At 59.3% G+C, this 56,440-nt stretch carries 48 protein-coding genes and 6 pseudogenes (1 of these 54 only partly in view); 28 read left to right on the forward strand and 26 right to left on the reverse strand.

The window, feature by feature from the left end; translation table 11 throughout:
• Nucleotides 1–194, forward strand: the 3' end of a protein-coding gene (locus Q0T48_RS06290; RefSeq protein WP_295953969.1) for an SDR family oxidoreductase. 589 nt of this gene lie to the left of the window's left edge; only the last 194 of its 783 coding nucleotides appear in the window; its start codon lies beyond the left edge, outside the window; its stop codon occupies nt 192–194.
• Between the two features lie 105 nt (nt 195–299).
• Here the strand turns inward: Q0T48_RS06290 and Q0T48_RS06295 are convergent.
• Nucleotides 300–770: pseudogene (locus tag Q0T48_RS06295) on the reverse strand (LysR family transcriptional regulator); the annotation flags it as partial.
• Nucleotides 771–809: 39 nt separating this feature from the next.
• On the opposite strand from Q0T48_RS06295, the pseudogene Q0T48_RS06300 reads away from it, so the two are divergent.
• The 9 genes and pseudogenes from Q0T48_RS06300 (at nt 810) to Q0T48_RS06340 (ending at nt 11,991) form a co-directional block, all read left to right on the forward strand.
• A pseudogene (locus Q0T48_RS06300) lies at nt 810–1,776 on the forward strand (ABC transporter substrate-binding protein).
• Between the two features lie 66 nt (nt 1,777–1,842).
• Nucleotides 1,843–2,913 (forward strand): multiple monosaccharide ABC transporter substrate-binding protein, encoded by a 1,071-nt coding sequence (chvE, locus tag Q0T48_RS06305; RefSeq protein WP_295953972.1) that lies wholly within the window; start codon nt 1,843–1,845, stop codon nt 2,911–2,913.
• A gap of 114 nt (nt 2,914–3,027) precedes the next feature.
• Nucleotides 3,028–4,554: a multiple monosaccharide ABC transporter ATP-binding protein gene (mmsA, locus tag Q0T48_RS06310; protein WP_295953977.1), complete on the forward strand. Its 1,527-nt coding sequence runs from the start codon at nt 3,028–3,030 to the stop codon at nt 4,552–4,554.
• A 24-nt stretch (nt 4,555–4,578) separates the two neighbouring features.
• Nucleotides 4,579–5,784, forward strand: a complete 1,206-nt coding sequence (mmsB, locus tag Q0T48_RS06315; protein WP_295953980.1) for a multiple monosaccharide ABC transporter permease — start codon at nt 4,579–4,581, stop codon at nt 5,782–5,784.
• Nucleotides 5,781–7,275, forward strand: a pseudogene (locus Q0T48_RS06320) (sugar ABC transporter ATP-binding protein). Before mmsB ends, Q0T48_RS06320 begins: the two are co-directional and overlap by 4 nt.
• Nucleotides 7,268–8,313, forward strand: a pseudogene (locus Q0T48_RS06325) (ABC transporter permease). Before Q0T48_RS06320 ends, Q0T48_RS06325 begins: the two co-directional pseudogenes overlap by 8 nt.
• Nucleotides 8,310–9,287: a galactofuranose ABC transporter, permease protein YjfF gene (yjfF, locus tag Q0T48_RS06330; protein ID WP_295953982.1), complete on the forward strand. Its 978-nt coding sequence runs from the start codon at nt 8,310–8,312 to the stop codon at nt 9,285–9,287. Before Q0T48_RS06325 ends, yjfF begins: the two are co-directional and overlap by 4 nt.
• Nucleotides 9,288–9,308: 21 nt before the next feature.
• Nucleotides 9,309–11,045 carry an IlvD/Edd family dehydratase gene (locus Q0T48_RS06335; protein WP_295953985.1) on the forward strand — a complete coding sequence of 579 codons (1,737 nt, stop codon included), beginning with the start codon at nt 9,309–9,311 and terminating at the stop codon, nt 11,043–11,045.
• Between the two features lie 16 nt (nt 11,046–11,061).
• Entirely contained in the window at nt 11,062–11,991 is a 930-nt protein-coding gene (locus Q0T48_RS06340) for a dihydrodipicolinate synthase family protein (RefSeq protein ID WP_295953989.1), read from the forward strand.
• 45 nt (nt 11,992–12,036) lie between these two features.
• On the opposite strand, the gene Q0T48_RS06345 is transcribed toward Q0T48_RS06340, so the two are convergent.
• A complete protein-coding gene (locus Q0T48_RS06345; protein ID WP_295953992.1) occupies nt 12,037–12,540 on the reverse strand; it encodes a hypothetical protein in 504 nt (167 codons plus the stop codon).
• 94 nt (nt 12,541–12,634) lie between these two features.
• Between Q0T48_RS06345 and queC the strand changes: the two genes are divergently transcribed.
• From queC to Q0T48_RS06385, 8 genes are all read left to right on the forward strand, one after another.
• Nucleotides 12,635–13,333, forward strand: coding sequence for a 7-cyano-7-deazaguanine synthase QueC (gene queC / locus Q0T48_RS06350; RefSeq protein WP_295953994.1), 699 nt, complete (start codon nt 12,635–12,637; stop codon nt 13,331–13,333).
• A 162-nt stretch (nt 13,334–13,495) separates the two neighbouring features.
• Nucleotides 13,496–16,309, forward strand: coding sequence for an XrtA/PEP-CTERM system TPR-repeat protein PrsT (gene prsT, locus Q0T48_RS06355; RefSeq protein WP_295953997.1), 2,814 nt, complete (start codon nt 13,496–13,498; stop codon nt 16,307–16,309).
• A gap of 184 nt (nt 16,310–16,493) precedes the next feature.
• Nucleotides 16,494–17,282: an exosortase-dependent surface protein XDP1 gene (gene xdp1 / locus Q0T48_RS22035; protein WP_366887939.1), complete on the forward strand. Its 789-nt coding sequence runs from the start codon at nt 16,494–16,496 to the stop codon at nt 17,280–17,282.
• Between the two features lie 131 nt (nt 17,283–17,413).
• Nucleotides 17,414–17,749 carry a hypothetical protein gene (locus Q0T48_RS06365; RefSeq protein ID WP_295954002.1) on the forward strand — a complete coding sequence of 112 codons (336 nt, stop codon included), beginning with the start codon at nt 17,414–17,416 and terminating at the stop codon, nt 17,747–17,749.
• 41 nt (nt 17,750–17,790) lie between these two features.
• Nucleotides 17,791–18,318 carry a hypothetical protein gene (locus Q0T48_RS06370; protein WP_295954005.1) on the forward strand — a complete coding sequence of 176 codons (528 nt, stop codon included), beginning with the start codon at nt 17,791–17,793 and terminating at the stop codon, nt 18,316–18,318.
• Nucleotides 18,315–18,857: a hypothetical protein gene (locus Q0T48_RS06375; RefSeq protein ID WP_295954007.1), complete on the forward strand. Its 543-nt coding sequence runs from the start codon at nt 18,315–18,317 to the stop codon at nt 18,855–18,857. Before Q0T48_RS06370 ends, Q0T48_RS06375 begins: the two co-directional genes overlap by 4 nt.
• A 24-nt stretch (nt 18,858–18,881) precedes the next feature.
• Nucleotides 18,882–19,388: a hypothetical protein gene (locus Q0T48_RS06380; RefSeq protein WP_295954009.1), complete on the forward strand. Its 507-nt coding sequence runs from the start codon at nt 18,882–18,884 to the stop codon at nt 19,386–19,388.
• Nucleotides 19,389–19,422: 34 nt separating this feature from the next.
• Nucleotides 19,423–20,202 (forward strand): hypothetical protein, encoded by a 780-nt coding sequence (locus Q0T48_RS06385; RefSeq protein ID WP_295954010.1) that lies wholly within the window; start codon nt 19,423–19,425, stop codon nt 20,200–20,202.
• 161 nt (nt 20,203–20,363) lie between these two features.
• Here Q0T48_RS06385 and Q0T48_RS06390 read toward each other — a convergent pair whose 3' ends face one another.
• On the reverse strand, nt 20,364–20,789 hold the full coding sequence (locus Q0T48_RS06390) for a group 1 truncated hemoglobin (RefSeq protein ID WP_295954011.1): 426 nt from the start codon (nt 20,787–20,789) through the stop codon (nt 20,364–20,366).
• Between the two features lie 11 nt (nt 20,790–20,800).
• Nucleotides 20,801–21,727 carry a DUF3034 family protein gene (locus Q0T48_RS06395; RefSeq protein ID WP_295954012.1) on the reverse strand — a complete coding sequence of 309 codons (927 nt, stop codon included), beginning with the start codon at nt 21,725–21,727 and terminating at the stop codon, nt 20,801–20,803.
• A gap of 146 nt (nt 21,728–21,873) precedes the next feature.
• On the opposite strand from Q0T48_RS06395, the gene Q0T48_RS06400 reads away from it, so the two are divergent.
• Complete coding sequence (locus tag Q0T48_RS06400; RefSeq protein WP_295954013.1) at nt 21,874–23,505, forward strand: AMP-binding protein; 1,632 nt, start codon at nt 21,874–21,876, stop codon at nt 23,503–23,505.
• On the opposite strand, the gene dinB is transcribed toward Q0T48_RS06400, so the two are convergent.
• Nucleotides 23,502–24,731, reverse strand: coding sequence for a DNA polymerase IV (gene dinB, locus Q0T48_RS06405; RefSeq protein ID WP_295954014.1), 1,230 nt, complete (start codon nt 24,729–24,731; stop codon nt 23,502–23,504). The genes Q0T48_RS06400 and dinB overlap by 4 nt on opposite strands.
• 121 nt (nt 24,732–24,852) lie before the next feature.
• Between dinB and Q0T48_RS06410 the strand changes: the two genes are divergently transcribed.
• Entirely contained in the window at nt 24,853–25,287 is a 435-nt protein-coding gene (locus Q0T48_RS06410; protein WP_295954015.1) for an EamA family transporter, read from the forward strand.
• A gap of 10 nt (nt 25,288–25,297) precedes the next feature.
• Here the strand turns inward: Q0T48_RS06410 and Q0T48_RS06415 are convergent, their stop codons facing one another.
• The 6 genes and pseudogenes from Q0T48_RS06415 to Q0T48_RS06440 form a co-directional block, all read right to left on the reverse strand.
• A complete protein-coding gene (locus tag Q0T48_RS06415; protein ID WP_295954016.1) occupies nt 25,298–26,695 on the reverse strand; it encodes an 8-oxoguanine deaminase in 1,398 nt (465 codons plus the stop codon).
• A gap of 102 nt (nt 26,696–26,797) precedes the next feature.
• Nucleotides 26,798–27,262 carry a DUF4864 domain-containing protein gene (locus Q0T48_RS06420; protein ID WP_295954017.1) on the reverse strand — a complete coding sequence of 155 codons (465 nt, stop codon included), beginning with the start codon at nt 27,260–27,262 and terminating at the stop codon, nt 26,798–26,800.
• A gap of 99 nt (nt 27,263–27,361) precedes the next feature.
• Complete coding sequence (locus tag Q0T48_RS06425) at nt 27,362–28,279, reverse strand: YihY/virulence factor BrkB family protein (protein ID WP_295954018.1); 918 nt, start codon at nt 28,277–28,279, stop codon at nt 27,362–27,364.
• A 69-nt stretch (nt 28,280–28,348) separates the two neighbouring features.
• The gene (locus tag Q0T48_RS06430; protein ID WP_295954019.1) at nt 28,349–29,377 is read right to left on the reverse strand and encodes a two-component system response regulator; all 1,029 of its coding nucleotides are present in this window, start codon (nt 29,375–29,377) and stop codon (nt 28,349–28,351) included.
• On the reverse strand, nt 29,374–32,226 hold the full coding sequence (locus Q0T48_RS06435; RefSeq protein ID WP_366887940.1) for a PAS domain-containing protein: 2,853 nt from the start codon (nt 32,224–32,226) through the stop codon (nt 29,374–29,376). The genes Q0T48_RS06430 and Q0T48_RS06435 overlap by 4 nt, the downstream gene beginning before the upstream one ends.
• A gap of 119 nt (nt 32,227–32,345) precedes the next feature.
• Nucleotides 32,346–33,908, reverse strand: a pseudogene (locus Q0T48_RS06440) (PAS domain-containing protein); the annotation flags it as partial.
• Nucleotides 33,909–34,427: 519 nt separating this feature from the next.
• Here Q0T48_RS06440 and Q0T48_RS06445 point away from each other — a divergent pair.
• Genes Q0T48_RS06445 through Q0T48_RS06460 form a run of 4 tightly spaced genes read left to right on the forward strand, consistent with a single transcriptional unit; the run spans nt 34,428 to nt 37,263 of the window.
• Nucleotides 34,428–35,306 (forward strand): transglutaminase family protein, encoded by an 879-nt coding sequence (locus Q0T48_RS06445; protein ID WP_295954020.1) that lies wholly within the window; start codon nt 34,428–34,430, stop codon nt 35,304–35,306.
• 52 nt (nt 35,307–35,358) lie between these two features.
• A complete protein-coding gene (locus tag Q0T48_RS06450) occupies nt 35,359–35,736 on the forward strand; it encodes a DUF4398 domain-containing protein (RefSeq protein WP_295954021.1) in 378 nt (125 codons plus the stop codon).
• 15 nt (nt 35,737–35,751) lie between these two features.
• Nucleotides 35,752–36,660, forward strand: coding sequence for an OmpA family protein (locus Q0T48_RS06455; protein ID WP_295954022.1), 909 nt, complete (start codon nt 35,752–35,754; stop codon nt 36,658–36,660).
• 21 nt (nt 36,661–36,681) lie between these two features.
• The gene (locus Q0T48_RS06460; RefSeq protein WP_295954024.1) at nt 36,682–37,263 is read left to right on the forward strand and encodes a BON domain-containing protein; all 582 of its coding nucleotides are present in this window, start codon (nt 36,682–36,684) and stop codon (nt 37,261–37,263) included.
• Nucleotides 37,264–37,391: 128 nt separating this feature from the next.
• On the opposite strand, the gene Q0T48_RS06465 is transcribed toward Q0T48_RS06460, so the two are convergent.
• The 6 genes from Q0T48_RS06465 to Q0T48_RS06490 are packed head-to-tail and all read right to left on the reverse strand — an operon-like array spanning nt 37,392 to nt 41,168.
• Nucleotides 37,392–37,883, reverse strand: a complete 492-nt coding sequence (locus Q0T48_RS06465; protein WP_295954026.1) for a dihydrofolate reductase — start codon at nt 37,881–37,883, stop codon at nt 37,392–37,394.
• Nucleotides 37,880–38,692, reverse strand: coding sequence for a thymidylate synthase (locus Q0T48_RS06470; RefSeq protein WP_295954028.1), 813 nt, complete (start codon nt 38,690–38,692; stop codon nt 37,880–37,882). The genes Q0T48_RS06465 and Q0T48_RS06470 overlap by 4 nt, the downstream gene beginning before the upstream one ends.
• A gap of 4 nt (nt 38,693–38,696) precedes the next feature.
• Nucleotides 38,697–39,011: a CcdB family protein gene (locus Q0T48_RS06475; protein ID WP_295954029.1), complete on the reverse strand. Its 315-nt coding sequence runs from the start codon at nt 39,009–39,011 to the stop codon at nt 38,697–38,699.
• A gap of 3 nt (nt 39,012–39,014) precedes the next feature.
• The gene (locus Q0T48_RS06480; RefSeq protein ID WP_295954031.1) at nt 39,015–39,302 is read right to left on the reverse strand and encodes a type II toxin-antitoxin system CcdA family antitoxin; all 288 of its coding nucleotides are present in this window, start codon (nt 39,300–39,302) and stop codon (nt 39,015–39,017) included.
• Between the two features lie 42 nt (nt 39,303–39,344).
• Nucleotides 39,345–40,772, reverse strand: a complete 1,428-nt coding sequence (locus Q0T48_RS06485) for an FAD-binding oxidoreductase (protein WP_295954033.1) — start codon at nt 40,770–40,772, stop codon at nt 39,345–39,347.
• Nucleotides 40,773–40,787: 15 nt separating this feature from the next.
• Complete coding sequence (locus tag Q0T48_RS06490) at nt 40,788–41,168, reverse strand: DUF2069 domain-containing protein (RefSeq protein WP_295954035.1); 381 nt, start codon at nt 41,166–41,168, stop codon at nt 40,788–40,790.
• Between the two features lie 21 nt (nt 41,169–41,189).
• Here Q0T48_RS06490 and Q0T48_RS06495 point away from each other — a divergent pair, with 21 nt between their 5' ends.
• Entirely contained in the window at nt 41,190–42,437 is a 1,248-nt protein-coding gene (locus tag Q0T48_RS06495; protein ID WP_295954036.1) for a YihY family inner membrane protein, read from the forward strand.
• Between the two features lie 5 nt (nt 42,438–42,442).
• Here Q0T48_RS06495 and Q0T48_RS06500 read toward each other — a convergent pair.
• A pseudogene (locus Q0T48_RS06500) lies at nt 42,443–43,402 on the reverse strand (sensor domain-containing diguanylate cyclase).
• A gap of 171 nt (nt 43,403–43,573) precedes the next feature.
• Nucleotides 43,574–44,239: a phosphatase PAP2 family protein gene (locus Q0T48_RS06505; protein ID WP_295954038.1), complete on the reverse strand. Its 666-nt coding sequence runs from the start codon at nt 44,237–44,239 to the stop codon at nt 43,574–43,576.
• Between the two features lie 143 nt (nt 44,240–44,382).
• Here Q0T48_RS06505 and Q0T48_RS06510 point away from each other — a divergent pair, with 143 nt between their 5' ends.
• Nucleotides 44,383–44,835 (forward strand): CBS domain-containing protein, encoded by a 453-nt coding sequence (locus Q0T48_RS06510; protein WP_295954042.1) that lies wholly within the window; start codon nt 44,383–44,385, stop codon nt 44,833–44,835.
• Nucleotides 44,836–45,074: 239 nt separating this feature from the next.
• On the opposite strand, the gene phaZ is transcribed toward Q0T48_RS06510, so the two are convergent.
• Nucleotides 45,075–46,298, reverse strand: coding sequence for a polyhydroxyalkanoate depolymerase (phaZ, locus tag Q0T48_RS06515; protein WP_295954046.1), 1,224 nt, complete (start codon nt 46,296–46,298; stop codon nt 45,075–45,077).
• A gap of 181 nt (nt 46,299–46,479) precedes the next feature.
• Here phaZ and Q0T48_RS06520 point away from each other — a divergent pair, with 181 nt between their 5' ends.
• Nucleotides 46,480–47,136 (forward strand): glutathione S-transferase, encoded by a 657-nt coding sequence (locus Q0T48_RS06520; RefSeq protein ID WP_295954047.1) that lies wholly within the window; start codon nt 46,480–46,482, stop codon nt 47,134–47,136.
• Between the two features lie 50 nt (nt 47,137–47,186).
• On the opposite strand, the gene Q0T48_RS06525 is transcribed toward Q0T48_RS06520, so the two are convergent.
• Nucleotides 47,187–47,609, reverse strand: coding sequence for a cupin domain-containing protein (locus Q0T48_RS06525; protein ID WP_295954050.1), 423 nt, complete (start codon nt 47,607–47,609; stop codon nt 47,187–47,189).
• A 111-nt stretch (nt 47,610–47,720) separates the two neighbouring features.
• On the opposite strand from Q0T48_RS06525, the gene aroC reads away from it, so the two are divergent.
• Entirely contained in the window at nt 47,721–48,818 is a 1,098-nt protein-coding gene (gene aroC, locus Q0T48_RS06530; protein WP_295954053.1) for a chorismate synthase, read from the forward strand.
• Between the two features lie 80 nt (nt 48,819–48,898).
• Here aroC and Q0T48_RS06535 read toward each other — a convergent pair whose 3' ends face one another.
• The 5 genes from Q0T48_RS06535 to Q0T48_RS06555 all read right to left on the reverse strand — a co-directional run bounded on the left by Q0T48_RS06535 (nt 48,899) and on the right by Q0T48_RS06555 (nt 56,344).
• Nucleotides 48,899–49,999, reverse strand: a complete 1,101-nt coding sequence (locus Q0T48_RS06535) for a glycosyl transferase (protein WP_295954056.1) — start codon at nt 49,997–49,999, stop codon at nt 48,899–48,901.
• Nucleotides 49,999–51,102 (reverse strand): UDP-N-acetylglucosamine 2-epimerase (non-hydrolyzing), encoded by a 1,104-nt coding sequence (gene wecB / locus Q0T48_RS06540; protein ID WP_366887938.1) that lies wholly within the window; start codon nt 51,100–51,102, stop codon nt 49,999–50,001. Before wecB ends, Q0T48_RS06535 begins: the two co-directional genes overlap by 1 nt.
• A 129-nt stretch (nt 51,103–51,231) precedes the next feature.
• Nucleotides 51,232–54,198, reverse strand: a complete 2,967-nt coding sequence (locus Q0T48_RS06545) for a glycosyltransferase (protein ID WP_295954058.1) — start codon at nt 54,196–54,198, stop codon at nt 51,232–51,234.
• Entirely contained in the window at nt 54,199–55,527 is a 1,329-nt protein-coding gene (locus Q0T48_RS06550) for an ABC transporter ATP-binding protein (RefSeq protein ID WP_295954060.1), read from the reverse strand.
• Nucleotides 55,517–56,344: an ABC transporter permease gene (locus Q0T48_RS06555; RefSeq protein ID WP_295954063.1), complete on the reverse strand. Its 828-nt coding sequence runs from the start codon at nt 56,342–56,344 to the stop codon at nt 55,517–55,519. Before Q0T48_RS06555 ends, Q0T48_RS06550 begins: the two co-directional genes overlap by 11 nt.
• Between the last annotated feature and the right edge of the window lie 96 nt (nt 56,345–56,440).

The raw sequence follows: 56,440 nt of genomic DNA on the forward strand, positions 1-56,440 counted from the left end.
CCGGCTGGGTGATGACCGAGCGGCAGGTGGCGCTGTGGCTGAACACCGAGAGCGAGGCCGAACTCCAGCGCACCCAGTGCCTGCCCGACAAGCTGAGCGGCCACGACATCGCCCGCATGGTGCTGTTTCTGGCCTCGGACGACGGCGCGATGTGCACCGCGCAAGAGTTCAAGGTGGACGCGGGTTGGGCTTAAAATACATTGCTATATTTTTTGATGTAGTTATAAATAGCGCCTTATGCATGTCTAATATACGCTAGAGGCATATTTTATGGTTGAAAAATGGCCAAAAATCTACTGCTAGGCATCGTTGTCTTCCAGCGCGCAGCCATAGAGCGACAGGCTGGCGGCCTTCAGGGCTGTCAGCATCACCTTGGCGGCAGGTGAGGGCAGGCGGTCGGTGCGGGTGATGATGCCGAACGCGTCCATGTGGCAGGGAATCTCCAGCGGCACGATGGCGACCAGGCCGTGGGCGGCGTAGTAGTGCGCCACATCGGCCGCGATGACGGCGAGCATGTCGCTTTGCTGCAGCATGCGGGTGACCTGGCCAAAGCGTCCGGCCTTGAGGGCTGTGAGCTCCTCGTGCGCCTGGTTCAGGCTGGCCAGGGCCACGCGGGCATGGCGGATCATGGTTTCGCCGTACCAGGTAGGGCGCATGCCGCGCGGCAGCTGGTCGAACAGTGGCACTTCCAGCACGTCTTCCAGGTCCTTGAGCAGCTTGGACGCGGCGGGCTGGGTCATGTTGAGCACCTGCGAGGCCCGGTGGATGGACGGTGGACAGGGCAAATAACTAAACCATCAGGAGACAACATGCTTATCAATCGCCGCACTCTCGCCATCGCATTGGCAGCTGCACCACTGGCAGGTTTGCTGCCAGGCACTGTGTTTGCGCAGAAAAAAAATTGTGCTGGGTTTTAGCCAGGTCGGAGCCGAAAGTGAGTGGCGTACTGCCAACACCGACTCCATCAAGGCCTCTGCAGCAGAAGCCGGTATCGAGCTGAAGTTCTCTGATGCCCAGCAAAAGCAAGAAAACCAGATCAAAGCCATCCGCTCTTTCATCGCCCAAAAAGTGGACGTGATTGCGTTCTCGCCCGTGGTCGAGTCCGGCTGGGAAACCGTGCTGCGAGAAGCCAAGGCCGCGAAGATTCCAGTGGTGCTGACCGACCGCTCGGTGAACGTGAAAGACGACTCGCTGTACGTTTCGTTCATGGGCTCGGACTTCACCGAAGAAGGCCGCAAGGCAGGCCGCTGGTTGGTAGAGGCCATGAAGGGCAGCACCGGCGATGTGAACATCGTCGAGCTGCAAGGCACCGTGGGCTCGGCCCCGGCCATCGACCGCAAGAAGGGCTTTGAAGAAATCATCAAGGCCGACCTCAAGTTCAAGATCATTCGCTCGCAAACCGGCGACTTCACCCGTGCCAAGGGCAAGGAAGTCATGGAAGCCTTCCTCAAGGCCGAGGGCAAGAAGATCAATGTGCTGTACGCGCACAACGACGACATGGCCATCGGTGCCATCCAGGCTATTGAAGAGGCCGGTCTCAAGCCTGCCAAGGACATCACCATCATCTCTATTGATGCCGTCAAGGGCGCTTTCGAGGCCATGATTGCAGGCAAGCTGAATGTCACGGTCGAATGCAGCCCGCTGCTGGGCCCGCAACTGATGTCCGCCGTGAAGGACCTGAAGGCTGGCAAAACACTGCAAAAACGTATCGTCACCGAAGAAGGCATCTTCCCGATGGAAGTGGCTGCCAAAGAGTTCCCTAAGCGTAAGTACTGATCTGCATCCCCCACGGCGCGTTGGATACTGAGCGCGCCTTTTTAAAAACCCTCGGAGATAATTCTAATGAAACGTACGTTACTCAAATCTGTGCTGGCCAGCCTAGCCTTGGCGGCACTCGGTGTTGCACCGCAGGCCAATGCCCAAGACAAGGGCACTATCGGCATCTCCATGCCGACCAAGTCTTCGGCCCGCTGGATTGCAGATGGCGACAACATGGTCAAAGTGTTGAAAGACCGTGGCTACAAGACCGATTTGCAGTACGCCGACGACGACATCCCGAACCAGCTCGCCCAGATCGAGAACATGGTCACCAAGGGTGTGAAGGTTTTGGTGATTGCCTCCATCGACGGCACCACGCTGTCCAAAGTGCTGCAAAACGCGGCCGACAAGGGTGTCAAGGTCATTGCCTATGACCGCCTGATCAAGGGTTCGAAGAATGTGGACTACTACGCCACGTTCGACAACTTCCAGGTTGGCGTGCTGCAAGCAGGCACGATTGTGGACAAACTGGGCCTGAAGCAAGGCAAGGGTCCGTTCAACATCGAACTGTTTGGCGGCTCGCCAGATGACAACAACGCCTTCTTCTTCTATGACGGCGCCATGAGCGTGTTCAAGCCTTACATCGACAGCGGCAAGCTGGTGGTGCGCAGCAAGCAAATGGGCATGGAAAAGGTCGGTACCCTGCGTTGGGACGGCGCTGTCGCCCAGGCCCGTATGGACAACCTGTTGTCGGCCTTCTACACCAAGGACAAGGTTGATGCCGTGCTGTCCCCGTACGACGGTATTTCCATCGGCATTTTGTCCTCGCTCAAAGGCGTGGGCTACTGCACCAAGACCCAGGCTTGCCCTGTGGTGAGCGGCCAGGATGCGGAAGTGCCTTCGGTCAAGTCCATCCTGCGCGGCGAACAGTACTCGACCATCTTCAAGGACACGCGTGAGCTAGCCAAGGTCACCGCCAACATGGTGGACGCAGAACTGTCTGGCAAGAAGCCCGAAGTCAACGACACCAAGACCTATAACAACGGCGTCAAGGTGGTACCTGCGTACCTGCTCAAGCCTGTGGCTGTGGATGCCAGCAACTGGAACCCGATCCTGATCGGCAGCGGCTACTACAAAGAGTCGCAAATCAAGTAAAGGCACACGCTCTAGGCCGAAAGCCTGGGGTGTTGCCAGTGAGCTTGAAAAGGCCCTGCATTGCGAGGTGTGGGGCCTTTTTTTTCGGTAGTTTATAAAAATAAAAGGGTACTGATGGCGAACACGATCCTAGAGATGCACGACATCCGCAAGACATTCCCCGGAGTGGTTGCGCTGAACAAAGTGAACCTGCGCGTGAGTGCGGGTGAAATACATGCCCTGGTCGGCGAGAACGGCGCGGGCAAATCGACCTTGATGAAGGTGCTGTCGGGTGTGTACCCGCACGGCGACTACACCGGCGAAATCCGCTACCTGGGCCAGGAGCAGCGCTTCAAGGGCATCCACGACAGCGAGCAGCAGGGCATCATCATCATCCACCAGGAGCTGGCCCTGGTGCCGTTGCTGTCGATTGCCGAAAACATCTTTTTGGGCAACGAGACCGCGCACAACGGCGTGATCGACTGGATGGCGGCGCACAGCCAAACCCAGGCCTTGCTGAAGAAGGTTGGCCTCAAAGAATCCCCCAACACGCTGATCACCAATATCGGCGTGGGCAAGCAGCAATTGGTGGAAATTGCCAAGGCGCTGTCTAAAAAAGTCAAACTGCTGATCCTGGACGAGCCCACGGCCAGTCTGAACGAGACCGACAGCGATGCGCTGCTGATGCTGCTGCTGGAGCTCAAGGCCCAGGGCATTGCCTGCATCTTGATCTCGCACAAGCTCAACGAAATCTCCAAGGTGGCCGATTCGATCACCATCTTGCGCGATGGCACCACAGTGGAGACGCTGGACTGCCGCGCCGAATCCATCAGCGAAGACCGCGTGATCCGCGGCATGGTGGGCCGTGAAATGGCCGACCGCTACCCCAAACGCACGCCTAATATTGGCGAGACCGTGTTTGAGCTGCGCGACTGGCGCGCCTACCACCCGCAGCACGCCGACCGCGAGATGGTCAAAGGTATCAACCTGACCGTCAAGCGCGGTGAAATCGTCGGCATTGCCGGGCTGATGGGCGCGGGCCGCACCGAGCTGGCCATGAGCGTGTTTGGCAAATCCTGGGGCCAGCGCATCAGCGGCACGGCTTTGCTGCACGGCAAGGAAATCGACGTATCTACGGTGCAAAAAGCTGTGGCCCATGGCTTGGCCTACGTGACCGAAGACCGCAAGGGCAACGGCCTGGTGCTGAGCGAAGACATCCAGTGGAACACCTCGCTGGCCAACCTGCCCGGCGTGTCCAAAAACGGCATCATTGACGATGGCCGCGAGTACGCCGTCGCCCAGGGCTACCGCGAAAAAATGCGTACCCGCTGCTCGGGTGTGGACCAGAAAGTGGTCAATCTGTCGGGCGGCAACCAGCAAAAAGTGGTGCTCAGCAAATGGCTGTTCACCAACCCCGAGGTGTTGATCCTGGACGAGCCCACACGGGGCATCGACGTGGGGGCCAAGTTCGAGATCTACACCCTGATTGCGCAACTGGCCGCCGAGGGCAAATGCGTGATCGTGATATCCAGCGAAATGCCCGAGCTGCTGGGCCTGTCGGACCGTATTTACGTGATGAACGAAGGAAAGTTTGTCGCTGAGATGCCCACCGCCGAGGCCAGCCAGGAAAAAATCATGCGCGCCATCGTCAGCGCCAACTAGAGCAAAAACCAGAGCATTCAGACCATGGAAAACACAACAACAACCCCCGCTGCATCTGCTGCCACGGCCGCGCCTTCGGGCCTGAGCTTCTTCAAGAGCAACCTGCGTGAATACGGCATGCTGCTGTCGCTGGTGGCCATCATGGGCTTCTTCCAGTTCATGACCGACGGCACGCTGATGCAGCCGCTGAACCTGACCAACCTGGTGCTGCAAAACAGCTACATCGTCATCATGGCGCTGGGCATGCTGCTGGTGATCGTGGCGGGCCACATCGATCTGTCGGTGGGCTCCATCGTCGGCTTTGTCGGCGCGGTGGCCGCCGTGCTGATGGTCAACTACAACTGGCACTACCTGCCCACGGCCATCGTCTGCCTAGCGGTCGGCGGGTTGATTGGTGCGGCGCAGGGCTACTTTGTGGCCTTCTTCCGTATACCGTCCTTCATCGTGACGCTGGCGGGCATGCTGGTGTTTCGCGGTTTGGCGCTGGCGCTGCTGCAAGGGCAGTCGGTAGGTCCATTCCCCGACACCTTCCAGTCGCTCAGTTCGGGTTTCATTCCCGATCTGTTCAGCTCTGAAGGCCTGCGCCTGACATCCCTCTTGCTGGGCGTGCTGGTAGCACTGGCGCTGGTGGTGGCGGGTATCCGCGCACGTGCCAACCAGCAAAAGCACGGCGTGACCGGCGAACCCACGGCCTTTTTCTGGGGCAAAATGGTGATCTTCTCGGCCCTGCTGATCACCTTCAGCTACATGCTGGCATCGTACAAGGGACTGCCCAATGTGCTCATCGTCATGGCGCTGTTGATTGCGGTGTTTGACTTTGTGACCAGCCGCACCACCATTGGCCGCCGCGTCTACGCCCTGGGCGGCAACGAAAAAGCGGCCAAGCTGTCGGGCATCAAAACCGAGCGCCTGGCCTTCTACACCTTCATCAACATGGGCGTGCTGGCCGCGCTGGCCGGGCTGGTGTTTGCCGCACGGCTGAATACCGCCACGCCCAAGGGCGGCTTGGGTTTTGAGCTGGATGTGATTGCCGCCTGCTTCATCGGCGGAGCCTCGGCTTCGGGCGGTGTGGGCAAGGTGATGGGCGCGGTGATTGGTGCTTTCATCATGGGCGTGATGAACAACGGCATGTCTATCATGGGCATCGGCATCGACTACCAGCAGATCATCAAGGGCTTGGTGTTGTTGGCCGCCGTGTTTGTAGACGTGTACAACAAAAACAAGGGATGACAGGTACTAGCGCACTGCCCGTGCTGGAGCTCACGGGCATCGACAAAGAGTTTGCCGGTAATCCTGTGCTCCGTGGTGTGCAACTGCGCCTGTACCCTGGTGAAATCCACGCCCTGATGGGGCAGAACGGCGCAGGCAAGTCCACGCTGATCAAGGTGCTGACCGGCGTGCTGGAGTCCAGTGGTGGGCAGATGCTACTGATGGGCCAGCCCATCCGGCCCGATTCGCCCCTGGCGGCCCAAAAGCTGGGCATCAGCACTGTCTACCAGGAGGTCAACCTCTGCCCGAATCTGTCGGTGGTCGAGAACGTGTTTGCCGGGCGCTTCCCGCGCCTGGGGTGGATGCAAGGCTATCGCATCGACTGGGCCACCGTGCACCGCCGCAGCCGTGAGCTCTTGGCCCGCATCGGGCTGGACATCGACGTGACGCAGCTGCTGTCCACCTACCCGGTGGCGGTGCAGCAACTGGTGGTCATCGCCCGTGCACTGGGTGTGGAATCCAAGGTGCTGATTCTGGACGAACCCACCTCCAGCCTGGACGAAGACGAGGTGCAAAAGCTGTTTGAAGTGCTGCGCCGCTTGCGGGGTGAGGGCCTGGCGATTGTGTTTGTGTCGCACTTTTTGAACCAAGTCTATGCCATTTCCGACCGCATCACCGTGCTGCGCAACGGCGAGTGGGTGGGTGAATGGATGGCCGATGCCTTGCCGCCCCAGGCTCTGATCTCCGCCATGCTGGGCCGTGAATTCGCGGTGCAAAACGCCCATGCCGGGCAGCAGCGCGACAGCGCCCAGGCTGTGGTGCTGCCGCAAACCCAGGGCCTGGGCCAGGCCGGGCGCTTGCAGCCGGTGGACTTGAAGCTGCATGCGGGCGAGGTGCTGGGGCTGGCGGGCCTGCTGGGTGCGGGCCGTACCGAGTTGGCGCGCTTGCTGTTTGGCCTGGAGGCATCCGACAAAGGTAGCCTGCAGATCGACGGTCAGACCGTACAGCTCAGCAACCCCGCAGACGCGGTGCAGTTTGGCATAGCCCTGTGCCCCGAAGAGCGCAAAACCGACGGCATCGTCGCCGAGCTGTCGGTGCGCGAAAACATTGCCCTGGCGCTGCAGGCGCGGCTGGGTGTACGCAAGTTTTTGAGCATCGCCGAGCAGACCACGTTGGCCGAGCATTTCGTCAAAACCTTAGGCATCAAAACTGCCAGCATTGAAACGCCCATCGGCCTGCTGTCGGGTGGCAACCAGCAAAAAGCGGTGATTGCCCGCTGGCTGGCCACCGACCCGTGGCATCGACGTGGCGGCCAAGCAGGAAATCATGGAAGAAATTCTGCGCCTGGCGCGCGGCGGCATGGCCGTGCTGTTCATCTCCAGCGAGATGAGCGAGGTGGTGCGCGTGTCCGACCGCATTGCCGTGCTGCGCGACCGCCGCAAAGTAGGGGAGCTGCCCGGTGGCAGTTCTGAAGACGAAGTCTACGAAATGATTGCCGCCGACCATGTTTAAGACCTTTTTACGGCACCCGCGGGCGTGGCCCTTGCTGACCCTGCTATTACTTTTGATAGTGAACGTAGTTTTTAATCCCGGCTTTTTGCACATCGAGTGGCGCGACGGCCACCTGTACGGCAGCTTGATCGACATCCTGAACCGGGCCGCACCGCTGGTGCTGGTATCGCTGGGCATGACGCTGGTGATTGCCACCCGGGGCATCGACATTTCTGTGGGCGCGGTGGTGGCGATTTCCGCCGCGCTGGCTGCCTGGATGATTGGTGGCGCGCTGGTGGTGCAAGACGGCGTGGCGGTGCACGCCAGTCGCTTCCCCATGCCGCTGGTAATTCTGGCCGCCCTGGGTGTGGCGGTGGTGTGTGGCCTGTGGAATGGCGTGCTGGTAGCCCGTATTGGCATGCAGCCCATTATTGCCACGCTGATTTTGATGGTGGCGGGACGGGGCATTGCCCAGCTGATCACCGGCGGGCAGATCATCACCATTTACTACGCACCGTTTTTCTTTTTAGGTAGTGGCTATTTGGCGGGCTTGCCGTTCTCGCTGTTCATCGTGGCCCTGGTGTATGGCGTGCTGCATCTGGCCATGACGCGCACGGCCCTGGGCTTGTTTATCCAGGCGGTGGGCATCAACCCGGTGGCAGCGCGCGGCGTGGGCATCCAGGCACGTAAGTTGACGGTGTGGGTGTATGCATTTTGCGGGTTTTGTGCAGGTGTGGCGGGACTGCTCATCAGCTCCAATGTGAAAAGCGCCGACGGTAACAACGCTGGGCAGCTGCTGGAGCTGGATGCCATTTTGGCTGTCACCCTGGGCGGCACCGCGCTGACCGGCGGGCGCTTTATTTGTTTGGCAGCGTGATCGGCGCGCTGATCATCCAGACGCTGACCTACGCCATCTATTCGCTAGGCGTACCGCCCGAGATCAACCTGGTGGTGAAGGCCGTGGTGGTGTTTGCGGTGATGCTGCTGCAGTCCGCCGAGTTCCGCGCCACCGTACGTATGTGGACGCTGCGCCCCGCGCACGCAGGAGGCCGGGCATGAGCACTGCTAAGCGTTTCAACCCCCAGCACCTGCCCATTCTGGCGACGGTGTCGCTGTTCGTGGCGATGGCGACATTGGGTTCGGTGTTCTACGACGGCTTTTTCTCGCCGCAGGTGTTTTTGAACCTGCTGATCGACAACGCCTTTTTGGTGATCGTGGCGGTGGGCATGACCTTTGTGGTGCTGTCGGGCGGCATTGACCTGTCGGTGGGCTCGGTGATTGCGTTCACCACCATGGTGTCGGCTTCGCTGGTGGAAAAGCACGGCTGGAGCCCGGCGCTGGTGATTCCGCTGGTGCTGCTGATGGGCACGGCGTTTGGGGCCTTCATGGGCTTTTTGATCGAGCGCTTTCGCCTGCAGCCCTTTATCGTGACGCTGGCGGGCATGTTCCTGGCGCGCGGCCTGTGCTACTTGATCAGCATCGACTCGATCAGCATGACCAACGAGTTTTATTCTGAAGTCTCGCAAATGCGCATCCCGGTGTGGGGCGATGCTTCGCTGTCGATTGGTGCCGTGATTGCGCTCATCGTGCTGGTAGTGGCCGTGTTTGTTGCGCACTGCACACCCTTTGGCCGCACGGTGTACGCCGTGGGCGGCAGCGAAAACTCGGCCCTGCTGATGGGCTTGCCGGTGCGCGCCACCCTGATTGGCGTGTACACGCTGTCGGGCTTTTGCTCGGCGCTGGCGGGCGTGGTGTTTACCTTTTACATGCTGTCGGGCTACGGTCTGCATGCCGTGGGCATGGAGCTGGACGCGATTGCAGCGGTGGTCATTGGCGGCACGTTGCTGACCGGCGGCTCGGGCTACATGGTCGGCACGCTGTTTGGCGTGCTGATGTTCGGGATCATCCAGACCCTGATTTCCTTTGATGGCACTTTGAGTTCTTGGTGGACGCGCATCGTCGTAGGTGCACTGCTGTTCCTGTTCTGCCTGCTCCAGCGCGTGTTTGCTGCCCGTAAATCCCCCCATTCCTGATTTTTTCCTGAAGACCCCTCTATGACCGATACCCCTAAAAAAATGCGCTCCGCCGAATGGTTTGGCTCGGCCGACAAAAACGGCTTCATGTACCGCAGCTGGATGAAGAACCAGGGCATCCCGGACCATGAGTTCGATGGCCGCCCCATCGTCGGCATCTGCAACACCTGGAGCGAGCTGACCCCGTGCAACGCCCACTTCCGCAAGATCGCCGAGCATGTGAAGCGCGGCATCTTCGAGGCCGGTGGTTTCCCGGTGGAATTCCCGGTGTTCTCCAACGGCGAATCCAATCTGCGCCCCACCGCCATGCTGACCCGCAACCTGGCCAGCATGGACGTGGAAGAAGCCATCCGCGGCAACCCCATCGACGCGGTGGTGCTGCTCACCGGTTGCGACAAGACCACGCCCGCGCTGCTGATGGGCGCGGCCAGCTGCGATATTCCGGCCATCGTGGTCACCGGCGGCCCCATGCTGAATGGCAAGCTCGACGGCAAGAACATCGGCTCCGGCACGGCGGTGTGGCAACTACACGAATCGCTCAAGGCGGGCGAAATCAACGAACACCAGTTCTTTGCTGCCGAGGCGGGTATGTCGCGCTCTGCGGGCACCTGCAACACCATGGGCACGGCCAGCACCATGGCCTGCATGGCCGAGGCGCTGGGCACGTCGCTGCCGCACAACGCCGCCATTCCGGCGGTGGACGCACGCCGCTACGTGCTGGCACACATGTCGGGCATCCGGGCGGTACAGATGGCCCGCGAAGGCCTCACGCTGTCCAAAATCCTGACCCGCGAAGCCTTTGAGAACGCCATCCGCGTCAACGCAGCCATCGGCGGCTCGACCAACGCCGTGATCCACCTGAAGGCCATCGCCGGGCGCATCGGCGTGCAGCTGGACCTGGAAGACTGGACCCGCATTGGCAAGGGCACGCCCACCATCGTCGATTTGCAACCCTCGGGCCGCTTCCTGATGGAAGAGTTTTACTACGCCGGTGGCCTGCCCGCCGTGGTGCGCCGCCTGGGCGAACACGGCCTGCTGCCGCACCCTGATGCGCTCACCGTCAACGGTAAGTCCATGTGGGACAACGTGCGCGAAGCACCCCAGTACAACGACGAAGTCATCCGCCCCATCGACAACCCGCTGATTGCCGACGGCGGCATCTGCATCCTGCGCGGCAACCTGTCACCCCGCGGCGCGGTGCTCAAGCCGTCGGCTGCCACGCCCGCGCTGCTCAAGCACCGGGGCCGCGCCGTGGTGTTCGAAAACCTGGAGCACTATAAGGAGCGCATCGTCGATGAAGACCTGGACATCGACGCGAGCTGCGTGATGGTCTTGAAGAATTGCGGCCCCAAGGGCTATCCCGGCATGGCCGAGGTCGGCAATATGGGCCTGCCACCGAAGCTGCTGCGCCAGGGTGTGAAGGACATGGTGCGCATTTCCGATGCCCGCATGAGCGGCACCGCCTACGGCACCGTGGTGCTGCACGTGGCCCCAGAAGCCGCCGCCGGTGGCCCGCTGGCCGCCGTACGCGACGGCGACTTCATCGAGCTGGACTGCGAACAGGGCCGCCTGCATCTGGACATCAGCGATGCCGAGCTGGCCGAGCGCCTGGCCGCGCTGTCGGGCAATGCGCCCAAGCCGCTGTCGGGTGGCTACGCCCGCCTGTACGTCGACCATGTGCTGCAGGCCGACGACGGCTGCGACTTCGACTTCCTGGTCGGTTGCCGTGGCTCCACCGTGCCCCGCCACTCCCATTAATTACCTGTTGAACGCCATGCACAACGCATCTAACCCCCGTTACCGCGGCATCTTCCCGGTTGTCCCCACCACCTTCACCGCCTCGGGCGAGCTGGATTTGCCCAGCCAGAAGCGCTGTGTCGATTTCATGATCGACGCGGGCTCCGACGGCCTGTGCATCCTGGCCAATTTCTCCGAGCAGTTCTTACTGTCGGACGACGAGCGTGAAGTGCTGACCAAGACCATCTTGGAGCACGTCGCAGGCCGCGTGCCGGTGATCGTCACCACCACCCATTTCGGCACCACCGTCTGTGCCCAGCGCAGCCGCCGCGCGCAGGACATGGGCGCGGCCATGGTCATGGTGATGCCGCCCTACCACGGGGCCACGTTCCGGGTGGGCGAGGCGCAAATTTACGAGTTCTATGCCCGGTTGTCGGATGCTATCGACATCCCCATCATGGTCCAGGATGCCCCCGCTGCAGGCACGCCGCTGTCGGTGCCGTTCCTGGCCCGCATGGCGCAAGAGATCGAGCACCTGGCGTATTTCAAGATCGAAACCGCCGGTGCGGCCGCCAAGCTGCGCGAGCTGATCCGCGTGGGTGGCGAAGCCATCGAAGGCCCGTGGGACGGCGAAGAAGCCATCACCCTCATGCCCGACCTGGATGCCGGTGCCACCGGTGCCATGACCGGCGGTGCCTACCCCGACGGCATCCGCCCCATCATCGAAGCCCACCGCGCGGGCGACCGCGACAAGGCCTATACGCTGTACCAGCAATGGCTGCCGCTGATCAACTACGAGAACCGCCAGGGCGGCATCCTCACCGCCAAGTCTCTGATGGCCGAGGGCGGTGTGATCGCCTGCGAAGCCCCACGCCACCCTTGGCCCGCGATGCATCCCGATGTGCGGGCCGGTTTGATGGACACAGCCCGCAGGCTCGACCCGCTGGTGCTGCGCTGGGGTAAATAGCAATCACTATGATTTTTATAGCTAATAGCGTAGGTGGAATATGCGCTAGAGGCCTAAAAATCTCATAAATTTTCGAGCAGTGCGACGGGCCCGGCGAGCGATGGCTTGTGCCAGCCGCCAGGGGCGCGCGTTTTTGACCTGTGCGATCACCCCGTCTTTCCACACCAGCCAGCGTGGGTACCAGTGGCGGAACCAGGCCAGTTGCATCAAGGCCGGTTGCGTGAGTTGAAACAAGCGTGCCGCCACGGCCGTGCCCACCACCTTGGCGGCCAGCACCACCAGCAGGCCCAGCACAGTGTGGCCCCGGGCCATCCAGTACACCGCCAGCAGCTTGACCGGCAGCAGGGTCAGCATCGGTACGCACAGCAGCAGCAAGGCTGCATAGGGCGGTAGCCGCCGTATCAAGACTTCCAATTGCGACCACACCGGCAAGCGTGCCAAATGGTCCATGGCCCGCGCCAGTGGCCCCCAGCCCCATTCGCCAAAGATCAGCACCAGCGCCAACGCAGTGTGGAACAGGGTCGTTAAAAAACGCTTCACATAGTGCATGTAGGGATCCGGGATAGAGGGCCAGGGAGTACGGGCCACGTTCGATGGTAAATTGGCTGATTGTTAGTACCCCGTCTGAAGCTGTTCTTAAACCATGCACTCCCGCGCTCTTGTTTTGTTTTCCGGTGGGCAAGATTCCACCACCTGTCTGGCTTTGGCCCTGTCCAAGTACGCCCATGTGGAAACCGTTGCCTTTGACTACGGCCAACGCCACCACGTCGAGCTGGACGCGCGCTTGCACGTGCTCGCCCATATCAAAGCCCAGTTTCCCCAATGGGCGGACAAGATGGGTGAAGACCATTTGCTGGATTTGTCGGTGCTGGGCCAGGTCAGCGAGACCTCGCTCACTCGCGACATGGCCTTCAAGATGGAGGAGGGCGGTCTGCCCAACACCTTTGTGCCCGGCCGCAACCTGTTGTTCCTGACCCTGGCCGCCGCGCTGGCCTATCGGCGCGACCTGGAAGTGATCGTCACCGGTGTCTGCGAAACCGACTTCTCCGGCTACCCCGACTGCCGCGACGACACCATGAAAGCCATGCAACTGGCTTTGTCGCTGGGCATGGACAAGCGGTTTCTGATCGAAACCCCGCTGATGTGGATCGACAAGGCCCAAACCTGGCAACTGGCCCAGCAACTGGGTGGCCAGCCGCTGGTGGACCTGATCGTCGAAGACACCCATACCTGCTACCTGGGCGACCGCGTGCACCGCCATGCCTGGGGCTATGGCTGCGGTGAGTGCCCGGCCTGCGTGTTGCGGGCGCGCGGATTTGAGCGGTTTACAGCACCGGCTTGAACTTGCCTGTGGCCCGCTTTCAACGGGCGCGTGACGGATATCACCCTTCGCCCTTTTCCTTATTGCCTGTGTAAGCGATAGGGCCGATAGCCCCTGTTGCATCAGATACCATTTAAAAATGTGCGCACATCTTGTGTGCACTTTTCGCTGCTGGACCCTTCCATGAACCCATTTCCCCCTCCTTGCCGCGCTGTTCTTTTGGCGCTCTTGTGCGCCAGCAGTCTGGCCAGTTACGCCGTTACCGACAGCAAAGCTTCGCGGTTTTACGAAGATGCATTGGGTCGGTTCGAAAAGCATGACATGCCTGGCGCCATCATCCAGCTGAAAAATGCGCTGCAAATCGACAAGAACATGTTGCCTGTGCAAGTGCTGTTGGGCAAAGCCTTGCTGGCCAACGGCGAGGCTGCCACTGCAGAGGTTGCCTTGCTGGAGGCCCTGCGCCTGGGGGTGAGCCGTGCCGAGGTGGTGGTGCCTTTGGCCGAGGCCTTCATTGCTCAGGGTAAGCAAAAGTTGTTGCTAGAGCAGTCGCAGTTCAATCCTGCTGGTTTGCCGCCTGGCACCCAGGTGCAAGTGCTGTTGTTGCGAGCGTCCGCCAGTGCCGATCTGGGCGATCCACGCGGTGCCCTCAAAGGGATTGAGGAAGCACGCGTAGTGGATGGCCGTACCCCCGAGGTCTGGCTGGCCGAGGTGCCGGTGCGCATCCGGGCGCGCCAGTTTGCCGAGGCCAACGTGGCGGTGGGGCGGGCCTTGGCCCTGGCCCCCAATTCTGCCGAGGTTCGCTACCAAAAGGGCGCGCTACTGCATGTGCAAGGCAACTTGCGCGCGGCGGTTGCGGCCTACGACTCGGCTCTGCAGATCGATCCCAAACATATTGAGGCGCGCGTCGCCCGTGCTGGTGTTGCTATCGATTTAGGCAAAGATGCGGATGCCGCGAAAGACGTCGCAGAGCTGCAGCGTCTCTCGCCGCGTGAACCCCGTGCCGCCTACTTCAAAGCCTTGTTGGCCGAACGCAGCGGTAACAACGCGGCCGTCCGCACCGCCTTGGCCGAAGTCACCGGCTTACTCGACCCTGTACCTGTGTCCTTCGTCCAGTACCGGCCCCAGTTGCTGATGCTCAACGGTCTGGCCCACTTCGGCCTCAAAGAGCCCGAAAAAGCCAAGCCGTACTTTGAGTCGTTCCAGCGGGTGCAAGGCAACAGTCCGGTTTCGAAGTTGTTGGCGCAAATCTATATGTCCGAAGGCAACTTCACCCGTGCCACCGAGCTGCTGGAGGATTACATCAAAGTCCAGCCTGGTGACGGCCAAGCCCTTACCTTGCTGGCCGGTGCCAACATGGCCCAAGGCCGTAATGCCAAGGCGACCGCACTCATGCAGCAGGTGCTGGCGACCAAAGACGCGCCCGAATTTCGTACCGCCTTGGGCCTGAGCTTGATCGGCGGTGGCAAAACCAGTGATGCCATTGTGCAGCTGGAAACTGCCTTCAAAGACCCTAGCCAAACCCAGGCGGGTACGGCGTTGGTGGGCTTGTACCTGCGCGACGGCCAAACTGCCAAAGCTGTCGCAATTGCCGATAAATTGGTGAAGCTGCAACCCAATAATGCAGGCTTCAACAACCTCCTTGGTATGGCTCAGGCCCAGGCGGGTGTGCTGCCCGCCGCCAAAATCGCCTTCGAGCGGGCAGTACAGCTGGATGACAAGCTGTTGCAGGCCAAGATCAACTTGGCCCGTGTAGATATCGCAGCCAAATCCTACGATAGCGCCGCCACGCGCTTGGCCACCATCCTTAAGGCAGACGACAAAAATATCGATGCCATGTATGAAATGGCCAACCTCTCTGACCGCCGTGGTCAAGCTGCAGAGGTGCTGCGCTGGCTCCAAAAAGCCAGCGATATTGCGGGCCCTAAAGAGTTGCGCCCAGATACCTCCCTGGTGGAGCTGCATCTGCGTAATCGTGCGCCTGCTCTCGCTTTAGAGGCGGCGAAGCGTTTGTTGGCCAAGGCACCCGACAGCCTTCCTTCGCTGCTGGTCTACGGCCGTGCACAGTTGGCCAATGGCGATGTGGAAGGTGCCAAGTCCACATTTTCGGGTGCTACCCGATTTGCCGACTTCAATGCCGTTCAGCAAACCGAAATTGCCACTTTGCAAATGGCTGCCAATAACCCAGCCGGGGCTGCGTACAGTTTGGAGAAAGCCCTTTCCAGCCGCCCTGACTATTTGCCTGCCATGGCCATGATGGTCGATGTTGAGCTGAGCCAGGGGGCGCCGGCCAAAGCCGAACAGCGGGCCCGCCAGGTACTGGCACAGACACCCAAACTTGCCATTGGTTACAGCCTGCTGGGCGATGTAGCCCAAGCCCGAGGCCAAACTGCTGCTGCCATCGACGCATACCGGCGCGCCCACCAGGCCGAACCGAGTTCAGATACGCTGTTGCGCCTGTTCCGGGCGGTGTCCAGCCAAGATGGCGGAAAACCGGCGTTACTGCTGGCTGAACAGTGGATCAAGGCCCACCCGCAAGACATGGTGGTCCGTAGAGCCTTGGCTGACTCCTATGCACGTGCCGAAAACTACCCGGCAGCCCGAACCAACTACGAGATTCTTCTTAAAGCCAAGCCGGATGATATCGGGGCGATGAACTATCTGGTCAATGTACTTCTACGCTTGAAGGACCCTGCAGCCATTGCGATGGGTGAGAAGGCTCTTGCGCTGGCTCCCGCCAATGCCAACGTAATCGATACCTTAGGTTGGGCGCTGTTCCAAAGCGGCAAAGCAGACCAGGCTGACCGCGCTTTGCAACTTCTGCGCGATGCCCGCTTGCGTGAGCCCAGTAATCCCGAAATCCGCTACCACCTGGCAGCCGTTTTAGCCCATTCTGGGCGCAACACGGAAGCACGTGATGAGGTGGATGCTGCACTCAAGGATGGGCGGAGCTTTGATGGCGTAGCCGCTGCTGAAGCTTTGCGCAAGACATTGCGTTAAGAAGCGCTAAAAAGTGCTTGTCGAAATTTCTTACAGATTTGTTAATGCATGTTATTTTGTTTTTGCAACATGTTGATTTTAAAGTAAAAAATTTTATTGGCATGGATTTGGCTTTGTAGTTCATATTAATGATGGTTTGCTGTGTTAGCACCCCAATAAGATGATCAAAATGAAAAACTTCCGTATGACCCGTTCCTTGCAAATATTGGCTGCCGCCGCCCTGATGGGTGTGGCAGGTTCGGGCTGGGCAACGTCTTGGTCGCTTGACTCCGGTTGTGGCACTTCTTCAGGTGTTACAACGTGTACTACTTCAGGCGGCATTTCCCTGACTGCGCAAGCGTATTCGACCAGCACAGGTACAGTCGCAGCGCCTACAACCGGCACTAAGTTTGCGGCCGCCCAGGTCACGCAAAATGGTACGGGCTACGGTTTGGGGGTTATTTCTACCAATGAAGATAATTCTTCGCCCAACCACACGATGGATAACTCTAATGGCACCGACCTGATCGTCCTGCACTTTGGTTCTGCCATTAATTTGAGCTCGATCTTGCTGGGCTACACCTACAACGATGCCGACCTGACGGTCATGGCTTACACCGGTGCCGGTACACCGACCATCTCAAACAACACCACTGGCTCCTTTACTGCGGGCAATGGTTGGACTTCGGTACAAAATTATTTCACCGCTGCTGGTGCGTCGTCCGAAACGGATGTGGCTGTAACGACCAACAAAGACACCACCACTTATTCCAGCTGGTGGGTGATCAGTGCCTACAACTCTGGTTTTGGCGGCTCGGGTACCGGTGATGCGTTGAACGACTATGTGAAGCTGATGACGGTCGCGGGTAGCACGAAGTCGTCCACTGGCGTGCCAGAGCCTGGATCGCTAGCCTTGGTGGGCGTAGGCCTGCTGGGTTTGCTGGGCAGCGTCCGCCGCCGCAACACCGCCCAGCGCGCTGCTCTGACCGCTTAATTTTCTAGTTCCCAGGCCGCTTGCGGCCATCCTCAAAAGGTACCGAGTTTCGGTGCCTTTTTGCGTTGGGGGTACGTATTTTGTGGGTTTCATTAATCTTGTGGATGTAGTTTTGCGTGGTATCGCCCATCATGAAACCAGTTCAATCTGGGGGCTGGCAGATGCAAACAGCAGAGCGCTTTGGTGCCAAGGTTTCCATCGGCTTGCCGGGGCGTGGCATGTTTTTGCTGGAGGCTGTGGAGCCCGGGGGGCTTGATTTCTTGGTGCGCAGCGTGGGTGCTCAGGTGGTGGCCCGGATCGATACCGGTAAGGCCCTGGTGGTAATGGGCGTGGCCTCGTACATGGGTTTGCGCGGGGCTCGGGCGGTGCGGTTCATCGGCCCGGTCAACGTGGACCAGCAGCGTCTGGCAGCGGTTCTGGGGGCCTTGAATGTCTCCCTTGGCGCGCCTGCTTCCTCGGTTTCGTAACTGCTGCTGTTTGACCAGCGGCCCACTTCAAGGAGACAGCTATGGCCGGTAGTGTTGGACAAGAATTACTCGACGTACCCCTTCCCGATATGGTGCTGAAACTGGCTCTGGGCATAGCCGAGGCACAAAAAGCGCTGGACGAGAATTCGGTAGAAACCGCCAAGGCCCTGGCCGAAACCGAGCTGCCGCTGGTGATGGGTGTGACCCAGACCATCGCCGCCAATGGCGATGTCACCTATGTGAACTCGGCCCCGGTGAATGTGTCGCTGATTCAGATCGGGCTGATGCCTACCTTCTACCAGTTTGCCGAAGCCACCATCGAAGTCACGATGGACATCAAAACTACCACCTCGGTGGAAACCAGCCTCAAAGTCGGCGTCAAAGCCAAGGCCGGGTTTGCCTGCTGGAGCGCATCGGTGTCGATAGATGTGTCGCACAACCGCAAGTTTGGCAAAGAAGTGCATGGCACCAGCCGCCTGCTGACCCGTATGGTGCCGGTGCCACCTCCGCCGCGCATTGCGCCGCAGCTCACCGTGGTAGACAACCGTCCACCCAAAGTCCCTGCTTGACCATGGCTACGCTGGACAAGGCCAAGGTCTTTCGCGCGCCTATCGTACCGGCCGAGGTGGTGGTGCAAGAGACGGCATCCACTTCGTTTGCCGACCTGGTGCGCCTGATGGCCGAGGGCATCGCGGACGCGCAGATGGCGCTGGACCGCAGCGCGGCCGAGATGGTGACCGAACTGGCCGAGACCACGGTGCAGATCATCCCCAGCATCACCGAAGTGGTGGCAGCAGACGGTACGGTCACCTTTACCCAAGGTGCACCACAGACTGTGTCGCTGCTGGCGCTGGGCGTGAAGCCCACCTTCTACCAGTTCTCGCAGGCCACGGTAGAGGTCAGCATGGACCTGAAACTGGTTGAGCAGATCAACGAAGACGGTACGGTCAAGAAGGGCGGGTTGGGTTTGTTTGCGGAAACCTCCAACATCCGTTTCGAACGCAAGCTAAACCGCGACGTGTCGGTTCATTCCAAAATTACCGCCACCCTGGTGCCTGTGCCCGCGCCGCTGCGCCTGGAGATTCCACGCCGCACGGTTACCGGCTGACCTGACTGCTGGAGCATTTTTGCCATGGCCCTAGCTACGAATCTTCCCAACCTGCAGCGCGCACCCTTGGGTATTTTGTTGGGCAATGCCGGTGCTGCGCTGACCAGCGCCCAAACCGACCTCGGCCTGGGTGTCGGCTTGGCCAGTGGCATGGTGATGTCCGAGGCCACACTCGAAATCAAGGCCGCGGTGTCGCGCAGCAGTACCGGCGAGCTGGAGATCGAGCCGCTGTCATCCGCCCATCTGGCGGGCGCGCTCAATGCCTCGGCCGTGTCCACCATCCGCGTCAACTTTGTGGCCACGGCCGCCACACCGGCTGTGGCCAGCAACCCGGGCGGCACCACCGTGCCTGTCAAGACCAAGGACGAGATCATCAAAGGCTTTCGGCAACGCGACGATCTACAGGCGCTAGAGCGGGTGATCGGCCCTCTGGAGGTACGCGCCACCTTTGTGCCGGGCAGCCGCCGCTGGCTAGTAAATGCGGTCGATGCCGAAGGCCGTATGGTGCGCGAGCAGTTGGTGGCAGATTGAAAAGCCGGTCCTGTGCGCAACCGAGGAATCCAAGATGGTGACCAAACCCCCCACTCTGGCCCAGCTGCAAGCCGCTGTAAAGGCCGCCCAGGCCCAGGCCGCTGACACCGAAGCCGCCGCCCGCAAAAGCCTGGCCGAAGCCGCCGACACCATGTCGCGCCTGAAACTGGCCGCCACCGCCGCCAGCGACCGCGAACTCAAAGCCACCGCCGAGGCCGACGCGCTGCGCCAGCAACTGGCAGCTGTGCAGGCGCAACTGCGCGCACCGGCCGAGACGGACGATCTGCCCGCCCAGATCAGCCTGTTGAAAACCCAGATCGAGGGGCTGCTGGCCGAAAACCAGCGCCTGGCCCAGCAGCGCGACACGGCCCAGGCCGACAACCAGACCCTGTTCAAACGCCTGGACACCAGTGCCGAGCGCGAGAAAGCCGCTGTAACCGCCGCCGTGCTGGCTACGGTTGCCGGGCAAGAGGCCACAACCAAGGCCACCTTGGAGAGCCTGCGCCTGGGCACGGCGCGCATTGCCGCCTTATCGGCACAGTTGGGCAGCGCGGGCAAACTGGAGGTGCTGGCCCCGGACCAGGTGGGGCATCTGATGGGCGGTTTTTTGCAGCAGTTGGAAACCGGCATGCCCACCCTGCGGCTGGCCGAGGGCGAGCTCAAACTCAAACTGGGTCTGGCCCGCGCCGACCAGCAAGACGGCTTTGTCATCTTGCCGCCCAATGCCAGTGCTGAACTGCGCGGAAGTCTGCATGAAATCTCTCTGCGTTTCGACCGTGCTGGTGGCACGGTATTGAAGGCGGATGCGGGCTGAATTTAATGTCTTTTAGGCCTCTAGCGCTTGTTCTGCCTGCACAAGATGCTATGAATAGAAGAGTAAACCAAGTTTCGAACTCCGCCGACTTGCAGTTGCTATAAAAAAAATAGCTAACTATGTAGTGTTTATATGCGCTAGATGGCGATTTAGTCCTAAGTTCACTCCACCGTAATGATCTCGCGGTGCATCGGAGCCAGCTTGGCCAATAACTGGTTTTGCGCGGTGAACGGGATACCGCGCGCATCCATCGTGCCTTGCAAAATCTCCACCACTAGGTTGAACTGGGCTTTGTCGATGGCCAGTTGGGCGTGGGAATTCTTCATGGTTTCACCGTCGTACTTGCAGGGGCCACCGCTGAGTTCGCAAAACTGGTCGGTGAACTGCTCTTTCAGGTAGGCGGGCTTGATGTTGTCAAACATCTTGCCGATGCGCGGGTTGGCTTTCAGGCGGTCCACAAAATCGCTAGCCAGGGCGGCAATGCCGGGCTTTTCGCCCAACGACTGGTACAGCGGGGCGGTTTGGGCGTGCGCAGCACCCGCCAGTACGAACACAGCGGCGGCGATCCATGGTTTGAAAAAGGTCATGCTGCAGCTCCTCAAAATGCGATTTGGGCGGACACATAGCCACCGGTTTGTTTGCGGCCCGAGACCAGCGCTGGGGCGATACGGCCCAGGTCCACGTAGGCCAGGGTCAGTGAAAAGTGTTTGCTGGGGGCCCAGGCGATGAACAAGTCTTGCCAGTTGTCTTCGCGCAGCGCGCCCGAGTTGGCACCGAACACGGCATTGCCCACCGGCTCCAGGTTGTTGGGTTTGAAGCGCACTTCTGCGCCGATGGCGATGTCTTTGCGCAGCAGGTAGGCGACCGAAAACTCGGGCATCAGTCGGTACTTGTCTTGCCCCAGCGCCCCACCAAAGCCCAGCAGGCCGTTCTGGTTGGCCTTGGTGGCGCGCAGCGTGCCATTGACCAGCAGGCCCTGGCCCAGGAACAGCTTGGTGGCACTCAGGTACACATCGGTGCCGGTGGTTTTGGCGCCCAGAGCGGTCAGTACCGGCTCCATGCTGCCGGCATGCACGCGCTTGTGCTGCAGGCCCACGGCGATTTGCGGCATCCAGCTGTCGCTGTTGAGCACGGCATCGCCCGCCACCCGCACCTTGGCACCGAAGATGTCCATCTTGATGTGCTGGCCGGGTGTCACGCCAAAAGCGGCCAGCGCCGAAGTGGGCCCGGCGTTGAAGTCCTGCTGTGCAAGGGACAGTTCGAACCGGTCGTGGATGCCCAGCACCGCACCGGCCACGTTCAGGCCGTAATCTTGGGTGTGCACACGGGTGAGGGCGGCGCTGACCCCGATTTCGCGTTCGGTGGCATTGCTGCCCACCACAGCCCATGGTGTCAGCCCGCCACCGGCCGCGCCGTCGATGCTGCTGACACCTCCGGTCAAAAGCAGTTTGCCGGTTTCGGCAAGGGCCCAGGGGCTGCACAGGATTAAGCTGGTAGCGGCGAGTGCAGTGGTCAACAAACGCATAAAAGATCCTCGTGGAAGGGGGGTAAAACGCAAAACTTTATTTGTAACATGGTTGCCTGGGTTGCCACATTCGGATACACCAAAAATACCCGAAAACGGGAATCCTTGTGTTTTGTACCTTGACAATTTCTACCGAGAAACCCTCTATGCAACACCCTTGGCACGCCCACTATTCCGCTGGAATGCCGACCACCCTCGACGCCGCAGGCCCGCAAACCGTGGTGGCTCTTTTGGAGCACAGTTTTGTAACTTACCGTGACAGCGATGCCTATGTTTTCATGGGCCACACGCTGCGTTACGGCGATGTGGATGCCTTATCCACGGCGCTGGCCGCCTGGCTGCAGCACCAGCCGTTGGCACAAGGCGACTGCGTGGCCATCATACTGCCGAATTTACTGAGCTTTCCGGTGGCCATGGCTGCGGTGTTGCGGGCCGGGTTTGTCGCAGTCAACATCAACCCGCTGTACACCCCGCGCGAGTTGCAGCACCAGTTGCAGGATTCCGGTGCCAAAGCCATCGTGGTTCTGGACCGATTCCTGCCAACGCTGGATGCCATCGTGGCCCATACCGATGTGGCCACGGTGCTGGTCGCCGCGGGCACCGACCTGTTGGGCCTACCCGCCGGGGCCGTGCTGCCTGCACTGGCCGATGGTGGTAGCAGCTTTGTGGATGCCATTTACCAAGGCCGCAGCCTGCCATACCACCCACCCGTGCTGCAGCCCAGCGACCCGGCGGTTCTGCAGTACACCGGCGGCACCACGGGTGTAAGCAAAGGGGCCACGCTGTTGCACAGCACGCTGGTAGCTAATTTGCTGGCTTCCGAGGCCTGGATGCAGCCCGGCCTGCAGCGCCAAGCCCGCAGCACCCAGTTCACCATCGTTTGCGCGCTGCCGCTGTACCACGTGTTTGCGTTCGTGGCCTGCAGCCTGCTGGGCATGCGGGCCGGTGCGCGCAACATCCTCATCCCGAATCCGCGCGACCAAACGGCCATGATTGCGCTCTTGAAACCCTACAAGCTGCACATGTTCCCGGCGGTCAACACCCTGTTTGGCGCGCTGCTGCAGCACCCCGACTTTTTGCAGCTGGATTTCAGCGAGCTATGCATCAGCAACGGCGGTGGCAGCTCGGTGCAGGCCGCCGTGGCCCAGCGCTGGCTGGAGGTAACCGGCTGCCCCATCACCGAAGGCTATGGCCTGTCGGAAACCGCCGCCGCCGTGGTCTGCAACCGCACCGATCTGGAGCTGTTTACCGGCGACATCGGACTGCCCATGCCCGGCGTGCACATCCGCATGCTGGACGATGCAGGGCAAGACGTTCCCCTGGGCCAGCCCGGCGAAATCGCCATCCACGGCCCGCAGGTGATGGCTGGCTACTGGAAGCGACCCGAGGACACTGCGGCGGCCTTCACGCCAGAAGGCTATTTCCTCAGCGGCGACATCGGCGTGATGGACGCGCAGGGCCGCATCCGCATCATCGACCGCAAAAAGGACATGCTGCTGGTCAACGGCTTCAACGTCTACCCCAACGAGATCGAAGCAGTGGTGGCCCAGCACCCCGGCGTGCTGGAGTGCGCGGTGGTGGGTGTGCCCGATGCGGACACCGGCGAGGCCGTGCGCCTGGTGGTGGTCAAAAAAGACCCGGCAGTCACCGAGGCCGATCTGCTGGCCTTTTGCGCCGAGCAGCTCACCGGCTACAAACGCCCGCGCAGCGTGGAATTCATTGATGCGCTACCCAAGTCTGCGCTGGGCAAAGTGCTGCGCCGGGAGCTGCGGGTTTAGAACAGCCAGCCTGTCTGTGCTTCTAAATACATAGCTACTGGTGTAGGTGGAATATACGCTAGAGTCGTATTTGGCTCTAAATTGGCTCTGACCAATGCACCCACCCGCACCCCCAGCAGCCGCAGGCGTTTGTCCAGCGGCGCGCGCTTCAGGCACTGCCCGGCGGCGTGGCGGATGGCTTTTGCATCGGCCGTGGGCGCGGCCAGTGTGTGGTCACGGGTGGCGGCTTTGAAGTCGTCATAACGCAGTTTGATGCCAATGGTTTTGCCCACATAGCCTTTGCGCTGTAGGTCGGCGGCCACCTGCTCGCACAGCCGGGTGAATACCGCGCCCAGCTCGGCCCGGTCGTGCACCGCGTGCAGGTCGCGGTCAAAGGTGGTTTCGCGGCTCATGGACACGGGTTCGCTCTCGGTGACCACCGGCCGGTCGTCGCGGCCATGGGCCGATGCATGCATCCACGCCCCGGTGGCCTTGCCAAAGTGCGCCACCAGCCACTGCGGGTCGGCCGCGGCCAGGTCGCCAATGGTGTGGATGCCCAGCGCCGTCAGCTTCTCGCTGGCCTTGGGGCCAATGCCGTTGATCTTGCGGCAGGACAGGGGCCATATCAGCGTTTGCAGATCGTCCGGCCCAACGATGGAAATGCCGTTGGGCTTGTTGAACTCGCTGGCCATCTTGGCGATCAGCTTGTTGGGCGCCACGCCCACCGAACAGGTCAGCCCGGTGGCATCCAGCACTGCTTTCTGGATCAGCCGCGCCAGCACCCGCCCACCCTCGCGCTGGCCGCCGGGCACCTCGGTAAAGTCCAGGTAGATTTCGTCCACCCCCCGGTCTTCCATCAGCGGCACGATCTCTTGCGCGATGGCCTTGAACTGGCGCGAGTAGCGGCGGATTTCCTCAAAGTCCACCGGCAGCAAAATCGCCTGCGGACACAGCTTGGCTGCCTTCATCAACCCCATCGCCGACCCCACCCCAAACTGCCGCGCCGCGTAGGTGGCCGTGGTGATTACCCCGCGCCCTACGTAGTCCTGGAGCTTGGGGAATTCGTCCACCCCAATCTCCGCCAGCGCCCGCCCTGCCAGCGCTTCATCCTCCTTACGCCGCCCACCGCCAATCACTACCGGCAAGCCCTTCAGCTGCGGATAGCGCAGCAGCTCTACGGAAGCGTAAAACGCGTCCATGTCGAGGTGGGCAATACGGCGGGGTGGAGGTGAGAGCGGGACGGGCATGGCGGCAAGGGGAGGCCACACCGCCAGGGTTTTTGCATGTCGTTGGCTGTGTGTATGTACAGTATAGTGCGGGCCAGCCATACTCTGTAGCCCTGCGCCCGTTTAGAAAAGGCTACACCCCATGAACACCTCTTCCGCCTGGTTTTACTGGGCTATCCTGTCGGCCGTCTTCGCGGCCATGACCGCGATCCTGGCCAAGATCGGCATCCAGGGTATCGATTCTGACCTGGCAACGCTGGTGCGCACCGCGGTGATCATCGTGGTGTTGTCCATCTTTGTTTGGTACACCGGCAAGTGGAGCAACCCGCTGCAGCTGCCCACCAAAACCTGGGTGTTTCTCGGCTTGTCGGGCCTGGCGACCGGTGCGTCCTGGGTCTGCTACTTCCGTGCGCTGCAGATCGGAGAGGCCTCCAAGGTGGCACCCGTGGACAAGCTGAGTTTGGTGCTGGTGGCCGTGTTTGCAGTTGCCTTTCTGGGCGAGCGGCCCAGCCTGCGTGAGTGGAGCGGTATCGCCATGGTGGCCGCAGGTGTTCTGGTGCTGGCGATCAAACGTTGATCTTGTTGTGCTACCGGGGTGCCACCAGCGTCAGCGCCAGCCGGTTATGCCGCTCCACCAGTGGCCCCAGTTCCACCGTCACCAACTGCCCCTCGCGCACCACCACGCGGCCGTTCACCACCGTGTAGGCCGCTTGCGCGCTGGCGCAGAGCAGCAGGCTGCCGACGGGGTCGTGCACGGCGCCGCCTGCGAAGGGCAGGGTGCGCTGGTCGAACAGGGCCAGGTCGGCGCACATGCCGGGGGCAAGGTGGCCGATGTCGCTGCGGCCCAGCACTTCGGCGCCGCCGCGGGTGGCGATTTCCAGCACGTTGCGGGCGGTCATTTCAGCCGGGCCGTGGTCGCAGCCGAAGGGTTCTAAAGACCGGCCCACGCGTGCCAGCAGCAGGGCCTGGCGGGCTTCGTTGAGCATATGGGCACCGTCGTTGCTGGCGCTGCCGTCTACGCCCAGGCCCACGGGCACACCAGCGTTGAGCATTTTGCGGATGGGGGCGATGCCGCTGGCCAGGCGCATATTGCTGCAGGGGCAGTGGGCCACGCCGGTGCGGGTGGCGGCGTAGAGGCTGATGCCTTCGGCATCGAGCTTGACACAGTGGGCGTGCCATACGTCGGGGCCCAGCCAGCCCAGGTCTTGGGCGTATTCGGCGGGGGTGCAGTTGAACTTTTCGCGGGTGTAGGCGATGTCGTGGTCGTTCTCTGCCAGGTGGGTGTGCAGGCGGGCACCCAGGCTGCGGGCCAGGCTGGCGGATTCACGCATCAGGTCGCGGCTGACGCTGAAGGGGGAGCAGGGGGCCAGGGCCACCTGGGTCATGGCACCGTGTGCCGTGTCGTGGTAGCGGGTGATGAGGCGCTGGCTGTCGTGCAAGATGGCGGCTTCTTGTTCGACCACGCTGTCGGGCGTCAGGCCGCCTTGGCTGGCACCCACGCTCATGCTGCCGCGGGTAGCGGTGAAGCGCATGCCGATGTCCAGCGCGGCGGCGATGCTGTCGTCGAGCTGTACGCCGTTGGGGTAGATGTAGAGGTGGTCGCTGCTGGTGGTGCAGCCCGACAGCAGCAGCTCGGCCATGGCGACCTGGGTGGAGACGTGGACCATCTCGGGCGTAAGCCCGGCCCAGATCGGGTACAGGCCGCGCAGCCAGCCAAATAGCTCGGCGTTTTGTACCTGGGGGATGGCCCGCGTCAGGCTCTGGTACATGTGGTGGTGGGTGTTGACCAGGCCGGGGATGACCAGGTGGCCCTTGGCATCGATCACCTCGTCGGCGCTGTGCAGCAGGGCCGGGGGCAGGTCGGCGGCGCTGCCCAGCGCTTCAATTTTGCCGTCGCGGATGAAAACGTAGCCCTTGCGGAGTTCGCGGCGCGTATCGTCTAGCGTGGCGATGCAGTCGGCGTTGTGTATCAGCAAAGTGGGCATGGCGTATTTCGGAGAGTGTGGTCCGAATATTACATGCCAAATCGTGCTCTAGCGCATATTTAATATACGCAAGTAGCTATAAAAATTGTAGTAAATGCGGTTTCAGGCCATGCGTCCGTTGGTGCCCTGTACAAAGCAGCCGGTGATACGCCACTGCTTGTTTTTTTGCCGCTGCAGGGTGTAGACGGCCAGCCAGGCGACGCCTTCGGCATCGGACATCTGCACGGGCTGCACCACCATGTCGCCGTCGCGCTCGGGTTGCATGAAGGCCACAGAGGCCGGTCGGTAGACCACCGCGTACTGGCCGCGCACCATGGCCATGAAGTGTTCGGCCGAGGCAACGGATTTGCGTACATTGGGGGCCGCGTATGAAAAGGCTTTGGCGGCATCGTCGGCGGCAAAGGCGGCCAGCTGGGCCTGGATGACTTCGCGCACGTTTTTGACTTCCTGGGTGCTCAGCGGCCCGGCCAGGGCCGATACCGACAGCAGCAGCGCCGCCAGGGCGGTGGCCAGGTGGCGCCAGAGGGGAAGCGTAAGGGCCAAGGGGGAGTGGGGAAGTGTGTGCATAGCAGCCCATCCTTTTAAAAATGCCACGTTGTGGGTGGCGCGCAACCAGAACATGCTGGTGCCTCTATTCTCATCCTGCAGCTGCAAAAAGCCAGAGGCTTAAGGCGATAACTGTGGGCGAAGTGGTGCTATTTCAGAGGCCGGGTTGCCAGCGTTCGCCAAGCCCTTGCGCGAACCAAATGCGTTGGCATAGCACCAGGTGAATTCAGCCCCGATCAGGAAGATCTGCGCCGAGTAGTACACCCACACCAGCATCACCACCAGCGACCCGGCTGCGCCAAACGCAGAAGCCACGCCGCTGCGGCCCACGTACAGGCCAATCAGCGACTTGCCCAGGGTGAACAGCAGGGCGGTGACGGTGGAGCCAATCCACACGTCCTTCCACTCCACCCGGGCCCGGGGCATGACTTTGTAGATCAGGGCAAACATGGCCGCGACCAGCAGGAAGCTGCCGATGGCATTGATAGCGGCTGCCACTGCCAACCATTCGCCAAAGATGGGCCGCAGCCAGCGCTCGGTGGTGACCAAGGCGGCACTGACCACCAGCGAGACGATCAGCAGAAAACCCATGGCCAAAATCATGCCAAACGATAGCAACCGTGCCCGCACCATGCTGGCCCAGCTGCTGGTGGCGGCCACCGGGGCGCGCCAGATGCGGTTCAGCGCGTTTTGCAGCTCGCCAAAAACGCTGGCTGCGCCAATGAACAGCAACAGCACGCCCAGGGTGGTGGCCGCAATGCCTTCGCTGGGTTGGCGCACGCTGGCCAGCAGGCCCTGCACCGCGCTGGCACCCTGGTCGCCCATGAAGCTACGCAGTTGCTCGGCGATTTCGCCGCGTGCGGCATCTTCACCAAATACCAGCCCGGCCACCGAGATGGCAATCAGCAGCAGCGGTGCCAGCGAAAACATGGTGTAGTAGGCCAGCGCTGCGCCCATGCTGGGGGCGTAGTCGTCCACCCAGGAGATGGCGACTTGTTTGATGAGGTTCCAGTAAGGAACAATTTTGTTCAAAGACATATCTGCATCATCTTCCACGCTGCCGTATCGCTCTAGTAGATTCCATCGCTTGTGTCTGTGGGATATGGCCTACACGGCAGGGGGGACAAACTGCACGGTGTTGGCGGTTTCGGCCCAGCGTTCTTTGACTTCCAGAATCTCGGGCATGTGGGCCAAGAACAGCGTGACCAGCGCCGGGTCGAAATGCTTGCCGCTTTGCGCGCGCAGCAGGTCCAGTGCGGCCTCTACCGTCCAGGCGTTTTTGTAGGGGCGCTCGCTGGTGAGTGCGTCAAACACATCGGCTATGGCGGCAATGCGCCCGGCAATGGGGATGTCGGTGCCCGCCAGTCCGTGCGGGTAGCCGCTGCCATCCCATTTCTCGTGGTGGGTGATGGCTATTTCGCTGGCCACCCGCATCAGGCCCGGCGGGTGGTCGCCCAAGATGTCGGCACCGATCTGGCTGTGGCCGCGCATGATGGCCCATTTCTCGGGGTTCAGCGCGCCTTTTTTCAACAGCACCGCGTCGGGAATGCCAATCTTGCCGATGTCGTGCATGGGCGCGGCGTTGAACAGGTTCTCTACATCGACCGGGCTTAAACCCGCCGCCTCCCCGAGGATGCGCGAGAAGTAGCTCATGCGGATCACGTGCCTGCCGGTTTCGTTGTCTTTGAATTCTGCGGCCAGGCCCAGGCGGCGGATGATCTCCAGCCGGGTTTCGCGCAGCTCGTCGATCTGCACCAGGGACAAGTGGTTGCGCACCCGGGCTTTTACGATGGCCGGGCTGGCGGGCTTGGTGAGGTAGTCCACCCCACCCACGGCAAAGCCTTTGGCCTCGTCGTCGGTATCTGCCAGCGCGGTGACGAAGATCACCGGGATATGCCGGGTCTGGGCATCTTGTTTCAGGGCTGCGCAGACTTCGTAGCCAGTCATCACCGGCATCATGATGTCCAGCAGGACCAGGTTGGGGCGTTCGCGCTGGGCCAGTTCGACGGCCTTGGGGCCGTCTTTGGCGAACAGCAGCCGGTAGTCGTCTTGCAGTACGTGGCGCAGCATTTGCAGGTTGATGACCTCGTCGTCTACGACTAGTAGGGTGGGGCGGTTGTCGGCTAGCTGGGTCATGGTGTGGGTTCCTCTGAATGGGGGGCCAGTTCCAGGAATAATGTTTCCAGAAGCTGTTGGGCGGTGTCGAATTCGAAGGCCATCAGGGCCGATTCCAGCTCCGCCATGCGGTGGCCCAGGCCTGCGTTGTGCAAGGCCTGGGCCAGTTGCTCCTGCGTGCCTTCGTCCAGTGCGTTGTGCTGGGTGGCGTTTAGCATGGTCCGGAGCATGTGGTGCCATTGCGGAGACACCGCAGGAGGCCAGGCCGACGCAGTGTGCAAAGGTGCCGGTTCCGTGTGTCCGTCGTTCAGGGCCAGGTCGACGGCATGCATGGCGGCCGCCACGTCTTTCTGCGCCAGTCGCGCCTGCTCGGAGTAGCCGGACAGCAGGGTTTCTTCCAGCACGTGGGAGCTGTGCATCAGGGTTTGCAGGCATAAGTTACCTGCTGCGCCGCGCATGCGGTGGGCCAGGTAACGGGCACCTTCCAGGTCCTGGCGCTCCAGCAGGGAGTCGATTTGCGCGGGCACGGAATGGTTGTCGTCGAGAAACTGGCGGATGGTCTTGCCCAGCGTGGCACCACTGCCCCACAGCTCGATGCCTCGCTCCCAGTCGATTGCCGGGGCGGCGCTCTGGTCGTGCCGGATGGTCTGGGCGGTGGTACCTTCGGTATCGGGTAACTTGATACCCATGACACGGGCTATCTCGGCAATGAGCTGTGACAGGTCAATCGGTTTACTGGCAAAGCCATCCATGCCCACCGCTTGGGTAGCGCAGCGTTCTTCACTCATCACGCTGGCCGTTAGCGCCACGATGGGGGTGGGCCGCAGCTTGCGGGTCAGTTCTAGTTGGCGGATGCGGCGGGTGGCCTCCAGCCCGTCCACGCCGGGCATTTGCACGTCCATCAGTACCACGTCAAAAGTCTGCTTCTGGAAGGCCTGCATCGCCTCAACCCCGCCCGTAGCCGTTGTCACCCGGTGACCCGCATGGCCCAGAGACAGGGACAACAGCTCCAGGTTTTGCGGCATGTCATCCACCGCCAGAATGCGCAGGCCAGGCAGCTCGTACAGCAACATTTCATGCACCGGTTCCACTGCTTGCCCAGGCTGCAAGGGCAGGCGCAAATGGAAGGTGCTACCCACGCCCAGCGTGCTTTCGACATGCAACTGCCCATCCATCAGCTCCACCAGTTGCCGCGCGATAGTGGTGCCCAGGCCGGTGCCGCCAAAGCGGCGGCCCATGGATGCATCGGCATGCGAGAACGGGTCGAAGATCTTGTCGATCCGGTCGTCGGCAATGCCAATGCCGGTGTCGGTCACGGCAATGAGCACCACCCCCCAATCAAGTTGCGCCGTGACGTGGACCGAGCCGACGTGGGTGAACTTCACCGCATTGCCCAGCAGGTTGTTCAACACCTGGCGCACCCGCATCGCATCGCCTTTGAAGAACTCGGGCAGCGTGGAGGCGTAGTGCACCTCCAACTCCAGGCCTTTGCTTACGGCGGTGAGGCGTTGGGTGTCGGCCGCTTCGGTGATCAGGGCTTTGAGTGAGAAGTCTGCGTGCTCCAGTTCCACCGCGCCTTTTTCCAGCTTGGCGGTGTCCAGAATGTTGTTCAGCAGCCCCAGCAGCGAACGCGCGCACTGCCGTACCGTGGCCATGTGGCGGCGCTGCAACTGGCCCAGGTCGGTGCCCAGCAGTAGCTCGGTGAAGCCGATGATGGCGTTCATCGGCGTACGGATTTCGTGGCTCATATTGGCCAGAAAGCTGGTTTTGGACTGCACTGCGATTTCGGCAATCCGGTGTGCTTCGCGCAGCTCGGACTCCATGGCGTGGCGTTCGTGGATGTCCAGGATGAACGCATCGATCCACAGCGCCTTGCCTTGTGCGTCGTAGGAGGCCGTGCCCCGGCCCCAGACCCAGCGGTAGCTGCCGTCGCGGTAGCGTAGACGGTATTCGATGGAGTAGGTGGTGCGGTTGGCCACCGCCTGGGCCACCGTGGGCAACAGCATCGACAGATCGTCGGGATGGACCAGGGTGGCGATATTGAGGTCGCCGTGTATGAAGGCCGCCGCCGGGTAGCCGGTGAAAGCCTCTACTGCATCGCTGATGAACTGCATGGGCCAGTTGTCTTTGATGATGGCCCGCAATGCGATGCCGGGGAGGCTGCGGACCAGCGATGTGATTTGCGCCTGGCTGGCATCCAGGGCGCTCTCGACCATCTTGCGCTTCGAGATGTCCATGATGATGCCGTCCACCCACAACGGCTTGCCTTGTGCATCGTAGGTGGTGATGCCGCGACCCCACACCCACACATAGTGGCCATCGCGGTGCTGCAAACGGTATTCGATGTCGTAGCCGCCATGCTCGGCGATGGACAGGTAGGCTTTTTGCAGGTTGTCTGCCTTGTCGTCGGGGTGTGTCTGTTCGAGCAAGGTTTTGCTGCCGGACAAAAAGGCCTCTGCGGGCCAACCCACCACAGATTCAATGGCCTCGCTCATGTACGACATGGTCCGGCTCTCGTTGGTTAGCGCCCGGAAGACGATGCCTGGAATGTTTTGCGTCATGGTGTGCATTTGCTGCCGGCTGGCGTTGAGTGCCTGTTCTGCCAATTTGCGCGCCGTGATGTCGATCAGCAGGCCGTCAAACCACTGCGGCGTGCCGCTGTCGTCATGCACCACCCGGCCATGCGAAAGCACCCAGCGGAAGCTGCCATCGCGGTGCAGCATGCGGTATTCGTTTTCGTAGCTGGTGCCTGCAACCCGCGCGCTGCGAACATTTGCCTGTACTTCCTCCCGGTCATCGGGTGGATGTGCTCCAGCACCTCCCCCTGCCGGGCCAGAAATTCCGTTGCCGTCCAGCCGGTCAGCGCCAATACGCCGTCACTGACAAACAAAATCCGCCGCGCACCGTTGAGCTCGCGGCGGAAGGCCAAGCCGGGGATGTGCAGCAACAAGGAGCGAAATTGCGATTCGCTGGCGTGCAGCGCCTGCTCTACGGCTTTGCGTTCGGTGATGTCTGTCAGCAGCACATCCAGCCAGCGCGGTGTGCCGCTTTCATCGTTGACCACGCCGCCGCGCCCTAGCACCCAGCGCACGCTGCCATCGCGGTGTACTAGCCGATATTCGATAGCGTACAAATGGCTGTATTCGATGCTGTAGTGGATGGCGACCTTTACCCGTTCCTGGTCCTCGGGGTGGATCTGGTCCCAAAAGTCATGGCCCTCGTTCAGGCACTGTTGTGCGGTCCAGCCCGTGAGCTGCTCAATGCTATCGGTCACAAACACCAGTTTGCGTAAACCGGCCACTTCTCGCCGCGAGGCTACACCGTGGATGTTGTGTAACAGCGAATAGTGCTGCGATTCGCTGGCGTGCAGTGCCTGCTCTGTGGCTATGCGCTGGGTGATGTCGGTCAGCAAGCCGTCAAACCAGCGGGGCGTGCCTTGGTGGTCGCAGACCACACTGCCTCGCGACGTGATCCAGCGCAGACCGCCGTCACGGTGGATTAGCCGATAGTCCACTCCGTACAAATCCTGTGTGGCGCAGGCTTGGTCTAAGACTTGCTGCACCCGCGCCACATCCTCGGGATGGATCTGGTCCCAAAAGTCGTGCCCGTCGGCCATGCTTTCCTGGGCGGACCAGCCGGTCAGGGCCAGGGCACCGTCGCTGATAAAGGTCAGCTGTCGGTTGTCCAGCCGCCGCCGGTAGGCCAGGCCGGGGATGTTGAGCAGCAGGGATGCGTAAAGGGATTCGCTAGTTTGCATTTGCTGGTACAGCTTGCGGTAGCGCACCAGGAGGTGACTGGTGATGGCGACCACTGCGGTGCCCAGCACCGTAGCCAGGGCAATTCTTAGCGCTTCAGCATGCCCGTTGTGGTGGACCAGGTTGAGCGCAAAGCCCTGTGCGGTGCTGAAGTGCGTTGCCTCCATGCCCAGGTAATGCATGCTGGCCATGCCCAGACCCAAAATGCTGCCGCTGAGCACAATGGTGTTGTCCATGGCATGTCGGCCATTGCCTAGCAGCATAGGCAGTCCAAACCGTATCCAAAATGCCAGTGTGGACAGCGTAATAGCAATGCCGGTCGCCAGCAGCGCCCACAGGGGGTCGTAGGGTGGCTGCAGCTCCTTTTGTATGGACGCTATACCGCAGAAGTGCATGGCCGCAATGCCGCAGCCCACCAGTACCCCGCTCAGCACGATCTGCCGTGGCCCGATCGGGGGGCGGGCCAGCACCTGCAGCGCCAGCCACGTGGCCAGCAAGGTGGGCAACAGTGACAACAAGGTGTAGCCCGGGTGGTATTGCACCTCGGTGTCCAGGCTAAATGCCAGCATGCCGATGAAGTGCATCGCCCATATGCCGCCGCCCAGGGTGACCGCGCCCGCCAACAAGGCCAGTTGGCGGTGCTGTGGTTTTGCCACAGCCTGTGCAATATCGGCAATGTGCAGGGCTACGCACGCGGTAAAGATCGCAATACCTACTGAAAGTGCAACGAGCCAAAGGTCATGGGTGCCATACAAAATAATAGGATCTCTAAATGTGGGACCAAAAAAAGTCTGCATGCAAATTGTGTTCTATTTTAAAAATGCAGTTTTAATATTTTTTGGTATACGAAATATTTTGCGCTCGCAGGCTGTTATTGGCTATCACATACTTTGGTAACAAGGTTATTGGCTTTTGTAAAACACGCATGCAGTGGTCTGTTTTCTGGCTCTGTGGGTCTAAAGAATGCAGCCTTGCTATACATTTAATTTGGATACTTTCTGGCACCCAGCATAGGTTTTGTATGTGCGTATAGCTATGAAAAATATAGTACTGTATGGGCTGCCGTCCGCAGGCGCACTTACGGCGCAACGCCTTAGGTAAAGCCTGGCGGATTTGTCGTGGGTCCCCCACATCACAACGACTAAGGGCCGCTCTATACGGCCCTTTGGTCTGTAGGAGGATGCCGATTGCCATGGCGCTGCTCCGTCCTACTGCGGATCGCGGGGGTGTCTGCTGGGCTAGGCGGGAGTGGATTTCTACACTGACTCCACCTCCAGATTCACCTTGAAGCCCTTGCTTCACCCCAGGACCCCGCCATGGTTAGATTGAAATTTTCGATAGGGCTGAACTATGAAATCGCCAGCCCCGGCTGCGACTTCATCTTCAGCATCCACGCCGCGCAAACGCCGCACCAGACCGTGGTGAGCGAGCTGCTCAACATCAGCCAGCCGGTGCAGTCAAACATGTATACCGATCCGGCTACCCACACCCGGTTTCTGCGCTTCAAAGCCGCCGCAGGCCCGTTGACCGTGCACTACGACGCCACGGTAGACCTGGCGCACTTCACCGCCCCGCCTGAGAGTATTCTGGAAGCGCCAGTTGCCAACCTGCCCGGTGCTGTGCTGCAGTACTTGTACCCCAGCCGCTACTGTCCGTCCGACCGCCTGCACCGCCTGGCGGTGAAGGAATTTGGCCATCTGCCGCAGGGCTACAGCCGGGTGCTGGCCATCCGCGACTGGGTCACCAGCCGGGTGTCCTTTCAGTCCAACACCTCCAACGGCAACACTACAGCCATCGACACCCTGGTGGACCGGGTGGGTGTGTGCCGCGATTTTGCGCACCTGATGATTTCGCTGTGCCGAGCCGTCAACATCCCGGCACGCTTTGCCTCGGGCATCGACTACGGTGCCGATCCCTCCCTTGGCCCCACCGACTTCCACGCCTATGTAGAGGTGTTTCTGGGCGACCGTTGGTACATCTTTGATGCCTCGGGTGCCGCCATCCCCATGGGCTTTGTGCGCTTTGGTACCGGCCACGATGCCGCCGACGCGGCCTTTGCCACCATGTTTGGCGGCGTGACCGGCTCTGCGCCGGTGGTGCAGATCGAGGCGATTCCCAATGCCGAGGGTGTGCTGGTGCTGCCAGAACATGTGCCGTACGGCCTGTCTACCGACGGGCAGACCCAGGCCTTTTGATTTCCAGGGCCCGCGCACTGCGCAGGTCCTTCACTTTTCCACAGGAGACTTTATGAACAAAAACACATGGGCTTTGGCCTTGAGTACCACCGCACTGGCCTTGCTGGTGGGCTGCAGCAGCATGAAAACCCCCGCCACCGCCGACGTGGCCGTGTCCAAAGCCGCGGTCGACAACGCCGTGGGCGCAGGCGGGGCGGAATTTGCCCCGCTGGAGATGGAATCGGCCCGTACCAAGATGGCCGCCGCCAACAAAGCCATGGCCAACAAGGACTACAAGCTGGCCGCCAGCCTGGCCAATGAAGCCCAGGCCGATGCCAAGCTGGCCCAAGGCAAGGCCAACAACGCCAAAGCCCAGGCGGCGGCCGATGCGCTGCAAGACAACCTGCGGGTACTGCGCGAAGAGCTCGACCGCGCCAGCAAAACCAATTAATCCAGGAATATAAAAATGAAAAATCTCTACACCCCTCTTGCCCTCGCCGTTGCCGTACTTTTGGGTGCCTGCAGCTCCCTGCCCACCAGCACCACCCTGTTGGACCAAACCCACAGCGATTACCGCATGGCCCAGGCCAGCCCCAACGTGAACCGCTACGCCCCACTGGAACTCAAGCAAGCCGGTGAGGCCCTGGCCCGCGCCGATGCATCTGCCAACAACAAAGACAAGCCTGCCAAGGTCGATGAACTGGCCTACCTGGCTAAGCAAAAAATTGCGCTGACGCAAGAAGTCGCCAACCAGAAGTTTGCCGAAGCCGAAGTGCTGCGCACCGGCAAGGAAGCCGACCAGTTGCGCCTGCAGCAGCGCTCCAACGAGGCGGATGCGGCCAAAGCCAAGGCGGAGCAAGCCCAGCAAGCCGCCCTGATGGCCCAAGGCGATGCCGCTGAAGCCCAGCGCAAAACCGACGAGGCTCGCCGTGTGGCGCAAGAAGCCCAGGCCCGCAATGCGCAGCTAGAGGCCCAGCTGGCCGATCTGGCCGCCAAAAAGACCGAGCGCGGCATGGTCATCACCCTGGGCGACGTGCTGTTTGGCACTGACCAGGCCCGTCTGACCCCCGAGGGCCTGCGCACCGCCCAGAAGCTGGCCGATGTGCTGCAGCAAAACCCGCAGCGCAAGGTGCTGGTCGAGGGCTTTACCGACAGCACCGGCAGCAGCGCCCATAACCAGGAGCTGTCGGACCGCCGCGCCGCTGCCGTGCGCACTGCCTTGGCCGGCATGGGCATCGCCAACGACCGCGTCGCCACCCGTGGCTATGGCGAGGCCTACCCCGTGGCCGCCAACGACACGGCCCAAAACCGCCAAATGAACCGCCGCGTCGAGATCGTTTTGTCCGACGAAACCGGCAAGACCGTGCAACGCTAATTTTTTGCCAGGAGAACTGCTATGAAACCCACCCCTTTTGAACGTTTTGCTGCCATCGCCTTGGTCAGCGCCATGTCCCTGTCGATCGTGGCCTGCAGCAAGCCAGTTGAGACCGCCGCCAGCGAACCCGTGGCCAGCACCACGGTGGGCACCGAGATTGACGACACCGTGGTCACCGCCAGCGTCAAGTCGGCCCTGCTAGCCGATGCCGATGTGAAAAGCGTGGACGTGAAGGTCGAAACCCGCAAGGGCGAAGTCATGCTCAGCGGCTTCGTGGACAGCCAGGCCCAGATCGAGCGCGCCACCGCCGTCACTAAAGCCGTGGCCGGTGTGAAAAGTATCGACAACAAGATGGCCCTGAAGACCGCCGACACCACGGTCGGCAACAAGGTGGACGACGGCATCGTCACCACCCGCGTCAAGGCCGCGCTGCTCAACGATGCCAGCATCAAAAGCCTGGACATCGCTGTGGTGACCCGCAAGGGCGAAGTGCAGCTCAGCGGCTTTGTAGACAACCAGGGCCAGATTGACAAGGCCCTGCAAATCGCCAAAGCCACCGAAGACGTGAAAGCCGTGAGCAACGAGATGAGCATCAAAAAGTAGGCTGGGGGGCGTTGCGGCGACCCCAATCTTTGCCGTCCCTGGATCACTCCTGGGACGGCTTTTTTATATGCTTTTTAGCCCCCTAGCGCATATGGTACATACACAAGTAGCTGTGAAAAGTATAGTATTTAGGCTTGCTGCAGATAGCGTACAAAACTGAAGCCCAGCCCGGTGCTGCTGGTATGCACCTCGCGGCTGGCTTCCACCCATTGCGGGCCGAAGCAGGGGGCGAATGCATCGCCGTCAAAGGCCGCATCGATCTCGGTCACTACCGCCGACTGCGCCAGCGGCAAGGCCTGGGCGTAGATCTCGGCCCCGCCGATCACCCAGGCATCGCTGTCCACAGGGCACAACGCCGCCGCCTCGGCAATTGACCCAGCCCGCAACGCACCCTCGGCCTGCCAGTCCGCTTGGCGCGTCACCACAATGTTCACGCGCCCTGGCAGCGGTCGAAAACGTGGCGGTAACGAATCCCAGGTTTTGCGTCCCATGACCACCGGGCAGCCCAGCGTGGTGCGCTTGAAGTGCGCCATGTCTTCCGGCAAATGCCAGGGCAGGGTGCCGTTGACACCAATCACGCCATTGGCAGCGCGGGCGAGGATGAGGTGCAGGCGCGTCATACCGCCACCGGGGCTTTGATGGCCGGGTGGCATTGGTAATCCAGCACCTCGAAGTCTTCAAACTGGTAGCTGAAGATATCCGCCGGTTTGCGCTTGATATGCAGCGTGGGGTAAGGGTAGGGCGTGCGGCTGAGTTGCTCGTTCACCTGGTCTACGTGGTTGCTGTAGATGTGGCAGTCGCCGCCAGTCCAGATGAAGTCGCCCACGGCCAGGTCGCACTGCTGCGCCACCATGTGGGTGAGCAGGGCGTAGCTGGCGATGTTGAAGGGCACGCCCAAAAAGATGTCGGCGCTGCGCTGGTACAGCTGGCAACTGAGCTTGCCATCTACTACGTAGAACTGGAAAAAGGCGTGGCAGGGCATCAGCGCCATCTTGTCGAGCTCGGCCACGTTCCAGGCGCTGACGATGATGCGGCGGCTGTCGGGGTTGGTCTTGAGGGTCTTGATGACTTCTGCGATCTGGTCGATGTGACCGCCGTCGGGCGTGGGCCAGCTGCGCCACTGCACGCCGTACACCGGGCCCAGGCTGCCGTCTTCACGGGCCCATTCGTCCCAGATGCTCACGCCGCGCTCTTTCAGCCAGTTGTTGTCGCTGCTGCCGGTGAGGAACCACAGCAGCTCCTGGATGATGCTGCGCAGGTGCACTTTCTTGGTGGTGACCAGCGGAAAGCCTTCGTTCAAATCGAAGCGCATCTGGTGGCCAAACACGCTGCGCGTACCGGTGTCGGTGCGGTCGGTTTTGGCGGTGCCGGTGGTGTGCACCAGGCGCATGAAGTCTTCGTACTGGGAGCGGACGGGGCGGGTGTTCATCAAGTCAATATCCAGAAATCAAATAGTCCAATGCCGCGACCAAATCGTGGCGCTGGGCATCGATGCAGGTCACGGGGTTTTTCAGCAAGCGGGCGGGGAAAGAGGCGATGGCGGGCACATCGGCGCACAAGCTTTGCCCGGCCACCGTGACCAAGGGCTGCAAGCCTTCGATGCGCGGCCCCATGGCGTGCAGGTTGCGCAGTGGGATGATCACACGCGAATCGATTTGCCCAATGTGGTTGGATTGCAGGTCTAGCCAATAAGGAATGCGGCCCCGCTGGTCGGCCATGGGGTTGGTGTAAACGTCAAATTGCGCCATGCTTCAAGCGGCTTTGGGCACCGGGCCCGGCGTGTCTTCACCTTGCTCGGCCAGCCATTGGTTCACTTGTTGGGCAAAGGTGCCTTCTGCGGCAATGCGGGCGTTGTAGTGGTCAATGGCCTCTTTGTTCTCTGCGTTCCAGCGCTCCCAGTAGATGCGCTTGACCTCGGCGGCCAGCAGCACGTCTACGGTCTGCGACACGTTGATACCCAGGCTGCGGGCCATTTCCAACGTCTTGGTGTTCAGCGTGAGGTTGGTGGCTTTTTTGGGGGCTACGGCGAGATCCAACATGGTCGGCTCCTTGAATCATGCGCACAGTATATGCGCATAGGTCTAAAACCCTGCAGCAGCCACCTGCACCACGCGGCCTGGGTTCATCAGGTTCTGCGGGTCCAGGGCTTCCTTGATGCTGCGCATCAGCGCCATGGCCACGGGGGATTTGTAGTGCTCCAGGTGGCCCACTTTCAGGCTGCCCACGCCGTGCTCGGCCGAGATGGAGCCGCCATGCGCCATGACGGCATCGAACACCAGGGTGTTGACGCGGTCTTCCTGGGTGCGCAGAAATGCGGCCGCATCGCCCTCGGCGGGGGCTTGCACGTTGTAGTGCAGGTTGCCGTCGCCCAGGTGGCCGAAGTTGACCAGGCGCACGCCGGGGATCTGGGCGGTCAGCAGGGCATCGGTGTGCTGCACAAATTCGGGGATGCGCGACACGGGAATGGAAATGTCGTGCTTGATGTTCAGCCCCTCTTCGGCCTGGGCCATGGAGATGCTTTCGCGCACATGCCACAGGGCGTGGGCCTGGGCGATGTTTTCGGCTACCACGGCATCGGTAACAAGGCCTTGCTCCATGGCCAGCTCCAGCAGGTGCTCGAAGCGTTCGCGGGCGTGGGTTTCAGATTCGCTGTCCGAGTTCTCCAGCAGCACGCACCAAGGCGTATCGAGGTACAGCGGCACGCGCTGCTGCGGGTAGTGTTTGGCCACCAGGCTGAGCGCAAACTGGCCCATCACTTCAAAGCCGGTCAGCCCCGCGCCCAGGTGCTGGTGGGCCAGACCGAGCAGAGTCACGGCGTGGTCCAGGCTGGGCACGGCCGCCCATGCGGTGAGCGTGGCGGCGGGTTGGGGTGCCAGCTTCATCGTGGCGGCGGTGATGATGCCTAGCGTGCCTTCGCTGCCGACAAACAGGTTGCGCAGGTCGTAGCCGGTGTTGTCTTTGCGCAGGCCGCTCAGGCCGCTCCAGATTTCGCCGTGCGCTGTAACCACTTCCAGGCCCAGGCAGAGCTCGCGGGTGTTGCCGTAGCGCAGCACCTGGGTGCCGCCCGCGTTGGTGGCCAGGTTGCCGCCAATGGTGCAACTGCCCTCGGCGGCCAGGCTCAGGGGGAACAGAAACCCGGCTTTTTCGGCCACGTCTTGCAGGTTTTGCAGGATGCAGCCCGCTTCGACCGTCATGGTCAGGTTGGCCGCGTCTACGGCGCGCACGGCCTGCATGCGCTGCAGGCTCAGCACGATCTGGGTGCCAGAGTCGTCCGGCGTGCTGCCCACCACCAGCCCGGTGTTGCCGCCCTGCGGCACGATGCTGACACCGGCGGCGGCGCAGGCTTTGACGACGGCTGCCACCTCAACGGTGCTGCCGGGGCGCACCACGGCCAGGGATTTGCCGCGGCTGCGTTTGCGCCAGTCCAGTTCGTAGGCGCTGAGGTCGCCGTCGGTGAGCACATGGGCTGCACCGAGGGTCTGGCGCAGGCTGTCGATCAGGTCTTGCATGGGAAATCTCCAGATTTAAACCGGTGCGGCTGCCGCCTTGGCGTTTTGGAAGCGCAGCCGCACGTGCATCGCGCAGGCGACGAACAAGGCCACGCACAGCAGGGCCTCGGCCAGGGCGTACCAGCGGCTGGGCGCGGCATCGCTGTAGGCACGGACCACGCCTTCGGTGAAGTACAGCCAGACCATCAGGCTGACCCAGCGGTAGGTGTACATGCGGTTTTTCAGCAGGCCGATGAGCGGGAAGCACAGCGGCACCGCCTTCAGCGCCAGCACCACGCTGCCGGGGCGCAGGGGGGCCAGCACCAGCTCCCAGGCCAGGCTGAGGGCAATCAGGCCCAAAAGGCTGCCGACGGCCAGGTTGCGGGTCCAGGAGATAGGGTTTTCAGGGGTAGTCATAGCGATGGCATCATAGCGGCCATGTCTTTGTCCCTCTCTGCCCTGTCCCAACGCTTCGACCAGTTCCTGAAAGACCTGTCCCGCTTCCCCTGGAGAACCACCGCCCACACCCTGCGCGAACGCTTTCGCGAGGACCAGCTGGGCCTGACGGCCAGCAGCCTGACCTTCACCACCTCGCTGGCGCTGGTGCCGTTTTTTACCGTGGCGCTGGCCATCTTCACCGCGTTTCCGATGTTCAGCAAAGTGCAGGGCGTGCTGCAAAAGTGGCTGGTGCAAAGCCTGATTCCCGAGAGCATTTCCCGCCAGGTGCTGGGCTATCTGACCCAGTTTGCCAGTCAGGCCAGCAAGCTGGGGGCGGTGGGCCTAGCCCTGGTGCTGTTTACCGCGCTGGCGCTGATCCTGACCATTGACCGCACGCTGAACGCCATCTGGCGCGTGCGCCGCCCCCGGCCCTTGGGCCAGAGGGTGCTGATTTACTGGGCTGGTATCACCCTGGGGCCGGTGCTGTTGGGGGCCAGCCTGGCGCTGACCTCTTACCTGATCTCCAGCTCGCAGGGGGTGGTGGATGGCCTGCCCGGCGGGGTGCGGCTGCTGTTCAGTCTGTTGCAAATCACCTTGCTGTCGGGCGGCATGGCGGCGCTCTACCACTACGTGCCCAACACCCGGGTGCGCTGGGCGCATGCCTGGTCGGGTGGGGTATTTGTGGCGGTCAGCATCGAGGTGGCCAAGCGCCTGCTGACCTACTACCTGGCGGCGGTCCCCACGTATTCGGTGGTGTACGGCGCATTTGCCACGCTGCCCATCATGCTGATCTGGATTTACCTGGCCTGGGTGATCGTGCTGCTGGGCGCGGTGATTGCAGCCTACATGCCCAGCCTGCTGGAAGGCGTGCCGCGACGCTCCACGCCGCACGGTTGGTCGTTTTTGCTGGCCATCGAGGTTCTGCAACATCTGCACGCCGTGCAGGCCCGCGGTGACAAAGGCCTGAGCATGGCGCAACTGGCCCAGGCCCTGCAGGTCGATACCTTGCAACTGGAGCCAGTGCTGGCGGCGCTGGGCGGGCTGGACTGGGTAGGGCGGCTGGACGAAGCCGACCCGCTGGACGCCACCGCCAAGCCCCGCGACCCACGCCTGCTGCTGCTGGTCAACCCCGACACCACGCTGCTGCTGCCGCTGGTCGACCAGTTGCTGCTGACCCCGGCCCCGGCGCTGGAAAATTTATGGAAAAACAGCGACCGGCGCAGTATGTACCTACGCGAGGTGCTCTGAATTTGCTAGCGGATCAGCCCTGCGCGGGATACCGTAGCAGCGGCCAGGCTGGCCGGCGCAGATTCCACCCGGTTGCGGCCCAGATGTTTGGCGCGGTACAGCTGCTTGTCCACCGCGTCCACAAACTCCGCCATGCTGGAATCGACACCGGGAATGCAGGTGCCCACGCCCAGGCTGGCGGTGAGGTGGCCGATGGGTGAGCCCTGGTGCGGAATCTGTAGTTGGGCCAGCAGGTTGCGGCAGCGCTCGGCGATTTTCAGGGCGGCTTTTTCGTCGGTCTCAGACAGCACCAGCACAAATTCTTCGCCGCCGTAACGGCCCACAAAGTCGCGCGAACGGGTGGCCGCCGAGGCCAGCGTCTGGGCCACCAGCTTCAAGGTGTCGTCGCCCTTCAAGTGGCCGTAGTGGTCGTTGTAGGGTTTGAAGAAGTCGATGTCCAGCATGATCACCGACAGCGGCTAGTGGTTGCGCCGGGCGTTGCCCCATTCGATCTCCATGATCGAATCAAACAGCCGCCGGTTGGCAATGCCGGTCAGGCCGTCTTTGAAGGACAGCTCTTCCAGCTCTTTTTGCAGGGTGATGAGTTTTTCTTCGGTCTTTTTGCGTTCGCTGATGTCAAACATGAAGCCCACCAGCGCCTCCACCTCACCGTGTTTGCGCACCACGTGCACCACGTCGCGGATCCACACGTAGCCGCCGTCCTTGGTCAGGGCGCGGTAGTCGGCCTCGTGGTCCACCCCGGCCTGGGACTGGCTGACGCAGAAGTTGAAGGTTTCCTCGCGGTCCTCGGGGTGCATGCGGTCGGCCCAGTCTTGCGCGCCGACCCAGCTCTCGGGGCTCCAGCCCAACAGCTCTTCAATTTGCGGGCCGATGTAGCTAAACGTCAGGGTCTTCCAGTCAATCCGCCAGGGGATGGCCTTGGTGGATTCGAGCAGGGTCTTGTAGACGGAGGGGTCAATGTCCATGGGGCAGTACAGGTAAAGGCCAGCAGCTTACCGCATCCGCGTGCAACTGTAACAAATTGTAGAAATTCCCAGAGGCCGGATGTGGCCATCCATGCTGCTAGATGAGATTTATAAGAAATAGGCCTCTGGTGCTTATCTCTCCTGTACAAGTAGCTATAAAAACAGGAGTATTTAGACCCCGGGTGGGATTGGCACCGCATGCAGGTCGGCCCGCCGAAACGGCGTGTCGTGGGCAGACAGTCGCAGCGCCAACTGCGTCACCATGTCATGCGACCGGGACGGGGCGGCGTGCACCGGCATCACCACCAGCCAGCCCAGCAGCGCCAGCAGCACCCAGCGGTGCGGGCGTGGGCTGGGCGCCGGCAGGCTGTGCGGCATGTGCCAAATCGTCCAGCCGCTGGCACAGGCACCCAAGGCCAAGCCAGCCACCACTTCGGACACAGAGTGCACCTGGATGTGGACCCGGCTCCAACCAATCACCAGCGCCAGGGCATAGCCTGCCAGCATGGCCCAAAAATGGGTTCCTGGCGCGCGGCTTGATTGCGTGGCCAGCGTGTAGCCCAGCACCGGGTAGATGGCAGCTGAGAACATCGCGTGGCCCGAAAACCCGGTGAAATCAATCGCCGCAATGCCCAGGCCCCAGCCGATAAAAGCGATTTTGGACAGCGTGGTGATGCCCACCGCCAAGCCCAGCGGCATCAGCCACAGCAGCAGCGGGCGGATGGCGCGGGTGGTCGCCAGCAGCCACAGCGTGAGCGCAACGGCCAGCGGCACGACGATGCCGATCTCGCCAAAACGGGTGATCCAGTAGGGGGCTTTGGCGATGAAGAGGTCCATAGACGGATTTTATTGCAGTGCAGCATGGGGCAGCATGCCTGCGCAGGCGCATTTCCTGCCGTGCCATAGGCTTTTGTGGGCTATATTGCAAGTACATCCATCACCCATCCATCCATTGCGCACTGCGTTACCAGGAGAACCCCATGAAAGTCAGCGACATTCTGCGTGTGAAAGGCAATACGCTCTATACCGCCAACCCCGATGAGCCCCTTGCGACCGCTTTGGCCATGATGGCGGAGAAGGACATGGGTTCTCTGGTGGTCATGTCCCATGGCGATCTGGTCGGCATGCTGACCTTTCGCGAGGTGATCCAACTGGTGGTGAAAAACGGCGGCAGCATCGGCACCACGCTTGTCCGCACTGCCATGGACGACCACCCCTTGACCTGCACCCCCAACACCGAGCTGGACGACGTGCGCCGCATGATGCTGGAGCGCCACGCCCGCTACATGCCGGTGATGGACCAGAAAATGCTGATGGGTGTGATCAGCTTCTACGACGTGGCCAAGGCCGTGGTGGACAGCCAGAATTTCGAAAACAAAATGCTCAAGGCCTATATCCGCGACTGGCCTGCAGGTGAAGAAGAGGCTTCCTAGTACACCCCTAGGTTGCAGTGCTTCGCATCTTTGGCTAACCCTCTTGCAGGGGGCGATACCAGTGGCCCGGCAAAGCCGGTTCCACGGTATCCCTGGAAGGGGTGTCTCGCTGTGGGGTGTTGGTACTTTTGGCTGATTGTTTTTATTGAACAGCGTGAGTAGCTATTAAATTTATAGCATCTGATTTTCGGCATAAAAAAAGCCCGGTGGGTGTCACCGGGCTTTTTGCTGTGTGCTGTTTAGAGCTGGTTGGCGTAAATCATGTCGCGCACGCGGGGGTAGATTTGCTGGTTCCACTTTTTACCGCTGAACACGCCGTAGTGGCCTACGCCGGTCTGGATGTGGTGGGTGCGCTGGCTGGGGCGTACGCTGCTGGCCAGGTCTTGGGCGGCCATGGTCTGGCCGACGGAGCAGATGTCGTCGCGCTCGCCTTCCACCGTCATCAGCGCGGTGCGGCGGATGGCGGCGGGGTTGACAATACGGTCTTTGTAGGTGAGCACGCCACGTGGCAGGTCGTAGGTTTGAAACACCTTGGCCACGGTTTCCAGGTAGAACTCGGCGGGCAGGTCGTTCACGGCCAGGTACTCGTCGTAGAAGTTGCGAATAGTGTCAGCCTTGTCGATATCGCCTTCCAGCAGGTATTTGTACATGTCTTTGAACTGCGCTTTGTGGCGCGCCGGGTTCATGCTCAAGAACGCGCTGAGCTGGATGAAGCCCGGGTACACCCGGCGCATAAAGCCCTTGTGCGGCATGGGCACGTGGCTGATCAGGTTCTTTTCAAACCACTCGATGGGCTTGCTGGTGGCCAGGACGTTGACCCCGGTGGGGTTGATGCGGCAGTCGACCGGGCCGGCCATCAGCGTCAGGCTGCGCGGCTGGCAGGGGTTGTCGTCCTCGGCCATGATGGCGGCTGCGGCCAGCGCGGCCACGCAGGGTTGGCACACGGCCACCACATGGGTGCCGGGACCGATGGCTTCGATGAAGCGGATCATGTGCTCGGCATAGTCGTCCAGCGCAAAGGCGCCTTCGGTCAGCGCCACGTCGCGGGCGTTGTGCCAGTCGGTGATGTAGACATCGTGGTCTTGCAGCAGGGTGCGCAGGGTTTCGCGTAGCAGCGTGGCAAAGTGGCCCGACAGTGGTGCCACCAGCAGCACCGGGGGTTGGCCATCCATATCGACCGCGTCACCCGTGCGCTTGAAATGCAACAGGCTGCCAAAGGGCAGGGTGAGGGTGGTTTCCTCGGTGACCTCCACCTCCACCTGACCCACTTTGACCGATGTGATGCCGTAGCCGGGCCGTGAATGGGTGAGTCGCAGGCGTGAAAACACATCGCAGGCGGCGGCAATTTTGCGCACCGGGCTGTTTTCCGTGTCTTTGAACCAGAGCGATGAGCCAAGGCTTTGCGCCATCAGGCGCAGCGGAGACATCAAGTCGGACTGGAGTTGATAGGCCTGATAGAGCATTTGAATTGTTCCTGACTTGGTGCGGAGATTGCACCAACTACAGGCAAGTTACGGGCCAGTTACTGGATGCAGCCTAGAGGGTGGCCTCCATTCGGTACGCCATACGTAGAAATACGGATTTGCATTAGTGCGGGCTCTGGCATAGCCCTTGCTGAATGGACCACAACACAAGGAGCTACCCATGCGTAAAGCAGAGTTGACGATCAGCAGCAAAAACTACGGTGCCTGGGCCCTGCGCGGCTGGCTCGCCGCCAAGTTTGCTGGGCTAGAGTTCACCGAAAACGTGGTTTCTCCCGATGATCCGGCCATGAAAGCCGAGATGATGTTGCTATCGTCCTCCATGTTGGTGCCCTCTTTGCAGCACAACAAGATCAAGGTCTGGGACACCTTGGCCATTGGCGAATATCTGAATGAAATCAAGCCCAAAGCAGGTTTGCTGCCCGCCGACGCAGCCGCCCGCGCCCATTGCCGGGCTATCTGCGGCGAAATGCATTCGGGCTTTTCGTCGCTGCGCACGGCGCTGCCGATGAACATCAAGGCCCACTTTGCCGAATTCAAAATCTGGTCGCGCGCCCAGAGCGACATCGACCGCATCGTGGAGATCTGGAAAGAATGCCTGGCCAACTACGGCGGCCCGTATCTGTTTGGCGAGCAAGTGGGCATGGCCGATGCCATGTACGCCCCGGTGGTCACCCGCTTTTTGACCTACAACGTGGCGCTGGACCCGGTGTGCGCCGCCTACTGCCAGCGCATCATGGCCTTGCCCGCGATGCAGGAATGGGTGGCCGAGGCGATGAAAGAACCCGAAGAAATCGACGAACTCGACGCAGAGTTCTAAGTTCTAACAAAGACGGGCGGGGGATTTGGAGTCCCCTGCCTTCTATCGCTCTATTTCCAGGGCGTTGATTCGGGGATCTCGCACACGGGATCCACGTCGATCGACTTGAAGTCGGCCGGCGACACAATTTCCAGATACTCCATATCCGGCGAGTAGTCGAACAGGTAGTGGCGGATGCCGGGGCGCTGGTGCACACAGTCACCCGCCTGCACCAGGGTCTCTTTGTCTTCGTACATAAAGCGCGCCCAACCCTTGACCATGATCACGATCTGGAAGTCCGCCTCATGCCGGTGCCAGCCCGTGCCCTTTTCTGGAGCCATGTTCGCCTTAACAAGGTGCGCAATCACCTTTCCGTGCGTAGCTTCGGCAATGCCGAGGTCCCGGTACAGAAAAAAGTCGCGCAAACCGCCTTGCACAAAATCGGTGTCGCCAGGTTTGACATGGGAAAATTCGGTCGTGGTAGCTTGCAGCATGAGCCTCTCCTTGGTGGATGTACGTGAAAACCCGCAGGGGGTAGGGGGCTATAAGCATGAACCGTTCCCAAGTTCGGGCGCTGTAGTCTAGGTCGGGGATAATCAGCGGCTATGAGCGGAAATACCTTCGGAACCCTATTCGCAGTCACCAACTTTGGTGAATCCCACGGCCCAGCCATTGGCTGCGTGATCGACGGCTGCCCCCCCGGCATGGCCTTGTGCGAGGCCGACATCCAGGGCGACCTGGACCGTCGACGCCCCGGCACCAGCCGCCACGTCACCCAGCGCAACGAGCCCGACGCGGTCGAAATCCTGAGCGGCGTGTACGAGGGCAAAACCACCGGCACCCCCATTGCCCTGCTGATTCGTAATGCTGACCAGCGCAGCAAGGATTACAGCGCCATCGCCCAGAGCTTTCGCCCTGGTCACGCCGACTACACCTATTGGCACAAGTTCGGCATCCGTGACCCGCGTGGCGGCGGCCGTTCGTCCGCCCGCCTGACCGCTCCCACCGTAGCCGCAGGTGCTGTAGCCAAAAAATGGCTGGCAGAGAAGTACGGCATGGTGTTTCGCGGCTGCATGACCCAGGTGGGCGACCTGGTGGTGCCGTTCGAGAGCTGGGACCACGTGCCCAACAACCCGTTTTTTGCCCCGGTGGCCGACGTGTCTGCGCTGGAGGACTATATGGATGCCTTGCGCCACGCCCAGGATTCCTGCGGCGCGCGCATCCGCGTCACCGCCACCGGCATGCCCGTAGGCCTGGGCGAGCCGCTGTTTGACAAGCTGGATGCCGACATCGCCTTCGCCATGATGGGCCTGAACGCCGTCAAAGGCGTGGAGATTGGTGCCGGTTTTGCCAGCGTGGCGCAACGTGGCAGCATGCACGGTGACTCGTTGTCACCACAGGGTTTCAAGTCGAACAACTCGGGCGGCGTGCTCGGCGGCATCAGCACCGGGCAAGACCTGGAAGTGTCCATCGCCATCAAGCCCACCAGCTCCATCACCACGCCCCGCGAGACGATCGACACGGCAGGCCACTCCACCGAAGTCATCACCAAAGGCCGCCACGACCCCTGCGTAGGCATCCGCGCCACGCCTATCGTTGAGGCGCTGTTGGCCCTGGTGGTCATGGAACACGCCCTGCGCCAGCGTGCGCAGAATGCCGATGTGGTGCAGGCGGTGGGACCGATTGCGGCATCGGCGGGGTGATCGATCTGCGGGTACGTTCAGTCATAGCCCTTGCGTAGACATAACAGGATTAAATTGATGCCTTCCTAAGCAGTGTTAGTTTAATGAAAAATTTTTGTCGCATCAAAACGCGCCTCCCAAGAGTTACGAAGTGCAAATTCATTTGCTTTCGCAGGTATATCGTGAATACACAGTGCTAACTCAGCGAGCGATGCAATGTCATGCAACGTTTGGCTGATAAAGGTGCCTACTTCGTGCTTGCGAAACGCCATCTCTCCAAATTCCGTTGAAATCACCGGCAAGCCGAGGGCCCGATACTCATAGAACTTGATCGGATCAACAGACGCGGTCAGCTCATTTCTGATGAATGGGATCAGTCCTACATCAAAATCACGCATGGCATTTAATGCCACTTCATGATGGCACTCGGGCAGGAACTCGATGTTTCCGGGAAGGTCAATTGGTGTAGGAGTGAAAACCGGTCCGATGAGTCTAATGACATCGTCAGATCTCACTTTAGCCAAGGCAATAATCCACTCCCAATCGAACCATGCTGCAATAGTTCCAACATAGCCGAATATCTGTGTACTAGGCTCTATTGATTTTATTTTTGCGGTGGGCATGAGCGAAGCATCGAGAGCATTGGGAACTAGGTGTGCAGAGGGATGCAAACCTTCCCAGCGCTGCTTGAGACTCGTACTGGTAACCCAAAGTGAATCTACTCGTCGAACCAATCGTGCCTCGCGCTTCGCCATCGCATAACGCGATAGCCCTTTGTAGAAAGCCGGAAAATCATCCATCGCATCGTAAACAGACGGTATATCTTTCAGCCGATGCAAGACCGCAAGCGCGAGTAGGCTTGGCTTACCTATGACAAGCAATGCATCATGGTTTTTAACAAAGTGAGCCAATTCATCGAGGATTGGTCTCCAAAAAATGGCGTTGGCCCAACCTGCGCCTGGCAACGGCTCCAACGGCAATGAAAAAGGCTTAATAACTCGAATCCAATCAGGCTGCACTTGCCCATCGGGGTCTTTTGTTGAATCAAATCGCCCTATGTCGGACAAGCGAGGAAATCGAGTGGGATAGGGATCAACCCAAAGCACCTCGCCATCAGTTCTGGAGTGAAACCAGCTAGCAAATTTCTGTGGGCGTTGCGCAAAAGTCGCCCAAGGCACTGGTGATAGATAGACAAGGCGCATCAGGCGAAATGTTCTCGCAAAGTTTTCACTATCCTTTCGCTAGCAAGGCCGTCGCCATATGGGGATATTCCGCGTGCCATTTCGCCGTACGCCACCTGATCGTCCAGCAAACGCTGGGTCTCGGAGACGATACGGTCATAGTTGGTCCCCACCAACAAGACGACACCTTGGTCAATAGCTTCTGGCCGCTCAGTCTCATCACGCAATACCAGTACCGGTTTGCCTAAGGCCGGTGCTTCCTCTTGCACACCACCCGAGTCACTGATGATTAGATAAGAACGCTTCATGGCGGCAACAAAAGGCGCGTAATCTAAAGGTGCACAAAGTTGAATGTTTCGGCAATTACCGAGCATTTCATGGGCAACGTCTTTGACATTCGGATTCGGGTGAACTGGATAGAGAAATTGGACATCGACATTTTTCTCAGCAAGTGCACGCAAAGCTCGGCAAATATTTCGGAATGGCTCACCGAAGTTTTCCCTACGATGCGAAGTAACAAGAACTAAACGCTTGCTGGGATCGAGCTCAATACCGATTTCTATATCTTTGGCTGCCGTCATTAACAGTGCATCAATTACTGTATTGCCGGTTACTAAAATTTCGCCATCTGGTACCCCTTCGCGTAACAGGTTCGCTCGCGAGCCCTCAGTGGGTGCAAAGTGCCAACGTGCCAGTTTGCCGGCAATGACGCGATTTGCTTCTTCAGGAAATGGATTCTGCATATCCCAGGTACGCAAGCCGGCTTCGACATGGCCGATTGGAATTCGGTGATAAAAACAAGCCAGAGATACGGCCATTACAGTTGTGGTATCTCCTTGAACCAGTACCGCATCCGGTTTTTCTGCTTGTAGCACATCGTCCATTCCTAATAATAGACGGGCCGTCAAGGTTGTCAGGGTTTGGTTCGGACGCATGATATTCAGGTCGATATCCGGTTCGATATCGAAGAAATTCAGGACCTGATCCAGCATGTGACGGTGCTGTGCCGTAGCTAAAACCCGGACTTCTGCCCATGGTTCCTTTTTTAACGCCAAAATTACGGGTGCCATCTTGATGGCTTCAGGACGTGTTCCTACAACAGAGAGAATTTTTATTGGTTTCATATTTTATTTTCTGATGTGTAAATTTATGTTTACTCTCTCAAGAAATGGAAATTTATTTACTTCATATATTTTTATATTATCGAAGCTGTAATCTCAGGGGTACGAAAAGTGGTTAATGTATCAGGTTTTTTAATAAGTGTGTGGCTTCCACTTTCCCCATTTAGTTTCATAGTATCTTTTATTCTGATCAAACAGATCTTGCTTTTCTGTTCCTTTTAGCTTATTAAATGATGCTGATAAGTGATGATGAATAAAAACATCGTGCGCACAAACTATCGTTTTACCTATGGCTTCAACCCGACGGCAGTAATCATCATCTTCAAAGAATCCTCGTCCGAAATTCTCATCCAGTAAACCAACTTCCTCAAATATATTTCGCGGTATCATTACGCAAAAGAAAGCCGCCGTCTGGAGAGGGTAGTATTTCCCCATTTGGTTTAATGTGTAATTAAACGTAAGTGGTAGCATTTTCTTTGGTGTAGAGTAGTTGATGTTAATTTTTGCTTCGTTGCCAATATTATTAGTAACTGGTCCAATTATTCCGATAGTAGGATTAATTTGTAAATGGCGCATAAGTGTCATTAACCAGCCAGGTGTTACAACTGTGTCGTTGTTCAGCATAACCAGAAAATCGCCAGTGGCTTCTTTGAGGCCTACGTTGTTGCCAGCAGAAAAACCTAGATTTTTTTCATTTAATATAAGCTTAATATTTTTGTGCTTATTTTTGAATTCGGTTAGATAAGTTGGACTCTCATCTGTTGATGCGTTATCCACCAAAATAAGCTCGATATTAGGATAGCAAGTAAAGCGTACAAGACTGTCTAGGCATGCCTTGGTCAACTCAAGATTATTGAAGGTCAGGACCACAACACTAATTTTTGGCATTGGCAAGTCGATAGTGGCTTTAATCAACGCTTCTGCCCGATGCTCCCAAGTCTGGTCTTTAGCAAATAGTTGACGGTTGCGTTTTAACTCGTCCGAGTCGGTAGTTGCGAGGTTTTGCGAAATCATCGTAATGAATTCGTCACTAGTCCGCGCCCGCAGAACCAAATCCCCAAACTGAGCTATTTCGGGTAAATCTACACTGATCACAGGCTTGCCCGCTGCAAGGTATTCATAAACCTTTACGGGATTTGTCGCCAAAGTGAGTGGAGTAATCTTGAAAGGCAGCAGACAAACATCGAAAGCATACAAGTAGAAAGGTAACTTGGCATAAGGAACCTCCCCGATGAAGAGCACATTAGGAAGATCCTTTAGTGATTTGGATGCTTCAATGGTGTCATTACCAATGAGTAGAATAAGCGCATTAGGATGCACTAATGCCGCGTGGCGGATCAGATCGATATCGAACCACTCGGCAATCGCACCGAAGTAGCCAATGATACGACGCCCACTTGCATCCACATAGCGCTGGACAGGCTGTACAGAAAAATGAGAATACTCGCCCGCGTTGCGAACGGTTACAACGTTTTTATTATAGCCACTGGCAAAATTTTCGAGCCAACTGGATGTAACTACCACTAAATCAGACCCGCGTAGCATATCTTTCTCGATTTCAGCCAATGCTGTAGGCACACCACCAAAGCCTTCGTGGTGATCCATGCAGTCATACAGTCGAATGCTATTTGGTATATGACACACAACTGGATACCAATATGGATGCTGAACCACTGCAATGCTGGAAATTATCGCGAAATCTGACATTAATTTCGCAATGCCATGTTCTAGTTGAGATATGGCAGTCGTAGTAGGTGCTCCAAAGTAAATTGCGGGCGCACCTTTGACGCGCAGTTTGATTTGATAAATATCTAAGGATGGATCAAGTCGTTCAATTTCATAGCCATACTCATTGGAGTCCAAGAAATGGTTGCTGAGAAAAAATACCCGTTTCCCATTGCTTGAAAAACTGCGAGCCAGATGCTGGGGGCGTTGCATTCTGAAATGCCAGTCTATGACGGAAAATACGAGTACATCAGTACGTTCAACCTGAGCGCCTTCTTCCAGATTTTTCCATTTGCGATTCAAGTCCTGAACAGCGTCTAGTAACTGGTCAGATTTTTGTTGCGGAAATGAAAAAATTTTACGCAATGAGCCAATTACACCCATTGTTGCACTTCTCAGTTGATACTTTAATGAGCTCGGTAGCGGCAATGTTCGGTAAACAGAGCGTAATACCTTAATTCCATATTTTTTAAATCCGTGTTGCAGTGGTTTTTGGTCAATTCTTTGTGCCCAGTCTGAAAGTCGAATTAACTCATGGTTAATGCTGGCAACTTGGCTATCCCTCGCTTTGACTTCCTGATGGAATCTGGTTATTTGATCACCCTGTGTGCCCACTTCCATATTGAGGCTGGCGATCTGGCTATCACGGGTGGCTATTTCCTCATGAAGGCTGGCAATCTTTGCTGTCGCATCGTCTTGCACAAAGTTGCAATCGCCTAAAGTTAAGTTGAGTGATGTAAGCCATGACGATTCAGCATACACAAGAAAAATCTGATCACCACCCCAAAGCGTATCGGGAAGATGCCTGCAATCAATTACTTTAGACCAAATTAGTCGAAAACCGTTACTTAAATCAATGGGTATATTCTTTGAAAGAAATGAGTAAAAATGCTCTTCGATTAACTCTAATTCACGGTAAGGTAAAGCTAAAACTACAGCTTTCTTGGCTCGTGCACCCAATGCTTTCAGTACTTCGTACGGCTGGTGAAAATGCTCCAGCGTGTTGGATGAGAAAACGACATCATAAGAATCGGGAATCTCAGTAGCTTCCTCAAGCCAGTTTTCACTTTTGAACCTTATAGTTGGATAGCGCCTTGCCGCTTGCTCGATAGCAACCCCAGAAAAATCCACTCCCACCAATTGACCTGGATCTACAAAGCTCGCCAATACATTGGTCCCGTCACCCTGCGCGCATCCCCAGTCTGCAAGCGTTAATGATTGAAGCCTCGTTTGTTCGATTAGCCATGAGGGCATATTTTCGACGGCGAGTTGAGCGAAAAAACGGGATTGACGAGGTCCTGCGTACATTTCCCAGTCTTCTGAAAAACGGTGGTCCCAGTAGGTGCCTGAGTTGATGTTTGATAGTTTTGACATCTATGCAACTTTAACTAACTGCTCAACCGTCGGCTGGAAAATTCCAAAAAAACGCTCGTCGGCCAATGATGAAAAATAATGGGCACCCTCAAGATACTCATAATAATGAATGTCTCTGTGAAGTCGATTTTCTACTGCCGCGACCAAAAGATATTTCCCTGTTACCAGAGGGTTAACCATACGGAAGCAGACACTGAAGTGCTCCTGATTGGGCAAGCCGATGGAGTCTTGGTCGCTGGTGGTGGAGACGATAAGATCGGTTCCTTTGATATCCTTGATAGAGCAGGCAATACTAAGATGCTCACGAGGAATATCGAGCGGCACACAAACGTCAATCACCACCTCGATTGACCTGCCCCAAGTAATCACATCCCGGCGGATGCCTTGCTCATCGCATACCGATGCGCCAAGAATTACCCCTTTACGTGACCCCCAATGCGTAACCGGTCTAGTATCAAGTCGATACTTGGATGGGCTAAAGGTGGTGCCGGTGAGTTTTGGTAATTCGGTAGTTTGAAGTGCGCCTGCTTCATTCGGCGTATCCTGACCCGACACGATCTCTTCTCGTAAAGCTTGGTCTTCAGAAACTTCGTCTTTGAACATAAATTCCATGTATTTTCCGCTTACCGGAAACACATCACCGTCTTCGACGAGCCGTCCTTTGTCGAGCCAAATAGCCCGTTGGCATAGTGTGCGCACTGATCCCACGTCATGGCTCACGAAGAGGATGCTGGCCCCTCGTTCCTGAATCTCTTTGATGCGCCTCATGCACTTGGCAACGAAACGCGAATCACCAACAGCCAAGGCCTCATCGACAATCATAATATCCGGGTCGACATGGATCGCGATCGAGAATGCGAGTCGCGCGTACATGCCGCTGGAGTAGGTCTTGACTGGTTGATCAAGAAAATCACCTAATTCTGAAAAGGCCAGTACCTCATCCATCCGCTCTTCCATAGTTTCTTGTGGGAAACCCAGAATCGCTGCATTCAATAGTACGTTTTCTCGCCCAGTAAATTCGGCATTAAAGCCGGCTCCCAACTCTAGCAATGCGGCAACGCGCCCATTTGTAGTTACGGTGCCAGTAGTCGGTGAAACTGTTCCACAAATCATTTGCAGCAGTGTCGATTTTCCGCTTCCATTGCGACCAATAATTCCCACGGTTTCGCCTCGACCAATAGAAAATGAGGTATCTCGTAAGGCCCAAAATTCACGATAGAGTTGCTTGCGCCCAAATGTAAACATCTGAGCCAATCGATCTCTAGGCTTGTCATATATTTGGTAACACTTGCTAAGGCCGACGACTTGAATTGAAAAATCAGAGGACATCTGCAAATCCTTTGCGTGTTTTTTGAAACCATGCAAAGCCCATCCAAGCAACTAAGGTCGCTATAGCGATGTGTGTCCACCACATTTCCCATTGGATGCTCTTGCCCCATACCATGGTGTCACGGGTTTGCTCTATCACAAAGGTCAGTGGACTGATTTGCATTAACGGCCGATATTTTTCTGGTAATGCAGCGATCGGATAAAAAATCGGCGATAGGTACATCAGTACAGTGGTTATAACGCCGATGATTTGTGCCATATCTCGCAGATAGACTCCTAGTGATGCCAAGAACCATGACAACCCTAGTGTCATCAGAATGAGTGGAAGAATAACCAGAGGCAATTGCAGGATGGTCGCATCGGGGATTCCGAAGAACGTCAGATAAAATATTAACCACACCACCAAACCTATTAAGAAGTGAAAAGCAGCCGATCCTAGCGCAACGACAGGAAGTATCTCCAAAGGAAAAATAACTTTCTTGACGTAGTTGACGTTACTCACTATCAGGCTTGGCGCACGGTTCAGGCACTCAGAAAACAAACTGAACGCGAGTAACCCGGCAAACAGTACAAGGGCAAACTCGGTTTTGGAACCAGACCCCCCGGCCCACCGCGCCTTGAAAATCAAGCTGAAAACAAAGGTGTACACGGCCAACATCAATACCGGGTTGAAAAATGACCACAGAAGCCCCATCGCAGAACCACGATAACGACCAACCACATCACGCTTGGCCAGACTGTAAATCAGGCTTCGGTTAGCCATTAGCGATTTAAACAACCAAATGGGGGAAATAGAACGCGTTGCGTGGGGATTCATGCAGGCAGTATCTTTGGTAAAGAAAGGAAAATGCCGCAGATGCTTTTCAGTATATCGGGCTTTAGAAGGAGGCCCTCAGGCCTTTGGGGAAGCGAG

Source organism: Rhodoferax sp., assembly GCF_025354435.1.
Lineage (GTDB): Bacteria > Pseudomonadota > Gammaproteobacteria > Burkholderiales > Burkholderiaceae_C > Rhodoferax_B.

Excerpts from the sequence above, each read along its gene's own strand:
- chvE (WP_295953972.1), top strand. The coding sequence starts at position 1,843 with ATGAAACGTACGTTACTCAAATCTGTGCTGGCCAGCCTAGCCTTGGCG.
- mmsA (WP_295953977.1), top strand. The coding sequence starts at position 3,028 with ATGGCGAACACGATCCTAGAGATGCACGACATCCGCAAGACATTCCCC.
- mmsB (WP_295953980.1), top strand. The coding sequence starts at position 4,579 with ATGGAAAACACAACAACAACCCCCGCTGCATCTGCTGCCACGGCCGCG.
- yjfF (WP_295953982.1), top strand. The coding sequence starts at position 8,310 with ATGAGCACTGCTAAGCGTTTCAACCCCCAGCACCTGCCCATTCTGGCG.
- Q0T48_RS06335 (WP_295953985.1), top strand. The coding sequence starts at position 9,309 with ATGACCGATACCCCTAAAAAAATGCGCTCCGCCGAATGGTTTGGCTCG.
- Q0T48_RS06340 (WP_295953989.1), top strand. The coding sequence starts at position 11,062 with ATGCACAACGCATCTAACCCCCGTTACCGCGGCATCTTCCCGGTTGTC.
- Q0T48_RS06345 (WP_295953992.1), bottom strand. The coding sequence starts at position 12,540 with ATGCACTATGTGAAGCGTTTTTTAACGACCCTGTTCCACACTGCGTTG.
- queC (WP_295953994.1), top strand. The coding sequence starts at position 12,635 with ATGCACTCCCGCGCTCTTGTTTTGTTTTCCGGTGGGCAAGATTCCACC.
- prsT (WP_295953997.1), top strand. The coding sequence starts at position 13,496 with ATGAACCCATTTCCCCCTCCTTGCCGCGCTGTTCTTTTGGCGCTCTTG.
- xdp1 (WP_366887939.1), top strand. The coding sequence starts at position 16,494 with ATGACCCGTTCCTTGCAAATATTGGCTGCCGCCGCCCTGATGGGTGTG.
- Q0T48_RS06365 (WP_295954002.1), top strand. The coding sequence starts at position 17,414 with ATGAAACCAGTTCAATCTGGGGGCTGGCAGATGCAAACAGCAGAGCGC.
- Q0T48_RS06370 (WP_295954005.1), top strand. The coding sequence starts at position 17,791 with ATGGCCGGTAGTGTTGGACAAGAATTACTCGACGTACCCCTTCCCGAT.
- Q0T48_RS06380 (WP_295954009.1), top strand. The coding sequence starts at position 18,882 with ATGGCCCTAGCTACGAATCTTCCCAACCTGCAGCGCGCACCCTTGGGT.
- Q0T48_RS06385 (WP_295954010.1), top strand. The coding sequence starts at position 19,423 with ATGGTGACCAAACCCCCCACTCTGGCCCAGCTGCAAGCCGCTGTAAAG.
- Q0T48_RS06390 (WP_295954011.1), bottom strand. The coding sequence starts at position 20,789 with ATGACCTTTTTCAAACCATGGATCGCCGCCGCTGTGTTCGTACTGGCG.
- Q0T48_RS06395 (WP_295954012.1), bottom strand. The coding sequence starts at position 21,727 with ATGCGTTTGTTGACCACTGCACTCGCCGCTACCAGCTTAATCCTGTGC.
- Q0T48_RS06400 (WP_295954013.1), top strand. The coding sequence starts at position 21,874 with ATGCAACACCCTTGGCACGCCCACTATTCCGCTGGAATGCCGACCACC.
- dinB (WP_295954014.1), bottom strand. The coding sequence starts at position 24,731 with ATGCCCGTCCCGCTCTCACCTCCACCCCGCCGTATTGCCCACCTCGAC.
- Q0T48_RS06410 (WP_295954015.1), top strand. The coding sequence starts at position 24,853 with ATGAACACCTCTTCCGCCTGGTTTTACTGGGCTATCCTGTCGGCCGTC.
- Q0T48_RS06415 (WP_295954016.1), bottom strand. The coding sequence starts at position 26,695 with ATGCCCACTTTGCTGATACACAACGCCGACTGCATCGCCACGCTAGAC.
- Q0T48_RS06420 (WP_295954017.1), bottom strand. The coding sequence starts at position 27,262 with ATGCACACACTTCCCCACTCCCCCTTGGCCCTTACGCTTCCCCTCTGG.
- Q0T48_RS06425 (WP_295954018.1), bottom strand. The coding sequence starts at position 28,279 with ATGTCTTTGAACAAAATTGTTCCTTACTGGAACCTCATCAAACAAGTC.
- Q0T48_RS06430 (WP_295954019.1), bottom strand. The coding sequence starts at position 29,377 with ATGACCCAGCTAGCCGACAACCGCCCCACCCTACTAGTCGTAGACGAC.
- Q0T48_RS06445 (WP_295954020.1), top strand. The coding sequence starts at position 34,428 with ATGGTTAGATTGAAATTTTCGATAGGGCTGAACTATGAAATCGCCAGC.
- Q0T48_RS06450 (WP_295954021.1), top strand. The coding sequence starts at position 35,359 with ATGAACAAAAACACATGGGCTTTGGCCTTGAGTACCACCGCACTGGCC.
- Q0T48_RS06455 (WP_295954022.1), top strand. The coding sequence starts at position 35,752 with ATGAAAAATCTCTACACCCCTCTTGCCCTCGCCGTTGCCGTACTTTTG.
- Q0T48_RS06460 (WP_295954024.1), top strand. The coding sequence starts at position 36,682 with ATGAAACCCACCCCTTTTGAACGTTTTGCTGCCATCGCCTTGGTCAGC.
- Q0T48_RS06465 (WP_295954026.1), bottom strand. The coding sequence starts at position 37,883 with ATGACGCGCCTGCACCTCATCCTCGCCCGCGCTGCCAATGGCGTGATT.
- Q0T48_RS06470 (WP_295954028.1), bottom strand. The coding sequence starts at position 38,692 with ATGAACACCCGCCCCGTCCGCTCCCAGTACGAAGACTTCATGCGCCTG.
- Q0T48_RS06475 (WP_295954029.1), bottom strand. The coding sequence starts at position 39,011 with ATGGCGCAATTTGACGTTTACACCAACCCCATGGCCGACCAGCGGGGC.
- Q0T48_RS06480 (WP_295954031.1), bottom strand. The coding sequence starts at position 39,302 with ATGTTGGATCTCGCCGTAGCCCCCAAAAAAGCCACCAACCTCACGCTG.
- Q0T48_RS06485 (WP_295954033.1), bottom strand. The coding sequence starts at position 40,772 with ATGCAAGACCTGATCGACAGCCTGCGCCAGACCCTCGGTGCAGCCCAT.
- Q0T48_RS06490 (WP_295954035.1), bottom strand. The coding sequence starts at position 41,168 with ATGACTACCCCTGAAAACCCTATCTCCTGGACCCGCAACCTGGCCGTC.
- Q0T48_RS06495 (WP_295954036.1), top strand. The coding sequence starts at position 41,190 with ATGTCTTTGTCCCTCTCTGCCCTGTCCCAACGCTTCGACCAGTTCCTG.
- Q0T48_RS06505 (WP_295954038.1), bottom strand. The coding sequence starts at position 44,239 with ATGGACCTCTTCATCGCCAAAGCCCCCTACTGGATCACCCGTTTTGGC.
- Q0T48_RS06510 (WP_295954042.1), top strand. The coding sequence starts at position 44,383 with ATGAAAGTCAGCGACATTCTGCGTGTGAAAGGCAATACGCTCTATACC.
- phaZ (WP_295954046.1), bottom strand. The coding sequence starts at position 46,298 with ATGCTCTATCAGGCCTATCAACTCCAGTCCGACTTGATGTCTCCGCTG.
- Q0T48_RS06520 (WP_295954047.1), top strand. The coding sequence starts at position 46,480 with ATGCGTAAAGCAGAGTTGACGATCAGCAGCAAAAACTACGGTGCCTGG.
- Q0T48_RS06525 (WP_295954050.1), bottom strand. The coding sequence starts at position 47,609 with ATGCTGCAAGCTACCACGACCGAATTTTCCCATGTCAAACCTGGCGAC.
- aroC (WP_295954053.1), top strand. The coding sequence starts at position 47,721 with ATGAGCGGAAATACCTTCGGAACCCTATTCGCAGTCACCAACTTTGGT.
- Q0T48_RS06535 (WP_295954056.1), bottom strand. The coding sequence starts at position 49,999 with ATGCGCCTTGTCTATCTATCACCAGTGCCTTGGGCGACTTTTGCGCAA.
- wecB (WP_366887938.1), bottom strand. The coding sequence starts at position 51,102 with ATGAAACCAATAAAAATTCTCTCTGTTGTAGGAACACGTCCTGAAGCC.
- Q0T48_RS06545 (WP_295954058.1), bottom strand. The coding sequence starts at position 54,198 with ATGTCAAAACTATCAAACATCAACTCAGGCACCTACTGGGACCACCGT.
- Q0T48_RS06550 (WP_295954060.1), bottom strand. The coding sequence starts at position 55,527 with ATGTCCTCTGATTTTTCAATTCAAGTCGTCGGCCTTAGCAAGTGTTAC.
- Q0T48_RS06555 (WP_295954063.1), bottom strand. The coding sequence starts at position 56,344 with ATGAATCCCCACGCAACGCGTTCTATTTCCCCCATTTGGTTGTTTAAA.